This window comes from Paenibacillus sp. T2-29 (assembly GCF_052921365.1).
Genome location: NZ_JBREVE010000006.1, coordinates 1 through 57,671, shown reverse-complemented (window position 1 = coordinate 57,671; position 57,671 = coordinate 1). Strand labels below are relative to the sequence as shown.

At 44.4% G+C, this 57,671-nt stretch carries 50 protein-coding genes, 15 tRNA genes, 1 rRNA gene and 2 pseudogenes (1 of these 68 running past the window's edge); 11 read left to right on the top strand and 57 right to left on the bottom strand.

What is annotated here, in order from left to right; genetic code table 11:
• The 9 genes from ACU1JV_RS17420 to ACU1JV_RS17380 form a co-directional block, all read right to left on the bottom strand.
• Positions 1-476, bottom strand: the 5' portion of a protein-coding gene (locus tag ACU1JV_RS17420; protein WP_413986967.1) for a DNA alkylation repair protein. Its footprint begins 214 nt before the window's first position; 476 of the gene's 690 nt are visible here — the first part of the coding sequence; the start codon lies at positions 474-476; its stop codon lies beyond the left edge, outside the window.
• Between the two features lie 19 nt (positions 477-495).
• Positions 496-1,113: a DNA-3-methyladenine glycosylase family protein gene (locus ACU1JV_RS17415; protein WP_064963482.1), complete on the bottom strand. Its 618-nt coding sequence runs from the start codon at positions 1,111-1,113 to the stop codon at positions 496-498.
• A gap of 61 nt (positions 1,114-1,174) precedes the next feature.
• Positions 1,175-1,990, bottom strand: a complete 816-nt coding sequence (locus ACU1JV_RS17410) for an SPL family radical SAM protein (protein ID WP_413986968.1) — start codon at positions 1,988-1,990, stop codon at positions 1,175-1,177.
• A 14-nt stretch (positions 1,991-2,004) separates the two neighbouring features.
• Positions 2,005-2,538 (bottom strand): methylated-DNA--[protein]-cysteine S-methyltransferase, encoded by a 534-nt coding sequence (locus ACU1JV_RS17405; RefSeq protein ID WP_413986969.1) that lies wholly within the window; start codon positions 2,536-2,538, stop codon positions 2,005-2,007.
• Positions 2,519-3,124 carry a bifunctional transcriptional activator/DNA repair enzyme AdaA gene (locus ACU1JV_RS17400; protein WP_025674186.1) on the bottom strand — a complete coding sequence of 202 codons (606 nt, stop codon included), beginning with the start codon at positions 3,122-3,124 and terminating at the stop codon, positions 2,519-2,521. Before ACU1JV_RS17400 ends, ACU1JV_RS17405 begins: the two co-directional genes overlap by 20 nt.
• Positions 3,125-3,276: 152 nt before the next feature.
• Positions 3,277-4,767, bottom strand: a complete 1,491-nt coding sequence (locus tag ACU1JV_RS17395; RefSeq protein WP_025674188.1) for an alanine/glycine:cation symporter family protein — start codon at positions 4,765-4,767, stop codon at positions 3,277-3,279.
• 221 nt (positions 4,768-4,988) lie between these two features.
• Positions 4,989-6,878, bottom strand: a complete 1,890-nt coding sequence (locus ACU1JV_RS17390) for a beta-glucoside-specific PTS transporter subunit IIABC (RefSeq protein WP_013372960.1) — start codon at positions 6,876-6,878, stop codon at positions 4,989-4,991.
• 245 nt (positions 6,879-7,123) lie between these two features.
• Positions 7,124-7,954 carry a BglG family transcription antiterminator LicT gene (licT, locus tag ACU1JV_RS17385; RefSeq protein ID WP_013372961.1) on the bottom strand — a complete coding sequence of 277 codons (831 nt, stop codon included), beginning with the start codon at positions 7,952-7,954 and terminating at the stop codon, positions 7,124-7,126.
• 275 nt (positions 7,955-8,229) lie between these two features.
• Positions 8,230-9,669 carry a 6-phospho-beta-glucosidase gene (locus ACU1JV_RS17380; RefSeq protein WP_413986970.1) on the bottom strand — a complete coding sequence of 480 codons (1,440 nt, stop codon included), beginning with the start codon at positions 9,667-9,669 and terminating at the stop codon, positions 8,230-8,232.
• Positions 9,670-10,095: 426 nt separating this feature from the next.
• On the opposite strand from ACU1JV_RS17380, the gene ACU1JV_RS17375 reads away from it, so the two are divergent.
• The 9 genes from ACU1JV_RS17375 to ACU1JV_RS17335 all read left to right on the top strand — a co-directional run bounded on the left by ACU1JV_RS17375 (position 10,096) and on the right by ACU1JV_RS17335 (position 20,653).
• Positions 10,096-11,556, top strand: a complete 1,461-nt coding sequence (locus ACU1JV_RS17375) for an L-fucose/L-arabinose isomerase family protein (protein WP_413986971.1) — start codon at positions 10,096-10,098, stop codon at positions 11,554-11,556.
• 23 nt (positions 11,557-11,579) lie between these two features.
• Complete coding sequence (locus tag ACU1JV_RS17370) at positions 11,580-12,425, top strand: transketolase (protein ID WP_413986972.1); 846 nt, start codon at positions 11,580-11,582, stop codon at positions 12,423-12,425.
• A 3-nt stretch (positions 12,426-12,428) separates the two neighbouring features.
• On the top strand, positions 12,429-13,364 hold the full coding sequence (locus ACU1JV_RS17365) for a transketolase family protein (protein WP_413986973.1): 936 nt from the start codon (positions 12,429-12,431) through the stop codon (positions 13,362-13,364).
• Positions 13,365-13,379: 15 nt separating this feature from the next.
• Positions 13,380-14,921 carry a glycerol kinase GlpK gene (glpK, locus tag ACU1JV_RS17360; RefSeq protein ID WP_413986974.1) on the top strand — a complete coding sequence of 514 codons (1,542 nt, stop codon included), beginning with the start codon at positions 13,380-13,382 and terminating at the stop codon, positions 14,919-14,921.
• Between the two features lie 131 nt (positions 14,922-15,052).
• Positions 15,053-16,999 (top strand): BglG family transcription antiterminator, encoded by a 1,947-nt coding sequence (locus tag ACU1JV_RS17355; RefSeq protein ID WP_446724609.1) that lies wholly within the window; start codon positions 15,053-15,055, stop codon positions 16,997-16,999.
• A gap of 188 nt (positions 17,000-17,187) precedes the next feature.
• Positions 17,188-17,544, top strand: coding sequence for a PTS lactose/cellobiose transporter subunit IIA (locus ACU1JV_RS17350; protein WP_016324702.1), 357 nt, complete (start codon positions 17,188-17,190; stop codon positions 17,542-17,544).
• Positions 17,541-17,840, top strand: a complete 300-nt coding sequence (locus ACU1JV_RS17345) for a PTS sugar transporter subunit IIB (RefSeq protein ID WP_025674198.1) — start codon at positions 17,541-17,543, stop codon at positions 17,838-17,840. The genes ACU1JV_RS17350 and ACU1JV_RS17345 overlap by 4 nt, the downstream gene beginning before the upstream one ends.
• 155 nt (positions 17,841-17,995) lie before the next feature.
• Positions 17,996-19,297 carry a PTS sugar transporter subunit IIC gene (locus tag ACU1JV_RS17340; RefSeq protein WP_413986976.1) on the top strand — a complete coding sequence of 434 codons (1,302 nt, stop codon included), beginning with the start codon at positions 17,996-17,998 and terminating at the stop codon, positions 19,295-19,297.
• Positions 19,298-19,372: 75 nt separating this feature from the next.
• Complete coding sequence (locus ACU1JV_RS17335; protein WP_413986977.1) at positions 19,373-20,653, top strand: apiosidase-like domain-containing protein; 1,281 nt, start codon at positions 19,373-19,375, stop codon at positions 20,651-20,653.
• A 133-nt stretch (positions 20,654-20,786) separates the two neighbouring features.
• Here the strand turns inward: ACU1JV_RS17335 and ACU1JV_RS17330 are convergent, their stop codons facing one another.
• The 15 genes and pseudogenes from ACU1JV_RS17330 to ACU1JV_RS17260 form a co-directional block, all read right to left on the bottom strand.
• Positions 20,787-21,263 carry an RNA polymerase sigma factor gene (locus tag ACU1JV_RS17330; protein WP_413986978.1) on the bottom strand — a complete coding sequence of 159 codons (477 nt, stop codon included), beginning with the start codon at positions 21,261-21,263 and terminating at the stop codon, positions 20,787-20,789.
• 39 nt (positions 21,264-21,302) lie between these two features.
• Positions 21,303-21,677 (bottom strand): annotated as a pseudogene (locus ACU1JV_RS17325) (polysaccharide deacetylase family protein); the annotation flags it as partial.
• Between the two features lie 142 nt (positions 21,678-21,819).
• Positions 21,820-23,034 (bottom strand): ABC transporter permease, encoded by a 1,215-nt coding sequence (locus ACU1JV_RS17320; protein WP_413986979.1) that lies wholly within the window; start codon positions 23,032-23,034, stop codon positions 21,820-21,822.
• Complete coding sequence (locus ACU1JV_RS17315) at positions 23,031-23,768, bottom strand: ABC transporter ATP-binding protein (RefSeq protein WP_025674208.1); 738 nt, start codon at positions 23,766-23,768, stop codon at positions 23,031-23,033. The genes ACU1JV_RS17320 and ACU1JV_RS17315 overlap by 4 nt, the downstream gene beginning before the upstream one ends.
• Positions 23,765-25,225: an efflux RND transporter periplasmic adaptor subunit gene (locus ACU1JV_RS17310; RefSeq protein WP_413986980.1), complete on the bottom strand. Its 1,461-nt coding sequence runs from the start codon at positions 25,223-25,225 to the stop codon at positions 23,765-23,767. Before ACU1JV_RS17310 ends, ACU1JV_RS17315 begins: the two co-directional genes overlap by 4 nt.
• Positions 25,226-25,260: 35 nt before the next feature.
• Entirely contained in the window at positions 25,261-26,370 is a 1,110-nt protein-coding gene (locus tag ACU1JV_RS17305) for a TolC family protein (protein ID WP_413986981.1), read from the bottom strand.
• Positions 26,371-26,551: 181 nt separating this feature from the next.
• Positions 26,552-28,564 carry an ABC transporter permease gene (locus tag ACU1JV_RS17300; protein WP_413986982.1) on the bottom strand — a complete coding sequence of 671 codons (2,013 nt, stop codon included), beginning with the start codon at positions 28,562-28,564 and terminating at the stop codon, positions 26,552-26,554.
• On the bottom strand, positions 28,530-29,309 hold the full coding sequence (locus ACU1JV_RS17295; RefSeq protein WP_013372981.1) for an ABC transporter ATP-binding protein: 780 nt from the start codon (positions 29,307-29,309) through the stop codon (positions 28,530-28,532). Before ACU1JV_RS17295 ends, ACU1JV_RS17300 begins: the two co-directional genes overlap by 35 nt.
• A gap of 101 nt (positions 29,310-29,410) precedes the next feature.
• Positions 29,411-30,397 (bottom strand): sensor histidine kinase, encoded by a 987-nt coding sequence (locus tag ACU1JV_RS17290; RefSeq protein WP_058830357.1) that lies wholly within the window; start codon positions 30,395-30,397, stop codon positions 29,411-29,413.
• A complete protein-coding gene (locus ACU1JV_RS17285; protein WP_013372983.1) occupies positions 30,394-31,095 on the bottom strand; it encodes a response regulator transcription factor in 702 nt (233 codons plus the stop codon). The genes ACU1JV_RS17290 and ACU1JV_RS17285 overlap by 4 nt, the downstream gene beginning before the upstream one ends.
• 1,110 nt (positions 31,096-32,205) lie before the next feature.
• Positions 32,206-32,412: a helix-turn-helix domain-containing protein gene (locus ACU1JV_RS17280; RefSeq protein WP_446724611.1), complete on the bottom strand. Its 207-nt coding sequence runs from the start codon at positions 32,410-32,412 to the stop codon at positions 32,206-32,208.
• Positions 32,413-32,537: 125 nt separating this feature from the next.
• Positions 32,538-33,608 (bottom strand): hypothetical protein, encoded by a 1,071-nt coding sequence (locus ACU1JV_RS17275; RefSeq protein ID WP_446724608.1) that lies wholly within the window; start codon positions 33,606-33,608, stop codon positions 32,538-32,540.
• Positions 33,598-34,173 carry a sigma-70 family RNA polymerase sigma factor gene (locus ACU1JV_RS17270; protein WP_337683398.1) on the bottom strand — a complete coding sequence of 192 codons (576 nt, stop codon included), beginning with the start codon at positions 34,171-34,173 and terminating at the stop codon, positions 33,598-33,600. The genes ACU1JV_RS17275 and ACU1JV_RS17270 overlap by 11 nt, the downstream gene beginning before the upstream one ends.
• An 817-nt stretch (positions 34,174-34,990) precedes the next feature.
• Positions 34,991-35,779, bottom strand: a complete 789-nt coding sequence (locus ACU1JV_RS17265; RefSeq protein WP_025675775.1) for a TrmH family RNA methyltransferase — start codon at positions 35,777-35,779, stop codon at positions 34,991-34,993.
• A 77-nt stretch (positions 35,780-35,856) separates the two neighbouring features.
• A pseudogene (locus tag ACU1JV_RS17260) lies at positions 35,857-36,525 on the bottom strand (potassium channel family protein); the annotation flags it as partial.
• A gap of 157 nt (positions 36,526-36,682) precedes the next feature.
• Between ACU1JV_RS17260 and ACU1JV_RS17255 the strand changes: the two are divergent.
• A complete protein-coding gene (locus tag ACU1JV_RS17255; RefSeq protein WP_013372990.1) occupies positions 36,683-36,916 on the top strand; it encodes a small acid-soluble spore protein SspI in 234 nt (77 codons plus the stop codon).
• A gap of 151 nt (positions 36,917-37,067) precedes the next feature.
• Here ACU1JV_RS17255 and ACU1JV_RS17250 read toward each other — a convergent pair whose 3' ends face one another.
• The 3 genes from ACU1JV_RS17250 to ACU1JV_RS17240 all read right to left on the bottom strand — a co-directional run bounded on the left by ACU1JV_RS17250 (position 37,068) and on the right by ACU1JV_RS17240 (position 41,455).
• Entirely contained in the window at positions 37,068-38,648 is a 1,581-nt protein-coding gene (locus ACU1JV_RS17250; RefSeq protein ID WP_413986984.1) for a peptide chain release factor 3, read from the bottom strand.
• A gap of 298 nt (positions 38,649-38,946) precedes the next feature.
• Positions 38,947-40,503 (bottom strand): glucose-6-phosphate dehydrogenase, encoded by a 1,557-nt coding sequence (zwf, locus tag ACU1JV_RS17245; protein WP_413986985.1) that lies wholly within the window; start codon positions 40,501-40,503, stop codon positions 38,947-38,949.
• Between the two features lie 187 nt (positions 40,504-40,690).
• Positions 40,691-41,455 (bottom strand): YwmB family TATA-box binding protein, encoded by a 765-nt coding sequence (locus tag ACU1JV_RS17240; RefSeq protein ID WP_413986986.1) that lies wholly within the window; start codon positions 41,453-41,455, stop codon positions 40,691-40,693.
• A 248-nt stretch (positions 41,456-41,703) separates the two neighbouring features.
• Between ACU1JV_RS17240 and ACU1JV_RS17235 the strand changes: the two genes are divergently transcribed.
• A complete protein-coding gene (locus ACU1JV_RS17235) occupies positions 41,704-42,159 on the top strand; it encodes a hypothetical protein (protein WP_058712560.1) in 456 nt (151 codons plus the stop codon).
• Between the two features lie 76 nt (positions 42,160-42,235).
• Here the strand turns inward: ACU1JV_RS17235 and ACU1JV_RS17230 are convergent, their stop codons facing one another.
• The 30 genes from ACU1JV_RS17230 to ACU1JV_RS17085 form a co-directional block, all read right to left on the bottom strand.
• A complete protein-coding gene (locus ACU1JV_RS17230) occupies positions 42,236-42,886 on the bottom strand; it encodes a response regulator (RefSeq protein ID WP_013372995.1) in 651 nt (216 codons plus the stop codon).
• Complete coding sequence (locus ACU1JV_RS17225; RefSeq protein WP_013372996.1) at positions 42,864-43,943, bottom strand: sensor histidine kinase; 1,080 nt, start codon at positions 43,941-43,943, stop codon at positions 42,864-42,866. Before ACU1JV_RS17225 ends, ACU1JV_RS17230 begins: the two co-directional genes overlap by 23 nt.
• A gap of 16 nt (positions 43,944-43,959) precedes the next feature.
• The gene (gene liaF / locus ACU1JV_RS17220) at positions 43,960-44,607 is read right to left on the bottom strand and encodes a cell wall-active antibiotics response protein LiaF (RefSeq protein ID WP_137079231.1); all 648 of its coding nucleotides are present in this window, start codon (positions 44,605-44,607) and stop codon (positions 43,960-43,962) included.
• Positions 44,608-44,754: 147 nt separating this feature from the next.
• Positions 44,755-45,459: a PspA/IM30 family protein gene (locus ACU1JV_RS17215; RefSeq protein ID WP_013372998.1), complete on the bottom strand. Its 705-nt coding sequence runs from the start codon at positions 45,457-45,459 to the stop codon at positions 44,755-44,757.
• Positions 45,459-45,944 (bottom strand): PspC domain-containing protein, encoded by a 486-nt coding sequence (locus ACU1JV_RS17210; protein WP_013372999.1) that lies wholly within the window; start codon positions 45,942-45,944, stop codon positions 45,459-45,461. Before ACU1JV_RS17210 ends, ACU1JV_RS17215 begins: the two co-directional genes overlap by 1 nt.
• 7 nt (positions 45,945-45,951) lie before the next feature.
• Positions 45,952-46,620, bottom strand: a complete 669-nt coding sequence (locus ACU1JV_RS17205) for a PspA/IM30 family protein (RefSeq protein WP_013373000.1) — start codon at positions 46,618-46,620, stop codon at positions 45,952-45,954.
• 88 nt (positions 46,621-46,708) lie between these two features.
• Entirely contained in the window at positions 46,709-47,020 is a 312-nt protein-coding gene (locus ACU1JV_RS17200) for a LiaF transmembrane domain-containing protein (protein ID WP_016324716.1), read from the bottom strand.
• 127 nt (positions 47,021-47,147) lie between these two features.
• Positions 47,148-48,374, bottom strand: a complete 1,227-nt coding sequence (locus ACU1JV_RS17195; protein ID WP_413986987.1) for an MFS transporter — start codon at positions 48,372-48,374, stop codon at positions 47,148-47,150.
• A 143-nt stretch (positions 48,375-48,517) separates the two neighbouring features.
• Entirely contained in the window at positions 48,518-49,075 is a 558-nt protein-coding gene (locus tag ACU1JV_RS17190; protein WP_413986988.1) for a TetR/AcrR family transcriptional regulator, read from the bottom strand.
• Positions 49,076-49,519: 444 nt separating this feature from the next.
• Complete coding sequence (locus tag ACU1JV_RS17185; RefSeq protein WP_413986989.1) at positions 49,520-49,759, bottom strand: NifU family protein; 240 nt, start codon at positions 49,757-49,759, stop codon at positions 49,520-49,522.
• 313 nt (positions 49,760-50,072) lie between these two features.
• Positions 50,073-51,470 (bottom strand): Fe-S cluster assembly protein SufB, encoded by a 1,398-nt coding sequence (gene sufB / locus ACU1JV_RS17180; protein WP_413986990.1) that lies wholly within the window; start codon positions 51,468-51,470, stop codon positions 50,073-50,075.
• Between the two features lie 43 nt (positions 51,471-51,513).
• Positions 51,514-52,797 carry a Fe-S cluster assembly protein SufD gene (sufD, locus tag ACU1JV_RS17175; RefSeq protein ID WP_413987513.1) on the bottom strand — a complete coding sequence of 428 codons (1,284 nt, stop codon included), beginning with the start codon at positions 52,795-52,797 and terminating at the stop codon, positions 51,514-51,516.
• Positions 52,798-52,844: 47 nt separating this feature from the next.
• Positions 52,845-53,621, bottom strand: a complete 777-nt coding sequence (gene sufC / locus ACU1JV_RS17170; protein WP_013373007.1) for a Fe-S cluster assembly ATPase SufC — start codon at positions 53,619-53,621, stop codon at positions 52,845-52,847.
• Positions 53,602-54,123, bottom strand: coding sequence for a MarR family transcriptional regulator (locus tag ACU1JV_RS17165; protein WP_165083766.1), 522 nt, complete (start codon positions 54,121-54,123; stop codon positions 53,602-53,604). The genes sufC and ACU1JV_RS17165 overlap by 20 nt, the downstream gene beginning before the upstream one ends.
• 1,864 nt (positions 54,124-55,987) lie before the next feature.
• Positions 55,988-56,066, bottom strand: a tRNA-Leu gene (locus tag ACU1JV_RS17160).
• An 11-nt stretch (positions 56,067-56,077) separates the two neighbouring features.
• Positions 56,078-56,152, bottom strand: a tRNA-Cys gene (locus ACU1JV_RS17155).
• A gap of 11 nt (positions 56,153-56,163) precedes the next feature.
• Positions 56,164-56,235, bottom strand: a tRNA-Gly gene (locus ACU1JV_RS17150).
• A 6-nt stretch (positions 56,236-56,241) separates the two neighbouring features.
• A tRNA-Gln gene (locus tag ACU1JV_RS17145) sits at positions 56,242-56,316 on the bottom strand.
• A 9-nt stretch (positions 56,317-56,325) separates the two neighbouring features.
• A tRNA-His gene (locus ACU1JV_RS17140) sits at positions 56,326-56,398 on the bottom strand.
• Between the two features lie 17 nt (positions 56,399-56,415).
• A tRNA-Trp gene (locus tag ACU1JV_RS17135) sits at positions 56,416-56,489 on the bottom strand.
• 7 nt (positions 56,490-56,496) lie between these two features.
• A tRNA-Tyr gene (locus ACU1JV_RS17130) sits at positions 56,497-56,582 on the bottom strand.
• Positions 56,583-56,586: 4 nt separating this feature from the next.
• A tRNA-Thr gene (locus tag ACU1JV_RS17125) sits at positions 56,587-56,662 on the bottom strand.
• Between the two features lie 22 nt (positions 56,663-56,684).
• Positions 56,685-56,757, bottom strand: a tRNA-Phe gene (locus ACU1JV_RS17120).
• A 35-nt stretch (positions 56,758-56,792) separates the two neighbouring features.
• Positions 56,793-56,869: transfer RNA gene (locus tag ACU1JV_RS17115), tRNA-Asp, on the bottom strand.
• A gap of 15 nt (positions 56,870-56,884) precedes the next feature.
• Positions 56,885-56,961, bottom strand: a tRNA-Met gene (locus ACU1JV_RS17110).
• A gap of 25 nt (positions 56,962-56,986) precedes the next feature.
• Positions 56,987-57,062 (bottom strand) — tRNA-Val (locus ACU1JV_RS17105).
• Positions 57,063-57,133: 71 nt separating this feature from the next.
• Positions 57,134-57,205 (bottom strand) — tRNA-Glu (locus ACU1JV_RS17100).
• Between the two features lie 17 nt (positions 57,206-57,222).
• Positions 57,223-57,314, bottom strand: a tRNA-Ser gene (locus ACU1JV_RS17095).
• A gap of 3 nt (positions 57,315-57,317) precedes the next feature.
• Positions 57,318-57,393 (bottom strand) — tRNA-Asn (locus tag ACU1JV_RS17090).
• 66 nt (positions 57,394-57,459) lie between these two features.
• A 23S ribosomal RNA gene (locus ACU1JV_RS17085) occupies positions 57,460-57,671 on the bottom strand; the annotation flags it as partial.

Sequence of the window (57,671 nt, the reverse complement as noted above, 5' to 3'; positions counted from 1 at the left end):
TGATCTAGCAAAGTAAGCACCCGGTTAATATACTGTTCTTCAATATAAAAATTCAGCAGCATAACCACCCCAAACCGAATTTCATATTCTTTCTTAGAGAACAGATAGGGCTGAATAAAATCCCATACTTTTTCTTTATGTTGTTTCGTGATTTTCAATCCGGCACAGAAACTATCGCATACGGACCAATTATCAATTTTAGGAACAAACTTGGCGGTATAACTCAAAACTTCCTCAATATCTGTTTTTACAGAACCAATCACCATACCTTGCAGCATCACTTCTTCAAAATGCTCACTTTCGGCGGTCTCCAGATAGAGGCGCCAATCTCCTTTGGCAATATCTTGAGCCAGCTTACGCAGCACCGGCAGACGCACACCCAGCACATTATTAATCGTTGGCAGCAATGCAGACGTAAATTTCTGAAAATCCGTATCTACATGTGACAGTATCTGCTCTCTGATGGTCTTCTCCATATTTTCCACTCCCTGTTTGTTAACGAAATGAAATGCTCCACAAATAAATGGAGGCCACTGAACCATAAGGTGAATACACTCGGCGATACTCCTCAAATTGTTGCTTGGTCAGTGTATCTAAATGGTACAACTTCATCATTCCCCGCCGAATAGCCATATCGCCCCAACTGACGACGTCCGGTCGTTCCATGCAATTAATCAGCATCATTTCAGCTGTCCAAGGGCCTATCCCTTGTAGCGAGGATAATTTCTGGATCACCTGTGTATCAGAAAGCCCATATAATTCCTGTAAATCCAACAATCCCCGCTCGATCGTTTGGGCTATATTCAGGATACATGCTGCTTTTTTCATGGTTATGCCACAGCTTTGAATTTCCTGAGCCGTCTGAACGGCTATATTTTGCGGAGTGATCGCGCCTAATTTCTCCTGCATCCTTGTCCATATGGTCTGAACCGCCTTGGCCGAAATAAGCTGCCCCACAATCGCATGAACAAGCGCCGCAAACAGGTCGGGAATGATTACGCGTTCTACCTTGCCCATTTGCGTTATAGCGGCACCAAGTACGGTATCTACCGTTTTCAGGTAGTTGATTTCCTTTTCTCCATAGTCAAAGTTTTTGGTCATGACCGTTTCCATTTGTTCTCCCGCTCCCCTTGTATGGTACACTCTTCATTTAATGGCATAGGCTGCTTTCATATCAGGGCTCAAATCCTTCTTTGCTCACATAGAGCTGTTCTTCGGGAAAAACATGAAGAAAACGCTCATAAACCGCCTTATAGGCGGCAGGGTGATACCATTCTTCCAGCCCCAATGACTCGTACAGCGCACCAATGTTCAAGCTACGCGTCCGCCTTCCCCCGCTGCCGTCTCCCATAAAATAATCATCAATACAGACACGGTTGACCAGAGGCACAAGCTTGTCTGCAAAATGCTCACTGCTTGGCAGCATCGGAGCAATAGTAGCTTGCGTCGGCACACCTGCCTCTTTTAAAAGTTGCAGCGTTTGGAGACGAGCCTGGATGGGAGGAGCTTCCGGAGTGAAATGTTTGCGTATATCCTCACGGTCTGTTTCTACCGTGATACTCACACGTACACATTCCTTCAATTCGAGCAATAAATCAACATCTCGTCGTACAAGCGGACTACGCGTCTGTACAAACAGAAAATCCGGCGGATCTTCCACCATCACTTCCAGCAGAGATCGGGTCACTTCTTCTTTGCACTCGGCCGGCTGATAAGGATCTGTGCTTGACGACATAAAAATCGTGACTTTACCTTTGGATTTGGCCCTGCGAAGTTCCTTGCGAAGAATATCTGCCGCTTCTTTTTTAATATCAACCCATGTTCCCCAGGCTTCCTTCCGAAACGTAGAGACTGGCAATTGGCGTACATAACAATACGAGCAACCAAAGGTACAGCCGGTATATGGGTTCAACGAGTGTGTATACCCTGACAAGAAGCCGGTTCCTTTATTCAAAAGAGTCTTGGGAGATTTGTAATACTCATTTTTCATACCTAACCTCACTACTATATTGATTTGTGTGTGCGATTTTTTTCAAGCTGCAAAAGCTTCACCTTCATGTCCAGCCCCCCACGATACCCTGTCAAGGCTCCATTCTTACCAATGACCCGGTGACAAGGGATGGTGACCAAAATCGGATTAGCACCGATGGCAGTACCTACCGCACGAACAGAGTTCGGCTTTTGAATGGCGTTGGCAATGTCTGAATAGGATTGTGTCTCCCCATACGGAATATTACACAGCGCGTTCCATACATCCATTTGAAATGCAGTTCCATGAAAGTCAAAAGGGAATGTAAAATGTGTGCGCTCCCCTTGGAAATATTCAATCAGCTCCTTGGCATAGAGCTGTAAAACGATATCCTCTTCAACTAAAGGACTGCCGGGAAATCGACTTCCTGCCCATGCCATCAATTCCTCTATAGGCTGATTAAGCGAACCGACATAACATAATCCTTCCGATGTAGCTGCAATATATAAATTCCAATCCTCGTGCGTCAATAATGACCAATAGATCGTTTTATTCATTTGATGTACCATGCTGTGTACCTCCTTTTTGAGTTGCTTTGGATTCGAGTTGGCGATACTGCAACGGGGTGTAACCTGTATTCTTTTTAAACAACGTAATAAAGTAAGGGATATTGGACAGACCTACGTTCTCCCCCACTTCCGCAACAGATTGATGTGAGCAAATAAGCAGCTTCTTCGCTTGTTTCAACCTAGTACGCTGTATATATTCCATCGGAGTGACATGCATGATTCGCTTGAAGGTACGATGTAGATGATACGGGCTTCCATGACTTATCTCTGCCAGGACGTGCAATGTTAAGTCCTTCATATAGTTCGAATCTACGTATTCTGCAACTCCTGCGATCCAGTCGTGATCAGGCAATCGTTGTCCTGTCGGTTTACATCTTTTACACGGACGAAAATGCTCAGCCAAAGCCTGCTCTGCTGATGTAAATAAACGGATGTTCTCTCTTTTAGGAGGTCGGGATTTGCAGGAGGGGCGACAAAATATTTTCGTTGTCTTCACAGCATACAAAAATACCCCGTCATAAGACTTGTCATTTTCTACAATAGCTCTCCACTTCTCGTCTGTTATGGATAAATCGGATGCTCTCATTTCAATCCCCCTCTTGTGCAATGTTCCCTGCCTCATATCTAAATTATAAACTAAACAGTGAACATATGTACCCCTTTTGGAATGTAAAGGCAAGATAATGAAAAAAGATGACCCCACGAGGAGCCACCTTTAAAGGTAGTAATCTATCTTATTTAGGCTTGAAGCTTACCCGGTTCAACCGTGATCGTCAACTCATCTGAAGGATGCTGGTATGCCTGTGACCAATAATCTGCATTTGAAATTCCCGCCTGCTTCGGGTCAAATACCGGGTCTAGCCCTTGGCGCCGTTGCCGCTCGTAATCCTTAAGCACGAGAAGCGCAGGCTTGGCCAAAAGGATCATAGCAATCAGATTCACCCACATCATAATACCGACCCCCATATCCCCCAGTGTCCACGCCAACGCAGATTCCTTGACGACCGTTCCATAAAAGGTCGAACCCAGAATAACCAACTTTAACAGGAACATAGGCCATCTGGCTTTACGGTCGGCAACCAGGTAGGCCATATTGGTTTCAGCGATGTAATAATAGGCGATAATGGTGGTAAATGCGAAAAAGAACAAGGTTATGGACAAGAGGCTTGATCCGAAACCCGGGAATACCGATTCAATAGCAGCCTGTGTATATTGTGTTCCTTCTTCAACACCCGGGAGATGCTGCACAATATAACCCCCACCCGGTCCCTTCACGTTGTACATCCCTGTAAACAAGACCATGAAAGCCGTGGACGTACAGACTAAAAAAGTATCTACATACACGGAAAATGCTTGAACCAGCCCCTGTTTTGCTGGATGGGACACTTCTGCGGCTGCTGCCGGATGCGCACCAGAACCTTGTCCCGCTTCATTCGAATAAATGCCTCGTTTTACCCCCCAGGCAATGGCTGTCCCTGCTATACCACCGAACACTGAATCGATACCGAAGGCACTGCGAAAAATAAGGGTAAATACATCGGGAAGCGCAGTAATGTTCGTCACCATAATATAGAAAGAGACAAGGATGTAGCCAAGTGCCATGAAGGGTATGACTACCTGTGCCACATTGGCAATTCTTTTTACACCACCAAATATGATAAGCGCCAGCAACACGACAACTACTATCCCGGAAACCTTCATATCCATACCAAACGAATTATGAAAAGCTACCGCAATCGAATTCGATTGAGTTCCCGGCAACAGTAAACACATAGCGACCAACGCTACAACTGCGAAAATAACCGCAAACCATTTTAAGCCTGTCCCTTTTTCAATATAAAAGGCCGGGCCGCCTCGATACTGACCATCACGCTTTACCTTATAGATCTGAGCCAGTGTAGATTCAACAAACGCAGTGGCCGATCCGATAAAAGCCATGACCCACATCCAAAATATTGCCCCGGGTCCCCCCATACCGACTGCCAGTGCAATCCCCGCAATATTCCCCGTTCCTACACGTCCTGATAACGCCATCGTAAAGGCCTGAAATGAGGATACACCTGCCTCAGAACTTTTCCCTTTAAATACAAGGCGAATCATCTCTTTGAAATGTCTGATTTGCAGAAATCGAGTCATAATTGAAAATAATAGCCCCACGCTCAAACAGACATATACCACAGGATTGCTCCAAATGACGCCATTTACTGCCTCTGCCCACTTCTCTAACATTCCTTGCATTTCCCCCTGATCCATCAATTCATATTCAGTTAATGTTTTCAGAAAATTTTTTCATATTTACAAGAAATTATAGATTAGTTTTTACAACCGTACAAGCTAATTTAATTGACATATTGTCAATTACAAATCGACTTATCTGCTACCTGAAAGGACGACAAAAAAGCTCTGAGGACCCAAAAAAGTGGATCGTCAGAGCTTGGTCTTTAAGAAATTCAGGCGATATCTTCTTGCACATTTGGAGCACTAGATAGTTTCAACAGCGGTGCCTGCTCAGCTATCTGCCCTTGAGAGATTGGGAGAATTTCCGTATATTCAGAAGAATTTGTGATGATAACCGGCGTAATCGTAGGATAACCCTCTGCCTTGATTTGCTCAACATCAAATTCGAGCAGCAGATCTCCCGCTTTAACTTGATCGCCTTCTTTAATATAGGAAGTAAAATGTTTACCGTCCAGCTTAACCGTATCTACTCCGACGTGAATTAGAACTTCTGCGCCCTGATGCGAAACCACTGCCAACGCATGCTTTTTCTTGAACGCCACCGTAATGGTTCCATCGAACGGGGCTACGACTCTGCCTGTTGTCGGCTGGATGGCGATACCTTTACCCATAGCTTCTGAAGCAAACGCAGGATCGGGAACTTCCGTTAGAGCGACCACAGTTCCTTCAATCGGGCTTAATACCTCCTCATTAGAAACGACAACTGTAGAAGTCGACTCTTTAGTCGAATTGTCAGTGGTTTCTTCCTCTTCAACTGGATCTTCGAAGCCTAAAATATAAGTCAAGATAGCTGAGATCAAAAATGAAACAGTAATCCCTAAAATCAATCCCGGGAAGCCTTGTCCACCAGGACCGTAAAAGATCGGCAAGGTCAGCAATCCAGGTGCGCCAGAGGCAAATGCCTGCGTCCCAGCTTGGCCGATAATGGCACCACCGACAGCACCGCCGATAATACCTGCAATAAACGGACGTTTCAGCGGTAGCGTAACCCCATAGACCGCTGGCTCTGTGATACCGAACAACGCTGTAAGCGTAGCGGAACCCGCTAGCGTTTTCAGCTTTTTATTTTTCGTTTTCAGCATGACCCCAAACGCTGCACCGGTTTGAGCAAAGATAGAAGCCGCAGCAGAAGGCTTAATACCGTCTCTGCCGTTAACAGCAATGTTATTAATAAATACAGGTACAAGACCCCAGTGAACACCGAAAATAACGAGCAACTGCCAGCAAGCACCAAGAATTGCTCCAGCCAGCAGCGGACTAAAGCTGAACGCAGCAACGAGCGCGGTAGCGATTGCGTTGCCCACATACACCCCGACTGGACCAAAAACCATCAGGGTCAGAGGAAGCATAATTACAAGTAGAATTAAAGGTGTAATAAAGTTTTTGACGCTCTCATGGATCACGCGATTGCACCATTTTTCCAGCTTACTCATGACGATCACGGCTAAAATAATCGGAATAACGGTAGATGAATAACTCATCATCACAATAGGAATACCGAAAAAGTCGGTTGCTGTACCTTCTGTTTTCAGCGTGACAATCGTCGGGTAAAGCAGCCCTCCGGCGATGGTCAGAGCAACGAAGATATTACCTCCGAATTTCCTTGCAGTTGTAACCGCTAACAAGAGCGGCAGGAAATAAAACAAGCTGTCGGCCGCAGCATACAAAATCATATAGGTAGTGTCTTTCGGAACCAGCCAGCCAAGGTTGCTCGCAATCAGCAGCAGACCTTTCAAAATACCGGACCCCGCCATAACTCCGAGCAACGGTGCGAAAATGCTGGAAATTACGTCGATTACAGCGCCAAACCCTTTCTTGCCTTTAGCTGAATTCTCTTCTTTTCCAGTTTCATTCAAAATGTTGGATACTTGGCCGATGGCATTATATACTTCTGGTACTTTGTTACCGACCACAACCTGGAACTGGCCACCGCTCTGCTTGACCGTAATAATTCCATCGGTTTTTTCCAGCTTTGCCTTGTCTGCTTTTGCCTCATCTTTTAGCACAAAACGCAGGCGTGTGGCGCAGTGTACGAGCGATACTACATTTTTTTCGCCGCCTACCAGGTGCACAATTTCTTTAGCCAGTTTTTCATAACTCATGATGGACACCTCCATGTTCTAAGGGGCTTTTTACCATATTTAGGCACACAAAAAACCTAAGCCTTGAAAAATGGTGGGCACTTGAGTCCCGCAATTTTTCATGACTTAGGTTTTGCCTGCATAACCAGTAACAATCCCAGTTAAAACTTATTAAATTCCTGTTACTCACATAATATAATTAAAATACCATATTTGTCAACAAAAACATTTAACCTTTTATTTTGATCCTTAATAAAAGGTTTAACTTATCTATTCACCACTCGTTCAATATGCACAGTCAAATACAGCTTTTCTTCGTTCGTCAATTCGTGACCGTATTCTTTTTTTACAAAGGTTCCGATTTTCTCCGTACAAGCGGCTGCTTCCTTGTGCTTTTCCTTAATCATGTCATATAAATGATCATAGTTATTTTCATAGTGATTTCCCTTAAATACACGCTGGGCGAAAAATTTCAGATGCGTAATAAAGCGGAAATAACTCAAAGAATCCTCGTCAAAATCCACCTTAAAATGGTACTTGGCGATATTGATAATTTGCTGGATGAACTTCGTAATACTCATGGTCGTAATGACTTCCTCGTTCATTTCAGCATTCACGATGTGAAGGGCAATATAAGCCGCTTCATCCACAGGCAGTTCAATACCGAGCTTTTGTTTGATTTGTTCCAGCGTTCTCAGACCAATAGCGAATTCTTCTTTGTACAGCTGCTTGATTTCCCACAATAACGCGTTTTTGATTTCCAGTCCTTCCCGGTACCTTTCAATAGCAAAATTGATATGGTCGGTCAGAGAAACATAAATATTTTCGTTCAGCTTTCTATTCAGATTATGCTTGGCGTCATTAATGACTTCCTCCACAATCACGATCAAATCCATCGGTACCTCGCGCAGCAGCATTTTGAAGTTATCGGATGTCTGCTTGTTTTTCAGCGCAAATACCTTCTGAATCCTGGTTTCGTCTACTTTGTCTCCTGGCTTTTTCTTAAAAGCAATCCCTCGACCCATGACCACGAGTTCTGTACCGTCTGTCTGGTAGACACTAATTACATTGTTGTTGATGACCTTTGCTATATTCATCTCGATCCCCCGTTCCCTATGCCAGCAAGAGCCACTCATGCTCCATCCACTTTATTGCAAACAAAAAAAACCGAAGCACGCCAAATAAACAAGACTGTAAAATCCGCTTATTCGTGGCTTAGGTTTTGCCTGCTATGCAGTAACAATCCTAAAAATGATGGAATTGCGTCAAGTATAGCCCGAAAAGGAACGATTGTCAACGCTTTCAATCAAGTAACGAGGATCGGAAATCCCCGTTGATTCAGGACGTCCGATCCTATTTCCTTGTGGTACGATTATTCGCCGAGATTTTCACCATCGGAATGAATTACGTTTTTGTACCAGTGGAAACTTTTCTTTTTAATACGCTTCAACGAACCGTTGCCTTCGTTGTCACGGTCTACATAAATATAACCATAGCGTTTTTTCATCTCTCCCGAGGAAGCGCTGACAATGTCAATCGGTCCCCAGCTGGTGTAACCGATAATTTCGACTCCGTCCTGAAGAGCCTCACCCATTTCGGCAATATGCCGCTTGAGATAGTCGATTCGGTAATCGTCATTCACTTCTCCTTCAGGCGAAACCACATCATTGGCCCCAAAACCGTTTTCCACTACGAATAAAGGCTTTTGGTAGCGGTCATGCAGTTGGTTGGCTGTGATGCGGAATCCTTTTGGATCGATCGTCCAGCCCCATTCTGACTTGTCCAAATATGGGTTGGCCACGGAGCCGAATACATTCCCGCTGGTCATGTTTTTGACAACTTCCGGGTCTGTGCTGGTTGTCCGGCTCGAGTAATAGCTAAATCCGATGTAGTCGACGGTATGATCTTTCAAAATGGCTGCGTCGCCGGATTCCATCTCGATGTTTAGTCCATGATCCTTGAAGAAGCGTTTCGCATAACCAGGATATTCGCCGCGTGACTGTACATCAATGAAGAAGTAGGACTCGCGGTCTTTTTCCATCCCCTGATACACATCTTCGGGATTACATGTATACGGATAGAAGCTGCCAGCAGCAAGCATACAGCCAATCTTTGCATCTGGAATGATCTCGTGACATGCTTTCACCGCCAGCGCACTTGCCACAAGCTGATGATGCGCAGCCTGGTACTGAATTTGTTTAACGTTTTCACCTTCCTGAAATACAAGCCCGGCGCCGAGAAACGGCAAATGAAGCAGCATGTTAATCTCATTAAACGTCATCCAGTATTTGACTTTATCCTTGTAACGAGTGAATACAGTTTTGGCATAGGTTTCAAACAAACCTACCAGTTTCCGGCTGCGCCAGCTTCCATATTTTTCGATCAGAGCTACTGGTACGTCAAAATGAGCAAGGGTCACAACCGGCTGAATGCCATGTTTATGCAATTCGTCAAATAAATCATCGTAAAATTGCAGCCCCGCTTCATTTGGAGTAGCGTCTTCTCCAGTTGGAAAAATACGAGCCCAGGCAATGGAAACACGCAGTGCCTTGAATCCCATTTCCGCAAATAGTGCAATATCCTCGCGATAGTAATGATAGAAGTCAATGGCTTCGTGGGAAGGATAGAATTCGCTTTCAAGTGGAGTCAGCGAAGGAACATTCCCTTTCATTATGCTTCTTCTCTTCTCTCCGGTAGGCAGCAGATCCACCAGACTCAACCCTTTACCGTCTTCCAAATAAGCCCCCTCAGCCTGGTTGGCAGCAAGAGCACCACCCCATAAAAAGTCTTTAGGAAAAACATAACTGGACATAAACGTTCTCCTTCCAAATGTGTAATAAAAGGGATACAGAAAGGGTGATGGGTAATAAAAAAACCCAAACCAGCCTGATTACACTTGCAGTGTAAACAAGCCAGTTCAGGTTATGCCCTATCGGTAACATCCCATGAAAAGGTTATTCATATTTGTTTGAAACTCTAACAAAGATTTAGGAGCCTGTCAAATTTAATAGATATGATACATACGTGATTCACTCTAAATCAAATACATTTTTTTAGTTTATTTTCGAAAAATAACTAAACTAAACACCTAAATTTTTATAAACAGACTAATTGACAGCGGTTTATAGAGGTGATACGATGACTTTGAAAATAAAACTTTATATAATTCGTACACAATAGTTTAGTTTTGTTTAGTGTGATTTTAATTTGTTTACTTCTAGTACAAGGAGAGTTATTCATGAAAAAGCTGAAACTGGGGTATGCGCCTACTCGACGATTCACCTTCAGTGCTGAGGATGCATTCCGCTACAAAGTTGCCATTCGCAAACAAATCGAGAGCTTCGGAATGAACATGGACATCGTGGATTTGGAAGGACTTAATGAAGAAGGTTTACTGTATGACGATCATATTAACGCAGACTTGATTATCAAACGTTTCAAGGAAGAGGAAGTAGACGCCGTTTTCTTCCCCCACTGCAATTTTGGTACCGAGGATACGGTTGCCCGTGTGGGCAAGGCGATTGGCAAGCCGGTTCTATTGTGGGGTCCACGTGATGAGGCTCCTCTAGCCGACGGGATGAGATTGCGGGATACCCAGTGTGGATTGTTCGCCAGCGGAAAAGTGCTTCGCCGCTTTAATGTCCCTTTTACCTATATCACAAACAGTCGTGTAGCTGATCCGGTATTTGAACGAGGCTTTAACAACTTTATCTCGGCTGCCAATGTAGTACGACAGTTCAAGAGTTTACGGATTCTCCAAATAGGTCCTCGTCCTGCTTCCTTTTGGACCATGATCTGCAATGAAGGGGAACTGTTGGAGCGATTCGGTATTGAAATTCATCCAATCACACTAGTAGATATTCAGCTCCGTTCAAAGAAAATTGCCTCCGGAAGCAGTGCTGAGCTTTCAGAAGCGATTGATTATATCAAAGAGAAGCTGGACTACAGTGAAGTCACCGAAGAAGATATCAGACGTATCGCTGCACTTAAAGTAGCCATGAAATCCTACGCTATCGAAACGGGAAGTACAGCTATCGCCATCCAATGCTGGTCCTCCCTCCAGGAAGCCATGGGAATTATGCCTTGTCTGGCAAATGCTATTTTGACAGATGAACAAATTCCGGTCACCTGCGAAACCGATATTCACGGAGCTATTACTTCGGTTATGGTGCAAGCGGCTGCGATGAACGAACTGCCAACCTTTTTTGCTGATATTACAGTACGTCACCCTGAGAATGACAATGGAGAACTTTTATTCCACTGCGGAAACTTTCCAGTCTCCATGTCTATTGAGAACAAACCCAAACTGCGCAAGCACTTCCTGTTCGATGATCACGCACCAGGCACACATGAAGGACAAATCAAAGGCGGCGGCATGACCATCGCTCGTTTTGATGGTGATCATGGAGATTATTCCATTTTCCTCGGCAAAGCTAAAGGAATTGAGGGACCTTATACCCGCGGCTCGTATGTCTGGGTAGAAGTCAACGACTGGCCGTTATGGGAAGAAAAACTCGTCAAAGGTCCTTACGTCCATCACTCTGTTGGCATTCACGCTAACGTCATCCCGGCTCTGTACGAGGCCTGCAATTACCTTCCAGGTGTTAAGGCAGATCCGGTCGATCCTACCGAACAGGAAATCCAACGCTGGTTGCGTGGTTCCGATCTCGCTGTCACCAAGTCGGATATTCTGGTTTAACTATATTTTTTCAGGAGGACACTATGGAAATCCTAGACTTGAAAATCAAAGCCGCACAAATCCGTAAGGACCTGCTCACCATTATTCATCGTGCCAAAACAGGGCATACGGGAGGCTCGCTGAGCAATACGGATATACTCACCGCCCTATACTACGAAATCATGAATATTGATATCGCTAATCCTAAATGGGAAGAACGCGACCGCTTTATTGCCAGCAAAGGACATTCCGTCGAATCTTTATGGTGTATTCTGGCAGACCTTGGTTTCTTCCCTAAAGAAGAACTGAAAACCTATAGCCAATTCGGTACCCGTCTGATTGGGCATCCGAACAATAAGGTTCCCGGTGTTGAGATGAATACAGGCGCATTGGGCCATGGCCTCCCCATCTCCGTCGGCATGGCACTGGCTGCCAAGCGTGACGGGCGATCCTACCGTGTATTCTGTCTAATGGGTGACGGAGAGCAAGCTGAAGGCTCCAATTGGGAAGCCGCTATGGCAGGTGCCCATTACAAACTGGATAATCTTGTCGGCATCATTGACCGCAACGGCCTGCAAATCAGCGGTACAACCGAGGAGGTTATGGGACTTGAGCCGCTGGAGGAGAAGTGGACCGCCTTCGGCTGGAATGTTATCTCCATTGATGGCAACAGCATGGAGGAACTAATCCATACATTCCGCAATGTCCCCGAAATTGAAGGCAAACCAACGTTGGTGCTGGCAAACACGATCAAGGGAAAAGGAGTATCCTTTGCCGAGGGTGTTCCAGGCTGGCACCATCGTATTCCAAGTGATGATGAACTTGAACGCGCACTGGCGGAACTAACGCAAGAAATAGACGAATTATCCGGGGAAGGACAGGTGAGATAAACAATGAACAAAATCCCTAATCGTCAGGTCATCTGTGAAACGTTGCTTAGTCTTGCCAAAGAGGATCGGGATATTATGGTGTTGGCTAGTGATTCTCGCGGCTCTGCTGCTATGGCCCCCTTTGCCGATGCCTATCCGGAACAATTTGTGGAAGTAGGCATTGCCGAGCAAAATATCGTCGGTATGTCTGCCGGACTCGCACACAGCGGTAAAAAGCCGTTCGTCACCTCTCCTGCCTGCTTCCTGAGCATGCGTAGTATTGAGCAAATCAAGGTAGATGTAGCTTATTCCGGAACCAATGTAAAACTGATTGGGATAAGCGGTGGTGTTAGCTACGGCGCACTGGGGATGTCCCATCACTCTGTCCAAGATATTGCTGTGGCCAGAGCGATTCCTGGTTTGATGGTCTTACTCCCCGCCGATCGTCATGAAACCAAGAAAATGACCGAAGCGCTGGTTCAGCATGAAGGAGGCGCATATGTACGGATCGGACGTAATGCTGTTGAGGATATCTATCCGTCCGATGATTATCCATTTGAGATTGGAAAAGCTGTCACCTTGCGAGAAGGATCAGACATTACTCTGATTGGCGCTGGTGAGACCGTCCGTATCATTCTGGATGCGGCTGAGTTGCTCCAGCAGATGGGTGTGAAAGCTCGTGTTCTCAATATGCACACCATCAAGCCACTTGATGAGGAAGCGATCATCGCCGCAGCCCGGGAAACGAGAGGTATTGTCACCGTGGAGGAGCATAGTGTATTCGGAGGCTTGGGTGCTGCCGTAGCAGAAGTGGTGGTTCAACATCAACCGGTTCCTATGAAAGTGCTGGGCATACCGGATGAACCGGCGATTGCCGGCAAAACAACTGAAGTCTTTGAACATTATGGACTTACCTCTGACAATATCAGCAAGATTGTGCTCGAATTGATGAACAAGTAAGGAGCTGTAGCTGTAATGAATATCGAGACCTATATTCTGGCGATCGATCAAAGCACTTCTGGAACCAAAACTCTGCTGGTCAATCAGCAGGGCGATGTGATTACCCGTTATTTTTTGGAGCACAAACCATATTACCCACAGCCGGGCTGGGTTGAACATGACCCGCTTGAGATATATCACAATGTGCTTATTGCTGCGAAAGGCGTACTGGAGAAAGCCGGACTTTCTCCCTCCTCGCTGGCCGCAGTAACGATTACGAATCAGCGAGAAACGGCTCTGATCTGGGATCGTTCTACTGGCTTGCCTATCTATAATGCCATTGTATGGCAGTGCCAGCGAACGGCAGAGGTCTGCACACGCTTGAAGAATACTGGCTATGGAGATGTTATACGCTCCAAGACAGGTCTAATGCTCGATCCTTATTTCTCTGCCGCCAAGTTCAATTGGATTTTGGAACATGTACCTCATGCCCCCCAATTGCTTGCTGAAGGTAAACTACTTGCGGGGACCATTGACAGCTGGCTGCTATGGAAACTTACAGGCGGTCAAATACATGCAACCGATTACAGCAACGCCAGCCGTACTTCCCTTTTTAACATTCACACGCTGGCTTGGGATATGGATTTGTGCAGTATATTTGGTGTTCCTTCCTCCATACTCCCTGAGGTAAAAGCATCCGATGCCTTGTATGGCTATACACAGGAAGCGGAATTATGGGCCGAACAAGTAGCTATATCAGGCATAATCGGAGATTCACAGGGTGCACTGTACGGACACCGTTGCTTCGAGACTGGCGACGCCAAAGCGACATATGGGACTGGAACATCCGTACTTATGAATATTGGTTCGCAACCCGTGCAGGGCGGTGACGGCCTGGTCACAACGATTGCCTGGGGGGCTTCAGGAAAGATTACTTATGCATTGGAAGCCGTTATACGTACGACCGGAGACAGTATAAAATGGACAAGGGATAATTTAGGATTATTCTCGTCATTTGAGGAAATGCAATCCATGATCACCGAATTGCAGGACAATGAGGGCGTATATCTGATCCCTGCTTTTGTTGGTTTAGGTGCCCCCTACTGGAATCCCTCTGCACGTGCTGCAATTGTGGGTATGACCCGTGGAAACGGTAAAGCACATATTGTGCGCGCAGCGCTGGAGAGTATCGGGTATCAAGTGAGAGATGCGGTAGAATTTATACGTGAACAATCCGGTGTGCCCCTTACTAGTTTACGTACAGATGGCGGGGCCTCATCTAACAGCTGGCTCATGCAGTTTCAGGCAGATATTCTGGGTACCCATGTTACCCGCTCTACCTGTGCCGAGCTGTCTGCAATGGGCTCTGTGTATCTGGGCGGTCTTGGAGTCGGATACTGGTCAGATCCTAAAGGCATCGTCTCGGGAAGCAACTCTGATCAGAAGCTGTATGAGCACTACACTCCTAGTATGGATGAAGTCAGGCGCCAGCGGCTTTATACAGGTTGGCAAAATGCTGTGCAGATGGTAATACGTTCAGACCAACCGCTTACACCATCTTCTTCCGCTAACTATTGATTGAATCTTCCTCATTTACTTTTGAGCTTACTACAAGCTTCCGGTTATTTTACAGGTGTTACACTTGGATAATCGGAGGTTTTTTATGTACACTGCTTGTATTCCGTTTTACAGAAAGGGGGAAACCTTGAATGAATGCACGCATGGTTTCAATTCTTCAGCACTTGCTGGCTGCCGATGCTCCTGTCAAAAGTGATTATCTCGCCAAATTGATTCAGGTTACCTCACGTACCATCCGCAGCGATATCCGGGAACTGGATGAATTTCTATCCAAGCACGGGGCAGCAATTGAACCTGTTCGTTCAAGGGGATATGAACTAAAAATTACGGATAATCGTAGCTTTCGTGCGCTGCTACAGCAGTTGTTCCTGTCCGGCGAGCCCGATGATCCAGGTTCTCCCGGCTACCGGCAATTGTATTTAATCAAGCGTCTCCTGCTCGCTGATCATTATGTGAAGCTGGAAGACCTCGCAGATGAGCTATATATAAGCAAGTCTACGGTGCAGAATGATTTCAAAGAGGTCAAACAAACCCTCCAAAGCTACGGAATCACCATTGACAAACGGCCAAATTACGGAGTCAAACTGAAGGGTGATGAAGTTCAGCTTCGGTTTTGCTTGTCCGAGTTTATTGTAAGTCGTTCCGAAGAACAAGGCGGAACACTTCATGCAGCGCTGCGCATCGTCACCCCGCACGAAATGACGCTGATTTGCGGAATCGTTCTGGAACAAACTCAGAAATATGAAGTAACGCTCTCCGATATCGCGTTCAGCAATTTATCTATTCATATTGCAATCGCCTGCAAGCGTATTCGTGACGGAAACCAGGTAGCTATGCTCTCGACGGAAATAGGAGATCTGCGGGGCACCGACGAATTTCGGGCTGCCGAGCATATTGTCGGGCTGATCGAAAAGGAATTGCAGTTGTCTTTTCCCGAAGATGAAATCGCCTACATTGCCATGCATCTTGCCGGAAACAAGTGGTTTGTCGGAATTGAAGGACAACAAATAGAGGACATGGGACCCGAGAAGCTGCTGGACTGGAACATCTATGAATTAGGCAAGGAAATGCTCGCCGAGATCGACAGGGATTTGAATCTGAACATCAGCCGTGATACGGAACTGCTCATAGGCATCTGCCTTCATCTGAAGCCGGCGCTGAACCGGGTAAAGTACGGGATGAACATCCGAAACCCCATGCTGAAGCATGTCAAGAGCAACTACTCTCTGGCTTTTCAAGCGGGAGTCATTGGTGCCAAGCTGGTCGAGAGCAAGCTGAATATTGCGATCCCGGAAGCGGAGATGGGCTATCTCGCCATTCACATCGGAGCAGCCATCGAACGACAGCGTATGAACACCCGGCCAAAACGCTGTCTGGTCGTCTGCACTTCAGGAGTTGGAAGCGCCCGGCTGCTTAAGTACAAACTGCAAAGCACTTTTGGCAGCTCGCTTGAAGTGGCGGGTACAACGGAATATTACAAGCTTCAGCAGGTCCCCCTCCATGACATTGACTTTGTGGTGAGCACCATTCCCATTCAGCTGCCATTATCGGTTCCGGTCGTGGTCGTGCAGACACTTCTTGGCGGCAGCGATATGGACAAAATCGGAAGTTTGCTGGATGGTGAAGCCGAGTTTGATTTTCACTACATTCGGGAGGAACTCGTATTTCTGAGACAAAATTTTACCACCAAGGAAGAGGTCATCTCTTTCCTGGGCCAAAAAATATATGCTGAAGGGCTGATCCGCTCTGCAGAAGGTTTTATAGGACTCGTTCTGGAACGAGAACAGGCTGCACCCACGGCTTACGGAAATTTGGTAGCCGTTCCTCACCCTATCATTCCGCAAAGCAATCAAACCGTATGGGCGGTCTGTACCCTTCAACAACCTATCGAGTGGGGCGACAAACCAGTGCAGTTCATCTGTCTCCTCAGCATTGAAAAAAACGGTAAAGAGCCACCGTCTAAAATGTATAACCATCTCATGGAACTGGTCGACAATTCGGATATCGTCCAGCAGATGTTAAAATGCGAAACGTACGAGGAATTCTCCAGGATTATCGTTAAATATAAGCTGTATTGAACCAAGCTTCGCAGTGCATCTGGCTGATATTCACAGAGCGGGTGCTGCTTCGGAGCTTTTTAAAATGAAAGCGTAGTAGCAATGAATGAATTTCCGTTACTGGCGGAAAAGACTTGGGTTTAGATCTCGGCAGCAAACCTATACACTGAATCTGTAAGTTAAAGAGAAAAAAGCATGAGGTGAACGAGATGGAGGAGTATCAAGAAATCATTATGGGAATTATCACCAACTCAGGTGTTGCCAAGAGTAAAGCGATGGACGCGATCGCTCTTGCTCAAAAAGGTAACACACAGTTGGCGGCAGAGCGGCTTGAAGAAAGCAAAGCCGAGTTGGTTAAAGCGCATAAATCACAAACGAGGCTGATTCAACAGGAAGCTGGCGGAACCGTCCATGAAGTCACACTGCTTATGGTACATGCTCAAGATCATCTTATGTCAGCCATCACAACTAAAGATCTGGCTGGACATATGATTGAGCTTTACAACAGATTGAATCGCTATGAAGAAATCACAAATCACACTTCCAACGGAGGGAACAACGGATGAAACAAATTACACTGGTATGTGCTGCAGGAATGTCTACAAGTATGTTGGTACAGAAAATGCAAAAGGCCGCACAAGCGCAAAACCTTGAGGTTGAAATCAGGGCTACTTCCGAAAGTTCGTTTAAAGAATATGCCGACAAGACGGATGTACTGCTGATCGGACCACAAGTCGGTTACCTGGAGGATGATTTCAAGGCAAAATATGAACCTAAAGGCATTAAGGTAAGTGTTATCAATATAGTAGACTACGGTATGATGAACGGCGAAAAAGTGCTAGGAGACGCGCTTAAGCTGTAAAGCCCAGAGTCAGATGCTCACTCATCAGCCGAACAAGGAGGTTGGTCAAATCGGGCAACGATATATGATAATCCTGCATGGTGTTTCATCAAATGAAAGCGTTATCTAAGTTATTATATAGGCGAATGAAAGTCTATAGTAGGAGTTGAATAAATATGGCTAGCCAACAAAAATTCTCTTATAAGCTTCAAAAAGTGGCGGGTACAATTCAGCAAAACCGTTACATGAGCGCAATTTCCAACGGGCTGATGTCCACCCTTCCTTTTCTGATTATCGGAGCATTTGCAACTCTCTTCTCTGCACTTGCTTGGGAACCTTACCAGAATCTTATTGCGCCCGTGAAGGCCATAATCGGGTTGGCATCAACGATGACCACCGGCATCATTGCTCTGTATGCGGTATTTTTTATAGCCTACAGACTGGCGCAAGCTTTTGACAAGGACCCCCTTGTTCCGGCGGCAACCGCCCTTCTCTCTTTTCTTATTGTTACACCGATCCAGACCTTTGATAAAGTCCGTGCTTTGCCACTTCAATGGCTCGGCGCGCAGGGATTGTTCGTTGCCATGATCGTCGGTTTGATTGCCGCACGGTTGTATATTTGGATTGTCGACCGCAATTGGACGATTAAAATGCCTGACGGGGTCCCGCCTACCGTTGTCAAAACCTTCTCAGGCTTGATCCCGGCCGTCTTGGTAGCCCTTGTGTTTGTTATCGTTGCTGGTTTGTTCATGCAAACTTCATTTGGCACAGTTCATGATTTTATCTACACTTATCTCCAAATACCACTGGAAGGGTTGGGCGGATCACTCGGCGCTTTGATTATCGCGCTGATCATTATGCAGGCTCTGTGGATGTTCGGAATTCACGGTGCAATTGTTATACTCGCTATCGTGAAGCCCATCTGGATGAGCCTGGATCTAGCCAACCTTGACGCTTTCCAGGCAGGCGCTCCACTTCCAAACATTATCGGGCTGGCCTTCTGGTCCATCTTCTGCAACTATGCACCGATGCTCGGATTTGCCCTGCTATTGGTTTTTCTGGCCAAGAGCAAACAGCTTCGCACGATCGGCAAACTCGGTCTTCCGGGTACCTTTTTCTCAATTCACGAGCCGTTGATCTTCGGAATTCCAATGGTATTGAACCCGTTGCTAGCCATTCCGTTTATCGTTGCCCCCATCATTTGTGCGGTGCTCGGCTATATTGCCACCAACATCGGCTTGTTGCCCGCACCAATCGGGATTTACCCGCCTTTCGGCACTCCTATCTTTGCTCTGGGCTTCATCGAGGGCAGTTGGAAACTAGCCGCCGCACAACTGGTACTCATCCCGATCAGTATGCTGATCTACTATCCGTTCTTTAGAGCGCTGGACAAGCAGGCTCTGAAGAAGGAACACGAAGCGCAAGAGCAATTGGAAAAGCAAGCAAGTGAAACCACAGCAAGTCCCGTTATCCTATAATAGAAAAAAGGCAGAAGCGGCGGACGGATACACGGTCACCGTTTCTGTCATGACAATCGTTAGGAGAGGAAGCTTTTGATTCAACTGAGTATAGCTGAGAACAAACGATATTTCATGAATGAGGGTAACCCCTTTTTTTATTTGGCCGATACGGTTTGGAGCGCATTTACCAACATCACGCTGGAGGAATGGGCCTATTATCTGGATTACCGGAAAAGTCAGGGCTTCAATGTCCTGCAAATCAATATGCTGCGCCAATGGGATGCAAGTGGCAGCGATTTGAACTATGAGCCTTTCGCATATGCCGAGGATGGCAGCTACAATTTCTATACGTTGAACGGAGAATATTTTACCAGAGCCGAGACGATGATCGAAATGGCTGTAAACAGAGGTTTTGTTCCTGCACTGGTCCTATTATGGTGTAATTATATCCCGGATACCTGGGCTGCCAAGCTTCGTGAGGAGAAAAAAATGCCGCTTGGGGCAGTGGAACCTTATGTGCGTTATGTTGCCGATCGGTTCTCCAAATTCAACCCTATATATATTATAAGTGGTGACACCGATTTCCCCTCCGAGCGTGCCAACCAATATTACCGACTTGCTCTCCATACCATCAAACAGCACAGCCCGCAGTGCCTGACCACTCTGCATATTCAAGGAAGATTAGCTTCACTGCCAGATGAATTTATTGATGACCCCCATTTGGATTTTTACATGTACCAGTCAGGGCATAATTCACATTTTCAACCAACAGCGTATACACTCGCACTGGACTTCCGTAATAAGCCTGTCACCCGACCGGTGCTCAACTCAGAGCCCTGTTATGAACAGATGGGCTACAGTCGAAAAGTCTATGGCCGCTTCAGCCGCGCCGATGTTCGTAAGGCAGCTTGGCAAAGTCTTCTGTCCGGGGCGTCTGCTGGCATAACCTATGGAGCCCACGGTATTTGGAGCTGGCATCGGAAAGGCAAAAAGTTCGGTGTAACTGGGGAGGGATTCGACAGTCCATATGATTGGCAGTCTGCACTTAAGTTTGAAGGGGCATGGGATTATGGATTGGCCAAATGGCTCTTCGGGATATATGGAATTACGGATATGCAGCCTTGGAACATAGTACTTAAAAATACGGAAGAAATCCGTGCGGCTGTAAGCGCCGATTACACCAAGGTCGCCATCTACGTTCCAATCAACACTGTGCTGAAGCTAAACATGGATTTAAGTGAATATGACTTCACGGTCATTGACCTGGAGAATCGTCGTTTCGGCACAGCTTTAATCTCTGTGCAAGAGCAAATCACGATCATTGGTATGCATGATTTTGAAGCTGATGTCTTGCTGATCGGCATAAGAAAATAACCGTGATTACCTACCGCCTTTTTCACCATTTCACCTACTATGTACAACATACAAACAGCCCCGCAATCAAGAATTTTCTCATCGGGACTGTTTGTCTTACTTCTTGTTTTAAAAAGCAAGCACTCCATATTGTTTAAGAAATATATCTCAATTTAATACGTTGGGAAGCTCTGTGAAGCGAAGACTTCACTGCATTTTCACTCTTGTTTAAGATTCTAGCCGTTTCCTTTATGGAGTATCCTTGGACTAATCGCAATTCAAGTACTGTTCTTTGCTCTGTATTACTAGCCAGCAAAAGAATTCGATTGACCTCTTCCTGAATTTCAAAATCGAAGGTATCCCAGTGGTAGTAGAGCATTTCCTTACGCAAGGTATATTCATCCATTTTTTTTCGTTTTCTCATTAAATCTATAGCTAAATTTTTGGCAATTCTCAAAAGATAGAATCGAATACGATCTTCGGGCAAATCAGGAGAAGCTCTTATGAACCGAATAAAGCATTCCTGCAACAAATCTTCAGCATCCTGTTTGTTATGCAACATCCTCAATAGATAGCCAAAGAGATCTGATTTGCAAGATACATATAGCTCCTCCAAGTCTTTAATATCCATATTATTGCTTATCCCTTCTGTTTTGATTGAATCGGTACGTTACTTGATAGTTTTAAATTCATATCCCTGCTTTTTTAAATATCTTATGATTTCAGGCAAGGCTTTGGCTGTTTCTTCCTTCCCGTAAGTGTCATGCATGAGTACCACTACCTTTTCTCTATTCCCCATATTCCTCATGAATTCGCTAATTAATTGCTCAGCATTCTTAGGTGCACCTTCTGCATCTTTAGGTAACACATTCCAGTCAATCTGATGATAATCCTTATCATGTAGAGCTTTGTCCAGTACTCTCATACCATCGTGGTCGTTTTTCTGCCATGTCATATGACCGCCTGGAAATCGAATCACTCTTGTCGAAAAATTCTGCCCCAGTATTTGTTTTAAAATTTGATTTGTTTTTTCAATGTCGCTCATAAAAATGCTCGAATTCTTCTTCTATTTCTCTTTATCCGATTAGCTCTGGTTCTATTTTGCGCATAGCTTTTTTCCATAGTATTTGTTCCTCCAAAATCTAGAAGCAGTTCACGTTTTATGTTGCGACCATATGCCCATTCAATTATTCGTATCTCAATGCATCTATTGGTTTTAATCTTGCTGCTTTATAAGCCGGGTATACCCCAAATAGAATGCCTGTGCCTGCGGAGCTAAGAAACGAGTATAGGATCGGCGAGATTGTAAATTCAATGGTCATGTGTGCTGTTGCTTCGATTATTTTGGAGGCGCCTATGCCTGTAACTACCCCGAGCATCCCCCCCAGCAGACCAAAAATGACGGCTTCGGACAGGAATTGAACCATAATATCTCTTGGCTTGGCACCGATGGCTTTTCGAATCCCAATTTCTTTCGTGCGCTCTATAACCGATACCATCATAATATTCATAATTCCGATTCCCCCTACCACGAGCGATATCGCCGCTACACCTCCCAACAAGCTGGTCATGATATTATCTACACCGGAAGCTGCACCTGCTGCTTCGGACAGACTCATTACTTGAAATTGATCCGGTTCCGAAGGTTTCAGCTGATGTGTCACACGCAAGCTTTCCAATATGTCTGATTGAGCCTGACCCATCAAGCCTGGTGACTTGGCGGATACCTCCAGACCAGTTATGTTTTTCTCACCCAAACGGTTCATCATGGTTGTAGCAGGGATGTAGATTTGATCATTGGTACTGTAGCTTAAATTCGTAACAGGCTGGGTTTTTAATACTCCGATTACTTTGAAAGGGATTTGTTTGATTTGAATCGTTCGTCCCAACACATTTTGGGTATCCCCACCAAAAAGACGCACAGCCGCTTGGCTTTCCAAAATGGCAACATTCCTACGTTTATCCATCTCATCGTTGGTAAATGTTCTGCCCTCGGCAAAGGAAAACTTTTTGGCCTTATAAAATGAAGCAGATGTCCCTACAATGGTTGCATTATAGTTATATCGACCCCACGCAGCTTTTGAACTGTTTGAAATGCGGGGCATCATTGCTGCAATCGAACTCTTTTGTTCCAATGCCTCGACATCTGTCCAAGTAAAAGAGGGCAAGGTGTCCTGATTTATTTCTTCCTCGGTCATTGGCATGACGGGAGCAACCAGAAGCACGTTATTCCCTAACTTATTGATTTCCTCCTTAATACTGGCCTTTGAGCCGTTTCCGATAGCCATAATGGCAATCACCGCTGCCACCCCGATAATAATACCGAGTATCGTTAAAAATGAGCGCATCTTATTGGTAGTTAAGCTATTCATCGATACACGGATCGTTTCCATCACATTCATAGGCTTACCATCCTTGATGAAATTCGTCTATTCGCAATAGGCTCATCTCGCTCAATGTTACCATCCCGAAAGCTAATCAATCGTTTGGCATATTCAGCTATTTCCAGTTCATGAGTAACCAGCACAATGGTTTTTCCCTGTTCATTCAAACCTTGGAACAGCTCCATAATCTCGATGCTTGTCTTCGTGTCCAGTGCGCCCGTAGGCTCATCCGCCAGCAGAATGACTGGATTATTCACCAATGCCCGGGCGATGGAAACCCGCTGCTGCTGGCCACCAGAAAGCTCATTAGGCTTGTTATACATCCGTTCTGCAAGACCCACCATCCGAAGCGCCTCTATTGCTCTTTCCCGACGCTCCTTGCCAGGAACACCTGCATACATCATAGGCAGCTCCACATTTGCTAAAGCTGTAGTACGAGGAAGTAGATAGAATTTCTGAAACACAAAACCTAGCTTCTGATTTCTAATCTCTGAAAGTTCGTTTTCACGAGCATCCAATATGGAATATCCATCCAAATAGTATTTACCCGTATCCGGATGATCCAGGCAACCAATGACATTCATCATGGTAGACTTACCTGAACCAGAGGGCCCCATGATAGCAACAAACTCCCCTTCGTTAATAGATAAGTTCACACTGCGTAGAGCCTGAATCTCCTGACCGCCTACTTCATACCTTTTTTTCAGCTCTTTAATTTCAATAACGGTGTTATTGAATTGAGTTTCACTCATTGTGTCTGCCCCCCTCCACTGCCATTCGGGTCAGCACTGCTGTTCTGAGGAGGAATCACAATGGTTTCACCTTCCTTGACACCGGACTTGATTTCGGCCTGATCCGCTGTATAGATACCCAGTTTCACGGGTCTAAACTCATAATCCGCCGGATTCGCCGCGTTCTTCGCCACATATACTCCATCTACACCGCCTTCAGATCTCAATGCAAACAATGGCACAGACAGCGCATTTTTGTGTTCAGCTAACAGTAGCGATACATCCATATTCATCCCCGGTTGCAGCCTTATGTTTTGGCTATCCAAAGACAATTCAATTTTGTATGTAGTCACATTGGCTTCCGTCACCGGCTCTGGAGAAACAAAGCGTACTTCGCCTTTAAATTGTTTGTCCGGGAATGAATTCGAGTGCATTGTCGCCTGAAGTCCGGTCTTTAATTTAGCAATATCACTTTCGTTCACCTTGGCAAGAACCTTCATAACCCCTGTGTTGGAGTTATTCATGACAATAAAAGGTGCAGTAGGACTAGTGCCCACATCGCCGTTGACCTTCAAAATGATCCCGTCCCACGGTGCCGTAACCTGTAATTTACTTAGAACACTTTTTTTCTGCTCTAATGCCGTTTCAGCCTGCAATAAAGAAGCTTGTGCAGATTGGATGTTGGAAGCTTCAGGTGGGGACTGTGCAGTCTTTAATTGTATTAATGCTGTTTTATAGCCCATTTCCGCCTCTTCGATCGCCTCAGTTTGCTTGGTCTGTGCCTTCTTGTACTGCAGCTCTGCATTGCTCATATCCAGTTTTGCCTTATCCAGATTTTGCTTGGCTGTCGCCAGGTCACTTTCTGCTGCCGCATCATTCTGAACCAGATAAGCCTGGTCATCATAATCCTTCTGGGCTTTATCCAAAGTCACCTTGGCTGCCTCCTTTTGCGCAGCAGCTTCCTCTAATTCCATCGCGTTCTTGGCTGTTTTAATCGCCATCTGTGCCTTTAAGACATTTGCTTTCTGTAGCTCGATATCATTTGTTTTGGGTCCGCGCTTGGCTTCGTCCAGTTTGGCCCTTGCAATTGCGACATTAGATTCGGCATCCTTAATTTGCAGCCTGGCATCTGAATCATCTAGTCGTGCTAGCACCTGACCTGCCTTGACGCTATCTCCTGCTTTGACATTGACAGCGACGAGCTTGGCACCCTCGACATTTGTAAAATTAATATTTACTTCCTTGGAAGCCTGAACGGTTCCAGTAACGCTAAGCGACTCGGTTATGTTAGCTTTCTGTACCTGTACGACCTGATTCGCCGGAGCCTCCACAGGCTTTTCCTGGCCCCTTTTCATGTAGAGCGTACCGCCAATTCCCGCTATAATGAGCAAGATCAGAATACCTATGCTCCTTTTCACTCTTCTTTTTTTTCTTAATACTTGTAATGAATCTTTATCTTTCTTTTCTGTTTCCGACAATGTTATATCCCCTTAAATTGTATTTTTGCTAAATCCTATACACTCCACGGCTTGTTTAAAGCATGTTGCAGCAGCGTCATTTGAACAATGAGTTCATCCAAATTCCGTTCGATTTGCTTTACTTTCAACTGATTCGTGGCGACCTCCGTACCTATTGCAAATCCACGTGCCTTTCTTTTGCGAGAAATGTCCAACACTTTATTAAGGTTCTGTAGATTACTTCGCATTTGCTCGTATTGTTCTTCATTTTGCTGTAAGTTAAAGTACATACTCTTCAGTGTTTCTGCCAGTTGATCCTTGGTATTTTCCAGTCCGCCTTGTGCTGAATCTACATCTATCTGTTTAATTTCATAGTCATCCGTCCCCGAGTTCCACGTGTAATATTTAATTTCCATTTTTGCTAGCTTGACTGCCTCCTCCTGTCTCCATACCGAAGGACTCGCTGAGATGGCACGCGACACCAGTGTATCCAGATTCGTGTTATCCATTTTCCGGTAAACGGGTCTGTCCACCAGTTCATATAAATTTCCTTGTGACTGTCCCATTTGTGTATTAAGCGAATCCTGCGCTTTTTGCAGTGCAGCTTTAGCAATGTCTACATTCTTTTGAGCCTCTATACGAGTCTGAATAATCGTACTTCGATCACCTGGAGAAATTTTCCCACGGTTGGCCTTCGCTTCAGCAGCTTTTTCCTCCAATAGCGCAAGCGAAAGTGCATCCTCACTACTCTTGACTTTGTTATCAGCCAGAAGTACGTCATAATAGTTTTTCATGGCAGCGTAGTCTGTCTGATCTTGGGCAAGTTCGATTTGCTTTTTGGATTCCAAATAAGAAACTGTCGATGAAGCATACCCCTTCCATGCTGAACTACTAGCCGCATCTTCTTCACCGTTGCCTTGACCTGCCGGAATGAAATCCAGATTCTTGCCTGCATTTTTCAGCATAATCCGGTTGCGATCTATCGTTTGCTGGGCTTCCTTCAAGCTAAAACTATTGGATCGTGCCCACTGCTGGGCTTGACTCAATGTTAATTTCACACTTGCTTTGGTAACCTGCTGCTGCGCCTCCTCTGCTTGAACAAAGGACTCTGATAAAGAACTGGCCGACAAGGCGAGCAGCAATAAAATGAACATACGTTTTTTCATAGATATCCCCACTTTAAAAATATGGTAACGACTAAGGTCGGTTCTTCAATAAGTTGTTATATGAATTATGTGTTTTCTTCTGTATCCCACTTGAGACCTTACCTTCTATTCGGTGCACATTCCAGAAAGGAGGAACACCGTCCTGCCCTTCTGCAACTTTTTACACACAACTTATCCTTCCTTATAGTATCTTTAAATCTAATTGACGAAGATACAGAGAACGTACAATAAGAAAGGAAAGAAATTGGATGGCCCAGAAGCACAGCATAATCTGAATCAGCGTAAGATGAACGGGTACTCCATATATTACAGATGGTTCTGACATCACTAAACAAAGCACCATTCCCATAGACGATACGACTAATGGCAGAAGAAACAGGAATGCAATTTGTCTGGAAGCCGATTGTCTCATTTCCCTTGAGTTTAGTCCAATTTTCGATAAAGCTCGGTATATTTCTTCATCTCGCTGAAGATCTACATATAGTCTGAAATACAGCAGGCTTACTGTACTTGCCAACATAATAATGGCGATAAATCCGCCAATAAATTCACTAATAACCAGATCCATCTCCGATGTCAAATAGTCTACGGCCCTAGAGTTAAGCACCCCTTTATTCACCTTATTGGCCAACACAGAATACAACCATACCTCTTGTTGAGTTTCAGAAGTTTCTAAGGAAAGCTGGCCATTCTTCCATTTTGGCACAAAATAATAAGTAGATTTAAATGCCAACGGATCATTGAAATACCGATGTTCAATTAAATAGTCGTAAGTTCGATCAGAAACAACAAGTAGCCTTCCAAGTTCAGAGACGATATTTCCATCAAACTTCAGGTTATGATCTATCGTCTTAGTATCCATAATCTCAAGATTCATCATATGAGATTTCCCTTGCTTGTAAGTTAGCTTTTTTTCAAAAAGGGCTTTCTTTTCTTCGAGAGGCATCTCGTTTGGATCGATAATGAAAAAACCTTGATTCTCCCGAAGCGTAGGTACCTGTTTTAGCTTCTTAAACTTGGAAGCAAGTGCTTCATAGTTGGATTGTTTCATCACTGGCGCAATCTGTTCCCGAAAAGGGAAGACTAATACTTCACCTTTTCCATAATCCACTCCAGCCGTATACAGATTTTGGTCAATCTCTTTTTCAAGCTCGTTAGAACTTACAACATCAGAAGTAAATGCAAATGAATAAGATTGCTCCCTAAGAAATCTTTTTTGCTGTTGCATGGAGTCAAAAGTTGAGGCGGCTCCTACACAGGAAATGATAGAAATGAGGGTAATCAATGAAAAAAGCCCGGCATTATTCCTCATTTTATATGTGATCTCAGATAACCATAACAAACGCGATCCGCTCCAAGACCATTTCCTGTTAGCTCTAAGCAATTGAATGAATAGTACACATGATTGAGTATAAAATAAGTAAATACCCAGAGATCCCATTATAATTGTATATTTAAAGGTGTCTCCAACCGAATAGTGCAATATATAAAAGGAAAGGGTCCCTAAACGATACGGTGCCAGATAAATGTAGGGTGAAAAATCAAGCTTCATTAAATATACAGCCGCTCCGATTAATACTATGGCAAGAATGGACAGACTCCAAAAAGCTTTAGGTTCTTTGTTGAGCTGAGGAGCCTTGCTAAAAAGCTGCTGTAGTTTAAAACGTCGGATAAAGAAAACAGACACAAGTGAGATCAATATAAACAAAAACATAAAGCCGATTCCTGTAAAAGCCAGTGCTTTCCAGGGAAAATAAAATCTTAAATACATTCCTGTGACATTGGAACCCATAAGCAGGAAAAACTTCGCTGAAACAAATCCTCCGATCATCCCGGTAACCAATGATAAAAAGCCTATAATTAGATTTTCAAAAGCTACCAAAAAACAAATTTGCCTATGACTTGCTCCTAAAATGGTGAGTATACCAAATTCTTTCTTACGTGCAGCAACAAAGATATTATTTGTGTATAATACGAAAAAAAAGGAAAATACAAAAATCAACAGATCCGCAACCTGTAATCCCTTTTTTACATTAGCTGCTGTGATTACATTCGAGACATCCGGGTGAAAAATAAATACCGCATATACGAAAAAAATCGTAATCATCAAGGAGCTGCTTAAATAATAAGGAACGTAAGCACGCGCATTGCGTTTGAGATTATTCCATGCTAACAGACGAAAGCTCATGTGCATGTCTACTTCCCCCCAAAAAGGAGAGCATATCTATGATTTCCTGAAAAAATATTTGCTGACTATGACTACGACGGATTTCATTATATAACTCACCATCTTTAATAAAAATTACCCGGTCGCAATAGCTGGCTTCCAAGGCGCCGTGTGTTACCAGCACAATTGTAGAATAGTCTACACGGTGGACAAGGCTCAGCATTTCCATTACAACACGCGAAGACTTGGAATCGAGATTTCCGGTTGGTTCATCTGCAAGCAGGAGCGAAGGAGAGTGAATCATAGCTCTGCCTATGGCTGCACGTTGTTTTTGTCCCCCTGACACCTCATAAGGCCGTTTGTCCAAAACATCTGTAATATCCAGTTTTTTCGCTACTTCTTCCAGTTTGTGCTCCATTTCCTTTAACCCTTTTTTATTCAGCATCAGAGGAAACAGTATGTTCTCTCCCAAAGTGAGGGTTTCCAACAAATTATAATCTTGAAATACAAGCCCCAGTTCTTTGCGGCGAAATAAAGCCAGCTTATCCTTCTTGAGCAGATGTGGATTTTCCCCTTTAATGCTAACCTCGCCAGAAGTCGGCATATCAATAGTCGAAATCATATTTAATAATGTTGTCTTCCCACTACCAGACGGACCCATAATGCCAACAAACTCACCTGGTTGAATCGTTAAATGGATATTGTTGAGAGCTCGGTGTGGAACCTTACCATAGTATATTTTGGTGACTTGATCCATTCGTACAATCTCCATCGTTCATTCCTTTCTTTTTCCTATGTCATGATCATAATCCATCCGGAACAGAGCGTCGATCGATTAACATTACAAAAACCTTAAATGTGTTGTAAGGTTTCTTATGGGTGTATTGGAAACAGAATTTCAACAGTCGTTCCTTCACCTACCGTCGATGTGAGTTGAATGTCATGATTCAACCTTTTGCAGATTTCTGCCACCAAATAGAGCCCCATCCCCGTAGATTCACTATACTTCCGTCCATTTTCACCTGTGTAATAAGCCTCAAATACCCGCTCTATATCTTTTTTAGGGATGCCAATCCCTTCATCCTGTACTTTCAACACAATCACATGATCTCTTACGTCAGATATCAATTTCAGGCTGTGGGCATAACCTGAAGAATACTTTATCGCATTAGTCACCAATTGATTAATGATAAATCTTAACCATTTGGCATCGGTAATCACACTCAACTGCTCGTCCACTTCATTGGAAGGATAAATTTCGTTGCGGATCAATAACCTTTTGTTATCGTAAATCACTTCACTAACCAGCTTTCGTAATACAACAGGCTCTACATGAAAGTCTGGTTCAAAGGATTCTAATCGTGACATATACAAAATCATGTCCAGTCCTTTTCCCATTCGATCAATCTCATCGTGAATCTGATCCGACTCGGGATCTATTTTTCCTTTGAGAATTAAATGAATCACAGCTAGGGGCGTTTTCATCTGGTGAACCCACTGGTTAATGAATGTGATGTGATCACGCTGCTGATGCTCCAATTGATGAATCCGAGACTGGTACAACTGGTAGAACTGCAAAAGCAAATGCTGTAAAGAAGAGGCTAACGGATTAAGTACCTTCATCTGAATAAGCTCATCTAAATCTCTAATGTTAGCAGTGGATAATATTCGATATAAACCAGAATACATGACGTACCGAAATAGCAAATAGACCAGCAAAAGGATAAACCCAAAAAAGACCGAATACAAGGCGGTCGACAAGTTACGATAACCATCCATCCAGTAAATACTCAACACAAGAAAAAGTTGGATAATATTAAAAATGATCATGGAAAAATGATCACGCCAAAACAGCTTCACTGTTCTTCCTCCTCAGTCAAGTGCAGCCGGTATCCAGCTCCTCTAACCGTTTCTATAATATCCTCCAACCCCAGTTCGCTCAGCTTTTTACGGACACGGGTAACATAAACGTTCAGCGTATTTTCTCCTACATATTGGTAATCATCCCATAACGCTTCTAAGAGATGAACTCTCCCTACAACCTGCTTGGGATATGTCATCAGTAGCTCCAGTAGTGCAGCTTCTTTATGGCTCATTTCTACTTGCTTGTCATGAAACACCAGCTCCATAGTATCAGGATATAAAGTTAAGCCTGACACTGTTATGGTGCGTGATTTTTGGGCAACTGCATATAAACCATAGGCACGTCGCAGATTGCTTTCTACCTTGGCTAACAGTACTTCGGGATGAAACGGTTTGGTAATGTAATCATCTGCTCCGTTTTGCAAAGCAATGACCTGATCCATTTTATCATCACGCGCGGACACAAACAGGATGGGACAAGTAGATTGAGTACGAATTTGCCTGCACCAATAAAATCCATCAAAACGAGGTAAATTCACATCCAGTATGACCAAATCAGGCTTTACCTTCTGGAAAACACCTAAGACTTGATCAAAATTTGAAACGACAACTCCTTGATAACCATATTTCTCAAGATAGGATTGGAGTAAGGAGCTAATTTGAGGGTCATCCTCTACGATTAATATTTTATGCATCGTGTTTTCTACCTTCTTAGTGCTTGAATTTTAAATCACATGATTTTCTCTATATAATGCCTTTATTTGATCGTCCAAGCAATAACAACAACCGAATTCCTTTTATTTGTAGCTTAGGAGAGTCTCATGGTGTAAATTGAATCCCGAATGATATGCATGGTGCCAAACACCAGAGTGATTAACATGATAATTATAATGGCGATAACTATTACTGTAATCATGATCTCTTTATAGTTTTTTAACGTTTCATTACAACATAATTTCGACTTAAATACCTCTTTAATTTTATGCTTTGAATATTTCATACTTTGCTCACTTCTCTCCTCGGCTCGCTATTTTCCATACTAATTAGCTTCTATCTAAGGAACAACAGCCAAAGCTTACAAAAACATTACTTTGTTGTAAGGTATAAAGAATTCAGATCATCAGAAGCGTGTGTCTTTATAAAAAAATGAGTCGGGTTCTATGACCCGACTCATTTTCCGTATTTCTACTAATCCCCATAGGAATGTCCCGCGCTTATGCCTCTTAATTTTGACTTGATGCACTTCTCTCTTGAAGTGATCTACACTTCAAACTTATTTAGATAAAGAAACTGCACCTCTGTTTGTCGTATCCCCTTGTTGTTCCGCTAGTGATATACCTAGCTTCAACTCAGAAAGAATGCTCTCAAAATCACGGATCGTACTTTCAATGGAAATTGTGAAACTTCACATATTTATGCAGTCTAGTTCGCGAGTTGTTTGTTTAGTGTCAACAAAAGTTCTTCCTTCAATTAGTTCAGATTTAAACTCTGCGATACGTAATGGAGCAAGATTCCCCCTATACCACCTGACGTCCGCAAAGTTGTTCCGGAAAATATCTTCTTGTAATCGGAGCTGAGGAATGTTAAAAGCCCTCAATTTTTGTCATAAAGATACAACTTCCTTCCTATTAATGTCACTCATTTCTTAACTTTCACAAAATCAATCTCAAACCAAAAAGTTAAGCTTAAGGTATTCGCTTGATACAATGCCATGCTTAAGGAATCTATAGTTGTAGTCAAAGAATAGCAAGACTTATAGTATAAACTCTTTTTAAAAAATTTCTTTACCAAGTTTAGTGTCCTTATTATCTCTTATTAAGAATTCTATATTTTTGCGGAGATATTCCCTCCCAGTCCACAAACCACCCTGTAAACGACGATGAACTCTCTAATCGCAATTCTTCACTAATATCAGACATGGACCACTCTGTTGACTTGAATACATGTTTCGCCTCTTTCAATCGAAGTTCAGATATGTGTACTGTTGGGACTGACCCCATAACGTGAGACAAATCATAGTGAGCTGACAAATGAAAAGAAAGCTTCAGACCGGATGAATCAGTCTGAAGCTTTCTTTGTTTCGTTTATCGCGTTTTACTTAACTATATCAAACACCATACACTCTGTATTGCTCTCCCTACCAAGGCGTTTCCGTTTTGTGTTCAATCACTTTCAATACTTTGGGTTCAAGAATCGGTTTCAATAGTTCCAGCGTACGATCGTCAACAGTAGCTCCACCATGCGGATCGGCTTGGATTTGTTTTTTAGCCTGCGTACTTGCGATAACGTCCATGACTTGTTGTTTGGAAATCTTTTTAGATGCTGCGATCTCGACGACAGATGCCCCCTTTGCCAATTCTTCTTTCAAGTCTGCTGGACTCATGTGAAGTAAAGAAAAGAGCTCTTCATCGTTTAAAAAGGCATCTGCAGTATAGTCAGGCTTGCCGTTAGTCATGAAAAAGCCTTCCACGGATGGAGCAGGGCCGCCTCCGATCAGAGAAACGCTGATCGTATTCCCTTGAACGAATGCCTGATAAAACGGCGTTGTTGATCCCTTTTCGGTGTAGTTCAATATAAATGTTTTTTGGTCCGGTGTCTGCATCGGCTCCATGTTACATTCGTACTTACTGGAGCTGCCGTACAGTTTGTTAATGAGGTCATCTACTTTCGATTTGATTTCTTGATCGGTTAAGGAGTTGACCGGCTTCTCCTGAGGCTCCCAATTCTCTTGGTTCACTTGTTCGATTTCACCCGTGATACCGTTCAAATCAAGTCGGACCTTTTTGCCGTGAGCTCCCTTTTCCTGTAGCACGATGCTTGTTTGAATGGCTTTCCCCTGACTTGTATTCGCGGGGTCTCCTCCAATCTGGCTGGCGTCGATAATTTCAAACGACTTGGTTTCCGGATAAGAGCGATACAACTTTTCAAGCGCTGCTTGGCCAACCGCATCTATCTTGACTTGTTTGGCTGTCATCGGTGTTCTCGTAATCATTTCAATCAGGGGAGGGGCCGCGAATGCCGCGGTTGGAATCATAATTACTGCAGCGACGATGCTGCCGATCAATCGTTTTTTCATCGTTTTTTTGCTCCTTTGCCGTTGTACGTATTGAGAATAGGATTGTTCGACTCGTTTGGCAACAGCCGGGGGGCATTCCATGGTCTCTGCTTCTTGGTGCAGGTACTCGCTGATTTGGCTTTCAATAGGCATTGTTCTTTTCCATCCTTTCCAAGGAGAGATTTCCCAAGTGTTTTCGAAGCGACTGCAGGCCGGCATGATATCTGGACTTAACTGTACCCAGCGGAATATCGAGTAATGTCGCAATCTCCTCCAGCCTATAGTCGTGGTAAAAGCGTAGTATGATCACCGTTCGCTGTTTATCGGTCAGCTTGTGCATGGCCTTCGATATTTCAGGGTCTGTCCCATCCGTCTTCACCGTGGTCTGATCCCAATGACGCTCTTCCCGAGAAAAGACACGGATGCGTTCGAAAATTCGGAATCTCCTCCAGCTTTTCACCCGGAATCTTTGCACTTGTCGGATGACCAAGCCATGCAGCCAGAAGTGGAAAGGACGATTCGGATCGTAGTTGGGAAGCGAGGTCCACATTTGCATGTAGATCTCATTCATAATATCTTCGCGATCCTGCGGATGATCCACCAGAAAAGAGACAGTCCGATAGACATCCTTATAGGTGGCATCATACAACGTGTGAAACGCCTGCTGATCTCCTTCAATCATTTTTGTGAGCACGTGGTACATAGATTCACTTTGCATTCAGAGGGCCCTCCTAAGTAAGCAGCTTACACCCTATATTGTCGCTCGATGGAAAAAAGGTTCGGTTTTTTATGATTTCGGTTGGGAGTCTATGGATTGCGAGAAGGCGAGTAGCGGCATGAAAGCGTGGAAGACATCTTGTTCTTTCCGTCAGATTGAACGGTAAGCTCAAAGAATTGGGCCTGCTGTCGGACGATTATAACAAGGTCTGGAGATGTAAAAATGGCCTGCAGCAGGTTATATTTCTACTAAAATCAGAGACAATAATTTGTTAGGTCAAATTGAATATGGCTACCAAGACCCCCAATTTGCAAGAGACGAAGCCAACAAAACGCAACACTGGCTGCTATGCAGCTTAAGTTTCAAACTATGATTACAATTGTGAAGGCCCCTGTTGCTTAACGACGTAGCTGATCCCAAAACGTGAGACACATCAAAACATCTTCAAGAGAATCAAGCCATGTCGTAAGATATGGAGATAACCTTGTAGGTGTTTTTACGTCTGAGATTAATCTGGACTCAAGCTCATCAACTTGTACGCTGAAAAAACCTATGCTTCTATTAATGCTCCTTGTGATACCCCAATGATCTGTGAGAATTCAGTTTGATTATGTTGTTCCTCATTAGCCCTCCTTCTGTCTAAAAATTAAAAAACAGCCCCAAAAATAATTTTATTTATCGGGACTGTCAAGTTATCTAAGCTATTAAGTTATTCTTATGAAGAGGTTTATCTTACAACATCATATATAAAATACCCTGTCCATTTTCACTATAAAAACATGAAAACTCGAATCAGTGAATAATAAACACTCAGGTATTAGCTTCGCTGTCTCATCGCCTCGAATAATAACACCGTAGAGGCCATGGCTGCATTCAGTGATTCCGCTTGTCCCTGCATTGGAATGAATACTGATTCATCCACCATACTTGCGGTAGCAGCAGAAATACCCTGGCCCTCGTTGCCAATCACGAGCCAAGTGGATACACGCAAATCTATGGTATAGCATGATAAGCTTGCATCGAGCGAGGTGCTGAGCAAGCGGGCACCTTTGCTTTTGGCCTGCGGCAAAAGCTCTTCCAGACTGCCTTCGATCACTGGCAGATGAAACAATGATCCCATCGTGGAGCGGATCGTTTTGGGATTATATAGGTCGGCGCAACCATGGCCCAATATAACGCCTGCGGCTCCAGCAGCGTCCGCACTGCGAATGATAGTGCCTACATTGCCGGGGTCCTGTACACCGTCCAGCACCATCACCAGCGCATCTGGTTGCTCCAGCAATGCTGCGAATGCGCTACGCTCCTCCTTACGCACGATGGCAAAGACAGACTGCGGCGTCTTGGTATCGGTGCATTTGGCAATGACCGCCGCCGACACGGGAATCCATTCCACCGGCTGATCGGCTGAATCCAGACCATTCAGCTCGGCAGGAATCCCCTTGTCCAAATCATAGGCGACGCTTTCAACAGCCGCGTTCGAACGCAGCGCTTCCTGCACTAGATGAATACCCTCGACAATATATTTATGCTGCCGTGTGCGATGCTTTTTTTCGAGGAGTTGCGACCATTCTTTTACACGTGCATTATTCGGTGAAATGATTTCCATTGGTTTAACCTTCCGTTTCTAGGTCTGTTTCTTTAAAAATAAATGATGCATCACTTGTACTTGAACATCAAACCTCTCTAAGCTGCAAAAGCCAGTTCCAGCTTGGTTAGATCGTCCTTGTGACCCACAATGACCAGCACATCACCCGCTTCCAGACGATCCTCGGCATACGGTGAAATGTTCATCTCCTGGTTTCTGCGGATCGCCATTACATTGCAGCCGAAGCGTGCCCGTATGTCTAGCTCCTTCAAATTTTTGCCGATCATGGAATCAGCGGCTCGCATCTCCAAAATACTGTAGTCCTTGGACAGCTCAATATAATCCAAAATATTAGGAGACGTTAAATGGTGGGCTACCCGCAGTCCCATATCCCGTTCAGGATAAACCACTTTATCCGCACCTATTTTTTGCAGCACTTTTCCGTGCAGTTCATTTTGTGCTTTGACCACAAGAGCAGGCACACCCATGTCCTTGAGAATCAATGTCGTAAGAATGCTGGCTTGTATATCTTCACCAATTGCGACTACAATTACGTCAAAATTGCGGATACCCAGTGCTCGCAGTGCTTCCTCATCGGTCGAATCGGCAGACACTGCATGCGTCACAATATTCGACATTTCCTGTGTACGCTGCTCGTCCGAATCGATAGCAAGTACATCAAACCCCATCTCACTCAGCGCGCTGGCAACACTGGAACCAAAGCGCCCCATGCCAATGACCGCATACTGTTTTTTTGCCATTCCTTCTTTACCTCCCGCTCACCATACTGTCCGTCATAGTATAGCATATCATGCTACAAACATAAATTTTGACATCCTTATTCCAAATGCTTCTCCATGTATACTGGGCCACAGCCCAAGCCATAATACATTCGATCACTATTACAACATACGGGAGGTACACATGCCCATTACAATGGATTTACGACAAGCGATTGTTCATAAAGTTCACGGCAAATCAGAGGCTGATCTTACGGATATGATTATTGGGTCAGTGGATGGACCGGAAGCCGCTTTGCCTGGATTAGGTGTCATTCTTGAAATCGCATGGAAGCATATGAGTCCAAACCAGCAGCAGGATTTCGTCCATTTGGCACATGAACAAATCGATAAAATCAAACCTGTGCCCTTAACCTAACCCTAGCAATTCACTTCTTGTTATGCTTTAATTGTGCTCATTATTTTTACCCGTATTCGAAAATGAGAATAGTCCACTCGCATTCATGTCGAGTGGACTATTCGTGGTATATATCAAATGACTGAAATCAGACTGCACTGCATATAAAACTTTATGGAGCCATTTCCAAAAACTTAGCGGTCGGATTTTTTTCTATAGCCGTACGCATGGCATACTCATTTTCGAACAAGGCTACATAATTGCCTTTCTTATCTTTTACCAGCGTAGAGTTGATACGGAACTTGCTCGGATCAATCTGCTCATCCACAATCCAACGTGCAAATTGGAACGGCATACGTTGAAGCTGTACATCTACCCCATATTCACCCTTCATGCGGTATTCAAATACTTCAAATTGCAGTTGGCCGACTACACCTAGTAGCGTATCATCAAAGCTTACCGTACGGAACACCTGAATCATACCTTCTTCGGTCAACTGGTCGATACCTTTCAGATACTGCTTGTGCTTCAAAGCATTTTTCACAGTAACCTTCGCAAAAATTTCAGGTGAGAAGGTCGGCAGTTCATCAAATACAACCTCGCTGCCTTGACTGAGTGAATCGCCAATACGGAAAATACCCGGATCAAACAAACCAATAATATCTCCAGGAAATGCCTCCTCGACAATATCACGGTCCTGTGCCAAGAACTGCTGTGGTTGGGACAGCTTAATTTCCTTGCCCATCCGAACATGCTTAACACTCATCCCACGTTGAAACTTACCGGACACGATACGCAAAAATGCGATACGGTCACGGTGAGCCGGGTTCATATTGGCCTGAATTTTAAATACATAGCCAGTAAACTTCTCGTTCGTTGGCTGAATTCCCCCAACTGTACTGTGGCGCGGTTCCGGCTTAGGAGCAAGCTGAAGGAAGTTTTCCAAAAATGTTTGCACACCAAAATTATTAATAGCACTTCCAAAGAAAATAGGCGTTAATTCTCCACGCTGTACTTTTTCCATATCAAAAGGGTCACCTGCGACATCAAGCAACTCTAAATCTTGGCATAATTGGTCGTGCAAATATTCGCCCGCCATCTCGCGAATAATCGGATCATTGTAACCTTCCACTTTTTGTACTTTGATCGTGGAATGGTCATCTCCCTGAAACAACTCAACCTGATTTTTGACACGGTCATAAACACCGCACAGATCACGCCCTGTACCAATCGGCCAGTTCATAGGCACTGAACGGATACCAAGAACCTGTTCCAGCTCCTCCATCAGATCAAAGGGACTGCGTCCTTCACGGTCCAGCTTATTAATGAAGGTGAAAATCGGTATTCCGCGCTTCGCACAAACCTGAAACAGCTTGATCGTTTGCGCTTCCACACCTTTTGCTACGTCAATCAGCATGACCGCACTATCTGCGGCTGTTAATGTGCGATACGTGTCTTCACTGAAGTCCTGGTGACCCGGGGTATCCAGGATATTAACGCGATGCCCATTATAATCAAATTGCATCACTGAGGATGTTACCGAAATCCCCCGCTGTTTTTCAATCTCCATCCAGTCACTCGTCGCATGCTTGCTGGCTTTACGAGCTTTGACTGTACCTGCAAGACGAATAGCGCCCCCGAACAGCAGCAACTTTTCCGTCAGTGTCGTTTTACCCGCATCCGGGTGAGAAATAATCGCAAACGTACGCCGTTTGTCGACTTCCTGTTGAAGTATATCTGTTGTTTTACTCATTTCACATATCCCTTCATGATCAAATCCATTGCATTTCTGCTCAAGCTATTCATAAAAAGGCCATGATGCACGCCTATGTTCATAAGTTCATCGGCTCATTGCCGTTAGCTCCAGTATTCGGCATACTCCGTCACCATATTCATGATAAATACGATCTATTTACATGTTTTAGCCTGCCTTTAACATATAATCAGTTGCAAACTGAAAACCTGAGACTAAGCTATTATAGCATACTCCGAACGCAAAGCATCCCCTTACATCCTAAACAGGACATAGGGGGATGCATGACAAATCGGGATTACTGAGTGCCGCCTACTCGCCAGATGACATTATCTTCATCCTGACCGCTAACCGGCCACCACTTATAGCCATCCTGCTCTAACAGCTTGTGAGCACCATCAGGTCCCCATGAGCCTGCAGCATAGGTTTCCAGTGTATCCGGGGTCTGCTGCCATGCTTTGGCGATTCTATCAACGAATCCCCACGCTGTAGCAACCTCATCCCACCGCGTGAAGTACGTCGAATCACCCTCGATCGCATCCATCAGCAACCGTTCATACGCCTCCGGTGAGTTGATCCCCACCATACAGCTTTGGCAAAAATCCATAGCCAGCGGCTCAATATCTGATTCCGAACCGGGTTTCTTGGCATTAATTTTAATGTAAATGCCCTCCATTGGATTGACCCGAATGACGAGCAAGTTTGGTTCCAGCTTATGCTTTTGACCGAGATATACATTGGTTGGCATGCTCTTAAATTCCACAACGATCTCCGTAGTTTTTACAGGGAGACGTTTGCCTGTACGAATGTAGAACGGTACACCAGCCCAACGGAAATTATCTACAAACACACGTGAAGCAAAATAAGTCTCTGTATTCGATTGTGGATCAACCTTGTCTTCTTGACGATACCCTGGCAACTGCTGACCGCGGTAACTGCCTTCAGTATATTGACCACGTACCACGTTGGTCTTCACATCCTCAGACGATTCAAAAGGTCGTAGTGAACGCAACACTTTCACCTTTTCATCACGGATATCCTCTGGTAACAGACGACTAGGCGGTTCCATCGCGATCATCGTAAGCATTTGCAGCATATGGTTCTGTCCCATATCGCGCAAAGCGCCAGAATGATCATAATAACCTCCGCGTTCCTCCACCCCTACCGTTTCACTCAGCGTAATTTGCACATTGGCAATATGCTTGTTATTCCATAGTGGTTCAAAAAAGGCGTTAGCGAAGCGAATCACCTCGATATTTTGTACCATTTCCTTACCAAGATAGTGATCAATTCGATAAATTTCTTCTTCGGCAAATACTTCACGTATTTCGATGTTCAACTCTTGTGCAGACTCGAGGTTGTAACCGAAAGGCTTCTCTATAACTAGACGATTCCAGCCCTTGCCGTCCAACATGCCGCCCTCTTTCAAGCTCTTCGACACACTTCCGAATAATTCAGGCGCCAAGGCCAAATAAAACAACCGATTTCCCAGTATGTTAAACTTACCTTCTATAGCCTCCGTCTGCTGTCTCAGCTCATGAAACCCATCAACATTGTTGATATCCAGCGATTTATATTCAAAATGCTCGGCAAATGCCTGCCATTCTTGATCATTTTCTGCTTTGTAGCGACTAAACTCCTGTATGGAAGCGTACAGGTCATTACGGAATTCTGCTTCTGTGCGGGGACGTCTTGCTACACCAATAACAGCAAAATCTTCAGCAAGCTTGCCTTCGCGGTACAAGCTGTAGATAGCAGGAAATAACTTGCGGCGAGCCAAATCGCCCGTAGCACCAAAAATAAACAGAACTGCACCTTGTGTCACAAGAGATTCTTTAACAGGTATGTCAGCCATGAAGTACCTCATTCTTCCCATGTCAAGATTCCGCAATCCACAATCCTCGAAATCCGCATGTAGTATTGTGTATATTTATACAAGATCATACTTGATTTTCGAAAAACATGGAACTAAAGATTTGATGACATTTTAACATATTCTACATGGATAAGCTATCCGATGAATCATAAATTTACCTTATAAGTCAGTATTCAATTGTGATAATCGGAAAACCGAGTGTTATACGTTTATTTTGCTGCGCTCTATTTTCATGTACCGCCATCTGCATCTGAACTTGATGCTCACCGCTTTGCACGATTAATGGCAGTTCTGGAGCTTCATAAGATACAGCTACAGTGGTTGCATCTGTGTATCTTTCTTTAGCCTGCATGGAGATATCCCCTGCTAAGCTTGCTTCTGTCCGTTTCATCAGTTGATCCACGCTTTCCTTTGCTTGCAGCGAACGCTGAACGGAGGTGTTCCACTGCGCTTGAACCCCTATCGAATGTAATTGCTCGGCACAAAGCTTATGAAGCTGAATCAACTGCTCACGTCCTGTGTCGCTGCTTTCCAGTTGAACGACTACATACCATTGTCCAGCTTGACGTTCCATCATATTTAAACGAATTTTTAAATCCTCACGATCACGAACAGAGCGATATAGTGTGTGCCCATTTTCTACGAGTTTGCTTGCTGTGGGTATATTCAGTTGCTCAGCTATCTGTGCCACTATATCTGCCGGATCTCCATGATTAGGAATCCAATCGCCTTGCCATTTTACAACCAGCTTATCCAGTGTACCCGGGGTTTGATCCGAGAGGATTAATAACGAGCGTAAAGCCGCTTCTGCCTCACGGGAATCAGTTCCGTTGGTCTGAAGAGTTCCGTAACGCCAGCCAGCCAGTACCAACACCGTTCCTAATACCAAAAATGCAATAACTCCCTTTTTAATCATTTCTGCTTTTAACATGGCCGTTCTTCCCCCTCCATAACCATTTATTCTCCGCATACACACAATGGAATGCTTATTTTTTCGGCTCGATTGAAATCTATGAATCTATCAATAGCATGCCCGTTGCCAGAGGTTTTATACGCAGAGGAAGTCAGCACAACCTTTCAGAAATATTCATTCGCCTACTGGGTGTTCGACCATACACCGTAGGCACGATAAGAATAGACTATAATCACAACGCATCTTACACCAAAAGAGGTGAAATCATGTTTCCCATTTATCCAGTAAATGAAGCCAATGTGGCACCTCATGGCGGACGGATGGTCTGTGCCGTTATGCGTGATGGTACACGACACATTGGCATCTTAAGTGGGTGTAGCAAAGGTAAGCTGATGTTGAACGGATATCCATCCTCCTTTCCTGGTAGTCTCTATGCTGGAAGCTACAGTAACAAAGGAAAACAAAAAGCTAAAAAAAACTCCTCTAAAAAGCAAAAAAAGAACTCTAAAAACAAAGCTCGTTCTTCTGCCAAGCTAAATTCCTTTAATAGACCGCCGGACGAACTTCTAAATCCATACTTTCCTTATAACGTAGGCGCATTTGATTCAAATGGAAATAGGGGTTATGGAAACGGCAGAGCAGGCTATCGTGGTAGATATGGATACGGGGCAGGACTTGTACTAGATCTGGCTTTAATCGCCTTTCTATTCCTCCTTATCTAAACACCGTGTTACAGAACACAAAAAAACCGGAGGACCATTCATCGTCTCCGGTTCTTTGTATTCGTCGTTTTACAATTTACTCTGCTAAGCCGTTCTTATAAGCATAGATTGCCGCCTGTGTGCGGTCTTCCACTCCTAATTTGGCGAGAAGGTTCGTGACATGGAATTTTACCGTCTTAATCCCGATAATCAGTTCATCTGCGATATCCTGGTTAGACTTCCCTTGTGCCAACAAGCGAAGAACCTCCATCTCACGATCTGTTAGCTCCGTATGTGCGGGCGCTTCAGCCTGTGGCTGGCGAAACCGATTCATCATCTTAGAGGCCACCTGCGACTCTAGTACGGACTGTCCACGTGCAGCTGCACGGATCGCATCCGCGATCTCGGAAGCACGAGACGTTTTAAGCAAATAGCTGAATGCCCCTGCCTCAATGACCGGATACATTTTCTCATCATCCAAATAACTCGTCAGTACAATCACCTTTGTCTCTGGAAGCAGGCGTGTCACTTGGCGTGTCGTTTCGATACCATCCATGCCATCCATGACCAAATCCATTAAAATCACATTTGGCTTGTACTCTGATGCTAAGCGTATGCCTTCTTCTCCGCTACCGGCCTCGCCGACCACTTCAATCCCTTCTTCTGTCCCCAGCACCGCCGCAAGCCCGATCCGCACCATTTCATGGTCGTCTACCAGCAGTACGCTAATCGGTAATTCCGTTTCCATGATCATCGTTCCTTCCGCTTTCATCATAAATAACTGGCACAGACACCTCGATCCGTGTCCCTTTTCCCGGAGCCGTTATATACTGAATAGCTCCCCCAATTTCACTGACCCGCTCCTGCATGGTGGATAATCCATATGATGTCTGCTTTTTCTCATCCATTTCAAAACCAATACCATTATCCCGAATCGTCAACCTAATGGAATCCGGGCGTTGCACAATACGAATTTCCATACGAGTTGCTTTGGCATGACGCAATGTATTAGACATCGCTTCCTGAACAATGCGAAACAAGTGATTCTCAATGCCCTTAACCAACTGTACTCCGCTTTCCATCTCAAAATCAATCTCCATCGGTACCTTTGCCTGTAATTCCTGTACCAAATCACGCAAACCCTGCTCAAGCCGTTTTCCTTCCAGATAGACAGGCCGTAGATGAAGTAGTAACGCCCGCATTTCGGATTGTGCCACGGAGGACATTTCTTCAATTAATGCAACTTGACGCTGCGCTTTATCAAAATCCTTGTCCAGCGTCCTACCCACAGCCGTCGCTGTCATTGAAATAGCAAACAATTGCTGCGATACTGCGTCATGTAACTCTCTGGCCAGCCGCTGCCGTTCCTCCACAATCGCAGTCATCCGTGCCTGTTCTGCTAACTGAGCATTATCCGTAGATAAGCGTTGTAAAGACGTTACTTGTTCCTGCCATTTACGCCCGATTCGTTCCAACTGCTCTCCTAGTCTGCCAAGCTCATCATGCCCTAGAGGTGGCAACTCACGTGCAGGGGTTCCCTTTTCCCACATCAGCAATGTCTCTCTCAACATTTCCAGTCTGCTTTTAAAGCGATAACTTTCATAAAATCCGTACATTGCCCCTGTACCAATCAACACCAGTATAACGGCTCCTGCTACTTTCAGTATCATTCCCCAGGTTGGGAACGACTTCACATATCCATATGTATACAGCATATAAAAGACAACTACGCCCACAACAACACACAGGAGGATACCTTCACCCATACTGCGGGTTACCATGTTGGACGTTTTTTTGTGATTCATCCCGGTTCCTCCTGGTTCAATAAAATCGAATACGGACATCGCCCGCCAAGTACGAAACGACAAACTTCACTTTATATTCACTCTGTTCAAAATGAGGAGACTTCCACACCAGTCGATTGAGCATCCCCGCCTCATGATCCCGGTCGAACTGAATCTGACCGAACAATACGAACATCTCCACCTCTACACCGTAATTATCCGGCAGCGTGATGTCAATGTCACCGAAGATCCCCTGTAAAAATATGACGGGCTCACGTTCCTCTGGAAGAGCCAGCGTCAAATCGGCATCCACATCACCAACCACATGCCATATGCTTGTGCTGCGCAAGCTCCACGGCACTTCATCCCATTTATGATTGGATATGAAATTGTGTTTGAATATAGAGCTTTGACCTTTATGCAGCTTCCTGGAACGTGAATAGAACACAGCCAGCGAAGCCAATGTGATCACTACAAACAAGAACAAATGATCCAGCACCAACAGACCGGCACCGATGGCAAGCATCGTATAGCCCTTTTTGATTTTGGAACTGCGAATCTTATATATTCCGGCCAACATTAGGATCAGTGCAAACACGGAGAGGAACCCAATCCACTGACCGAATAAAATGATAATCCCGATGCCAATCCCTGCCAGTGCCAAGGCTGATTTTCTTCTTTCCATGCTGCACCCCCTTTTTTGTTTATACCGGAAGGAAAAGCCATAGTGGCGAAATATATCGCCATATGGCTTCCGAACCATACAGATTGAGCACTGTTATTGGTCAGTGTCCATCTATACAGCATATCATAATGTTTGGGTTCCGAGTAGTTAGTCCTTCTTCATATCTACAGGTTTAGCACCTGCCTGAATTTTGGACTTCAATTGTTGAAGCTGCTCATCCACTTTAAATTGTTTTTCAGCTTCTGCGGGATTAACATATGCCTCTCCCGGTGCTTGACGATAAGGGGCACGCAGTACGTCAGCTTCTGCCTCCATTTGCATGATTTTTTCCTCCATGCGGTGGAAGCCCAGCGAAGCAGACCCGCTTTCAATCGTGTGCAAACTATTGATTTGCGACATTTGCTTTTTGGCTTTTGCCATTTGAGCACGAGATACCAGCTCATTACGCTTATTGCGCATTTTGTAGAATTCATCCTTCATTCCATGAAGCTGCTGTACCAGTTCTTTGGCTTGGAGCTCGGCTTGAGTGTGCAAGTCACGGTATTCATCCTGCTTTTGCACAAAATAAACCTTCTCGCCCAGTAGCTTGCGTGCTACTTCTTCCTGGCCATTTCGCAATGCAGATTCAGCCTGCTTTTCGCGCTCATTGGATACACGCACAGCCTCCTCCAAACGCTGTTTCATACGACGCTCATTTGCCATTTGCTTGGCGACTGTTACCTCAGCCTCGTGAATTTCTGCCTCCATATCGCGCAAGTACTGATTTAACATGATAATCGGATCTTCAACTTTATCCAACATTTCATTCACCGATGCTCTTGTCATATCCTTCATTCTTTTAAAAATTCCCATTATTTACGTTCTCCCTTCTCGAATTGCTCTACTTTTTTACGTAACTCTTCCAGTTCCTTTTTCATTGCTTTTTTCTCGATATCTTCCATCATGGAATCCAGATCACTGTTGTGCCCTGTATTAAATTTGGATGAATAGCGGGCATCCTGACCAAACGGGTTCGAGTTGCCGTATGCTCCGCCTTGATTGTAACCAGTTCCTTGTCCATACTGCGTTCTAGTACTACTACCGCCATAATAGCGTGGATCTTGATGGGTATAGGGACCACTATCTGGACCAAATCCTCCGTCGTAAGGAGATCTTGGTTCCTTGGAAATAACCAACGCTGCAATCACATAAATCATAAATGTGGTGCCTGCTGTAATAAAGAAACTGATCACAACCAAAATACGTATCCAAGTTGAGTCCATTCCTGTTGCGTCAGAAAGACCGCCACATACTCCAGTTAATACTCTATCCCGGTTTGATCGGTAAATTCGGGTCATAATTTACTTACTCCTTCCCGCTGTTGTTCAGCTTGCTTTTCAGTCTCGCCCACTCTTGTTCGAGCAGCGATCCACCGCTGTGAGCATCCGTTGTATACTCCTCACCCCGGCGCAATTCACGCAAACTCATCGTTTCTGCTTCCATATCAGCTACCCGGTCTTCCAAGCGGTTGAACATTCGGGGAACATTTCGTCCGCCGTATGTACCTGCCCGTTCGTTCATTTGCTGCTGGAGTCTCAACGTTTGTACACGTGCAGCATAATACTGACGCTTACTGTGTACCGTCTGGTATTCTGTTTTTAATGTATCCAGCTGTTGCTCCAATTCACGTAATGATTCACGGCTCTGCTCCCACAGTTCTCTATACTGCTCTTCTTTTTCTGCATACAGCATTTTTTCCTGAAGGGCTAGCTTTGCAACGTGTTCTTCATCTGCTTTCAAAGCCAGAAGCGCCTGTTCCTCCCGTTTGGCCTGCATGGATAATGCATGATCCAACTGCTGCTTCATTTGTCTTGTATGCACTGCATACTGCTGTTGAAGCTTTTCCGCTTCAGCGATTTCCTGACGGGTATTATATAGGAACTGGTCAATGAGTTGTACCGGATCTTGGCTTTGTTCCAAATGCTCATTGAAAGTTGCTACCGTAATATCACGCATTCTTCGAAAAACACTCATTGGCGTCTACTCCTTTCACAATTTCGTATTTTCATCATTTCTTGCTCTTTGCTTTCGTACATTATTCTTCATCCTCAAACTGTCACATTCAGTAGCGACTTCTACGGTCACTCAGCATGGATACACCAAATATGATTAACCCGATTGCCAGCAGTGGTCCAATTAGCCAGGATAGCTTGCCCAGTAAAATCAGTACCCCGAGCACAAGCACGATCCAGCCGAAGAGTGCATTTCCTCTTTTCACACCGTAGTACCCCAGCATAACCATGGCTATCGGAATTAAATAACCAATCAGATGTCCTACAAAGTGACCGAAAAACGGAGTAAACTTACCGAGCAGCATAATCGAACCCAACACGATCAGTACAATGGCTAACCCATTCCCTTTGTTAACTCTCATCATCTCTCACCGCCTTTCACTGTGTCTTGCTTATGTTCTTATTGTACGCTGACCTAGCGTTTGACAAAACGGACCCCAGACGGTTTTTGAACCTAGACCTAAGTCGGGGATGGATATAGACCTGCGGCTATCCTCCTCTATGCTGCTTTGCTGCAAGGGATGTTGAGTGCCGCTTTCCTGCATGCTTAGCGCGTAGTGAAAGGACGAGACAAGCAAATAAGGCTACCGCTGCAACCATATAAGGCATATTAATATGAACATCAAACAGCAGTCCCGCAATTAACGGTCCAATTACATTCCCCAAGCTGGTATAGGACGAGTTCATACCCGCTACAAACCCTTGCTCATCCCCAGCCTGCCGCGATAGAGAAGTGCTTACTGCCGGGCGAAGGATATCCATAGCCAAAAAAATGATAAAAGTCGTCAGCATAATCATCACGTACTGCTCAGCAAATAAAGTTAGGAAAATAAACAGTCCTCCAATAGCCAAGCAAAGGTGAATTACTTTTTTCTCACCAAAACGGTTAATGATCCAACCAAATATAGTTGCTTGCACAACTGCTCCCAAAATAGAGCCTGTCGTTATAATGATGGCAATATCCATTGGTGTAAAACCATATTTATGGTCAACAAACAGTCCAAATACCGTTTCAAAATTTGCCAATCCAAAAGCAACGACAAATACAATGAGCAAGCCCATGAAATACGGAGATTGATAGGACTTCGCAAATTGCTGTAAAAGGTTTTCTTTTTCACGCGGAAGCTCTCTATTGTACTGTTGCTTTTCCTTGCTCAAAGACTCCGGCAACACGAGCAGAGACAAAATAGCCGCTATCCCTGCAGCACCTGCCGCCGCAAAGAAGGGAATACGTATTCCATAGGCAGCAAGCAAACCGCCAATCCCTGGTCCGATGATGAAGCCTGTATTAATCGCTGCATTAATCATCCCCATACCCTTGCCTCTTTCTTCAAACGAGGTCACATCAGCGACGTAGGCCATAATAGAAGGAGTAAGCAACGCTGCCCCTACCCCGCCCATGATTCGTGCAACAAACAAGGTAGGGACGGAACTCGCCAGTCCAAAAACAAGCTCTGACAGCATAAAAATGAACATTCCAGAAACAATCAACTTTTTACGTCCATAACGGTCAGACAATTTTCCTGACAGCGGTGATAATAAAAGCTGTGTCAACGCAAAAGCTGCAACCATCAGCCCCATGGAAGAACCGTTCATCCCTAGCTCGCTTATAAATTTAGGTAAAACAGGAACAACTAATCCAATCCCCATGAATGCTAAAAAAATGTTAAGCATCAATAACAGCATTGCTCCCCGATTTCTTGTCAGTATAGACATATTTCCACCCTTCCTTTTCAGAACCCCTTTTATTTATCAATAGTTTATTTCAGTATCCCAACTTCAAAAACAAAAAAACTTTAATTGTTTTATTAGTTTTCACATAAAAAAATAGCCTCTTTTAATATGCACATATTATTAGGCTATTTTTGTTTTTCGACTAACCCAAATAACAATATATCTACAATGGAATAAGTTGCTTCCTCTACCGTCACACTGTTATCCAGAAAGAAACGCTGATCAAGCGTTAAATTTACTGAATCAATAATAAGCTTCATGATCAGAGCTTCATTTTTGTTCACAATAATTCCTTCTCGGATACCTTCCTGAATTAATGTTCTAATCGGCGACCAATCATTTAAATCAGCATGTACTCTTTTCCAAAGCTCAGGATAATACTTTTTCATCTGGTCTAATATTCTTAAATCATAAAACTTATAATACAGCGGCATAACCCTAATCGACTGTTTAATCTTTTCTAACAAAGTTAATTCATTGTTTTGGATAATTTGTTCTGTCTTTTGAATCATATCATCATTTGTACGCTCAATCAGTGTCTCTAAAATAAGTGTCTTAGATGAAAAATTCTCGTACAATGTACGCTTACTGATGGCAAGTCTTTTCGCAAGATCATCCATAGTAAATTTCAAGCCATTCTCATGAACTTCCTCTACAAAAGCTTCCAAAATTCTTTCCTGCATATGCATTCCTCATTTCTCTTACACTTAATAAACTATAAATGTTTTTTCAGTACCACCATCCTACTACAACCTCAAAGTCCCAGTCAAATATAAACCTAATTAAAAAGGATCTCTGCAAAGTTCTTATCTTCCACTCATCTGGATCCAAGTTAATCTTGTTGCTAAAGTTAAGAATACGAATAATAAAAAGGATGATAAAATGCATTAAAGCATTTTATCATCCTTCTATATATACCGGCGAGAGGACTCGAACCTCCACGGTTCCTCACTCAACACCGAATACAATCTTGATAATACCTTGTTTAATGAAGGTAAAAAAAGCACTGCTCGTCGATTTCGACCCGCAAGGTAATCTGTCGATGTACTTTGGTATTGAGCAGCGGGATCAACTTCCGTAGCTAGGGTCTGCGACAGGACTAATTCAATTGCTCAGTATCAAGGAATTTAGAATACTTGTACAACTTCTTTAATATCATCAATTTCCTTAAGAATTGCGCGCTCAATAGCAACCTTTAACGTAATCGTAGCACTTGGGCAACCATTGCAAGCTCCCAAAAATCTTAATTTTGCTATACCGTTCTCAACTTCGACCAGTTCAGCATCTCCACCGTCACGCAGTAAGAAAGGACGTAGTTTGAGAAGAACTTCCGATACTTCATTAAATAAAACTCCATTTTCATCCATTATGTCAACTCCCCCCATTGTTTTACCAACCGTCAATTCAGACCTTTTTCATCCTAGATCGTCTGAGTGATCCTTTGCTTTTTGCCTAAGAGTGACCTCTTGATCCGAAAGTTCCCTTATAAGCGTATGAATAGAGTCTAAAGGTATCATCACACCACAACTTGCGCTCAATCCTGACAGCATATTGAAGCAGAACTGAAGTTTTCGTATCTCTCGGGTAATTTGAGCTAGTTCTGAATCGTCCGAATTATTTTTCTTCATTACTAGCACCTCTTTAAAGAATGATAAAGGTTTGATCTATTAAATTAATGAATCAACCGATGCTTCCTTCCATCTCAAATTGAATCAACCGATTCATTTCAACGGCATATTCCATTGGCAATTCTTTGGTAAACGGTTCAATAAAGCCCATTACAATCATTTGTGTAGCATCTTGTTCTGTAAGCCCGCGGCTCATTAAGTAAAACAATTGTTCCTCGGACACTTTGGATACTGTTGCCTCGTGCTCCAAAGTAATCTGATCGTTTTTAATTTCATTGTACGGAATCGTATCTGATGTTGACATGTTATCCAATATCAACGTATCGCACTTAATATTGGACTTGGACCCTGCGGAATCGCGGCTGAAGCTGGACAACCCTCGGTAGTTTACTTTTCCGCCCTGCTTGCTGATGGATTTGGATATAATCGTAGATGTTGTCTCGGGAGCAAGGTGAATTACCTTCGCGCCGGCATCTTGATGCTGATCTTTACCGGCTACGGCAATAGACAGGATGGACCCCTTGGCTCCCCGTCCTTTCAATAATACTGCCGGATACTTCATTGTTACCTTGGAGCCGATGTTGCCGTCGACCCATTCCATTGTGGCATTTTCTTCTACCACAGCCCTTTGGGTTACCAAGTTGTAGATATTAGGAGCCCAATTCTGAATAGTCGTGTAACGGATACGGGAATCTTTCCGGCAAATAATTTCAATAACTCCACTATGCAGGGAACTGGTACTATAAATAGGTGCTGTACATCCTTCAACATAATGGACAAAGCTGCCCTCTTCGGCAATAATTAATGTCCGCTCGAATTGACCCATATTTTCAGAATTAATACGGAAATAACCTTGTATCGGAACCTCGCACTGAACACCCTTCGGAATGTATACAAAGCTACCGCCTGACCAAACCGCACTATTAAGCGCCGCAAATTTATTGTCGGCGGGAGGGATGATCGTTCCAAAATATTGCTTAAGCACTTCGGGGTATTGCTTTAATGCAGTATCCGTATCAAGGAAAATAACACCCTGATCCTCCAGTTCCTTCTGCATGCTGTGATATACCACTTCCGATTCATATTGAGCGGATACGCCCGCCAGGAACTTTTGCTCCGCTTCAGGGATTCCCAGCTTGTCAAAGGTTGCTTTGATCTCGGAAGGAACCTCCTCCCAGGTCTTTCCCTGTTTTTCAGAAGGGCGAACGTAATACTGGATGTCATCAAGACTAAGCCCGGTCAAATCCGCTCCCCATTCAGGCATCGGCATTTTGTAGAATTGATTCAAAGCTTTCAACCGAAAATTGAGCATCCACTCCGGCTCTTCCTTGATCCGGGAAATTTCCCGGACAATCTCTTCCGTCAGACCTTTTCCAGATTGAAAAATAGACTGGTGCTTGTCGCGAAACCCATATTTATATTCGCCCATATCTGGTGCTTTTTTTGCCATTAGTATCACTCCTTTTTAACCTTTCAAGATTCATTTTGATTTGCTATGATCTGCCGAGTTTGCTTTCCACTAAATCTTTTAGGCGACTGCGAACACCTTCCAGCGGGATCTCCGAAATGACAGGAGCGAGAAATCCAAAAATAACAAGATGTTCGGCTTCACTCCGTGATATCCCGCGCGACATCAGATAATAGATTTGCTCTGCATTTACTTGCCCCACGGATGCAGCATGACCCGCGGTTACATCATCCTCATCTATCAGCAGGATCGGATTGGCATCGCCGCGAGCTTTAGGACTTAGCATAAGCACGCGTTCTGTTTGCTGACCATCACAATGGGTTGCACCTTTTTCAATCTTTGTAATGCCGTTGATAATGGCCGTAGCTTCTTCAAGCATGACTGCACGCGTAATCATCTGGCTTACCGAGCTTCTGCCAAAATGCTGAGCTTGAGTTGTATAGCTCGATTTTTGATTGCCCGTGCCAATAGCAATCACCTTATTGTCGGAGACCGCCCCGTTGCCTTGTAGCAAAGTCTTGGTATCGCTGGCGGTATAACCATTGTTCATCTCACCGATAATCCACTCCACACCCCCATCAGCAAGAACGACCGCCCGTCGCTGGGTGAAATCTGTTGTAGTTGCAGCAAGCTGATGAACCGAAGCTACTTGCACCTTTGAGCCCGCCCCCGCGAAGACCTCCGTCACACTGTTATGCAATACCTTGACATCATCACGACTCGATACACAATTATCCACATAAGTAATCTTGCTGTTGCTCCCTGCCACAATTAAGACGTGAGGAGCAAAACACACACCGCTTGTATCGTTAATAAAGATCGCTTGAATAGGTGCTTCAACCTCTACACCGTCTGGGACATATAGAAAAACGCCACCACTCCATAAGGCACTGTGTGCAGCAGATAAACGATGTTCTTCCGGCTTCACTGCCTGAAAGAGATAACGTTGAACCAGCTCCTCGTGCTCATTTGCCGCAGTATGCAGATCCGTTAAAATGACTCCCTGGGCGGCTAAGCTCTCGGACAATTTCGTATACACTACATCCGAGTTGAACTGAACGATTAGTCCGCCTTTCACCGGAGAAGCAACCAAACCTCGAACAACCTCCGGCGCTTCCTCCAAACTAGACCACGCATTCTCAGCTTTGTAATCTCCACTTTCGTAGATATCCCATTTTTCAAGATTGATTTTCTCCACTTTAGGCAACTCCAGCGTCCCTGCCAGTTCGAGTGCGTGAACGCGGCGTTCAATCAGCCAACGAGGTTCATCCTTAGCGCTTGACCATGCGCGTAAATCGTCCACATTCATTGAAACTCTAGCTTGTATATCCACGTGCTGTTCCTCCTCTCCGGCTTTTAAGCTTCACTTACCGTCTCATCCGTAATCCCAAGTTCCTCCTTCACCCAATCGTACCCTTCAGCCTCCAAACGGTGGGCAAGCTCCGGACCGCCAGATTTAACTATCCGGCCTTGCATCATGACATGCACAAAATCCGGGGTAATATAATTCAACAGTCGTTGATAATGGGTGATGATTAAAAAGCCTCTATCCGGGCTGCGCATCTCATTTACGCCATTGGCCACAATACGCAGTGCATCAATATCAAGCCCTGAGTCCACTTCATCCAGGATCACAAACTTGGGTTCAAGCAGCATCATTTGCAAAATCTCATTCCGCTTTTTTTCACCGCCAGAGAATCCCTCATTCAAATAACGATGCATAAATTCCGGGTTCATCTCCAGCCCCTTCATTTTGCTCTCCATTTCACGGATAAAACGGATTAAGGATATCTCATCACCTTCTTCACGCCGTGCATTGATGGCAGTTCTGAGAAAATCCGAGTTGGTCACGCCAGCAATTTCACTTGGGTATTGCATAGCGAGGAACAAGCCTGCCTGGGCACGCTCATCCACCTCCATCTCCAGAAGGTCTTCATTGTCCAATGTCACCTTACCGCCAGTAACCTCATATTTGGGATGGCCCATTAGAGCTGAAGCCAATGTACTTTTTCCTGTCCCATTAGGCCCCATAATCGCATGAATCTCTCCGCCATGAATCTCCAGTGTGAGCCCTTTTAAAATTTCTTTCCCTTCAATCTTGGATCTTAATTTCTCAATCTTTAATGTCGTCATTTATCGTAAACTTCCCTTCGGAGTATTCTTCGGCACGCGCCACCAAATCACTCATAAATTTTCCAATAGTCTGCAGCTCAACCTCTGAATAGGATTCAATGAATTGGTAAAACCTTTCTTCTTTTTCTTTGTGCAGTTTTTTATGCAAATGATAAACATGTCTTCCCTTATCCGTTAAACTAAAGTAAATCTCCTTACGATTGCTGTTCAGTCGACTTCTCATAATGAAGCCCATTTCCAGCAGCTTTGCACTAATTTTAGTAATGCTAGCTTTGGACAACCCCATCTTCTCCACAATCCCGGTATGATTTATCGGTTCATAATCACCAATACAATCAATAACGTGTACACTAGTAATATTATTGGAGAGCATGTCAATCTGGTACTTTCTAGCCTGTTGCCGAAACGAGTTAATTTCTTGTTCAGTATACAGCTCATTCAGATGTAGCATTTTAATATATTGCTCGTAAAGATGACCTTTAAAATGATTTTGAAACTCCAATTTCCCAATCTCCCCTCTTGTAGTAGTTGCAGATCAAGTTCAGTGTCACCATTAGATTATATTTTGTTCACTAGTAAACAAAATCATATTAACACAATTGATATTGATTATCAATATCAATTGTGTTAAATGTGACGCAATTTTGGAGGCGTTTTTCATGGGTTTGTTGTCATGGTCATCGGCCTTATGCTGTGTTTTGACTATGGCACGTCCCAGAAATGGTCTTGAATACCTCTGATCAATCCTGCTTTGCGAGGATTGATCAATGGAACCCATTCGGCAGCACCCGGATGGTTCTGGTAACCGAAGCCAAGTCTAATACCGTGGCCTATTGAACGTCATGGTACACCTGCCACAGACCGGGGTCGCTATCGTAAAAAGAGGACAAAGGTGGTGCTTGGCCGAGCTGTTTTAAAGCCGTATCGCCGCGTTTGAGTACGCTATCGTGAGCATGTATGGCAATGAATAATCCGTCAGTTACCTGTGTCTGGATATGTTATGGGGTCAAAGAGTATAGCAAAAACTGTGGTTTTTGCTGGTGAATCCGAACAGGCGATGCTCCATTCTAGCCAGCACCGATCTGACACTGGAGGCGATCTAGATCATCGAACTTTAGACCGCCCGCTTCAAAATCAAACACCTTCTGGGCGCTAAAGCAATCCATCGGCGGATTCAGCTACCACTTTTGTAGCAAATCCATTCCGAAGCTCAACCGGTATTTGAAAAAGGATCGGGTTCACCCTCTGGGGTTGTTGGAATAGGAGAAAGCACAACGGGACATCCGCCTAACTGTAAAGATGAGAATGGTAAACGATAACCAAAATGGATCCCTACGGGGCTTAAGATAAAAGGAACCAAGAAAAGAACCGAAATCTTGCTTCAGGAAGCCAGGAAGAATTATCATATGGAAGGACAAGCACTCGCGGTTGAAAACGAAGATATGCGTAAGAGTAAAAGCGGCTACTCCATCCGTTAATAGCAAAAGGCTGTTCGCAGACTTTATGCTTCGATGGCTAGAGATGATGAAAAACAGCATCGGGCTTATCTCCTATATCTCCTATTCCGACACTGTAAAAGGCCACGTAGATCCTTTTTCCGAGAGAAAGGGATGTATTCCTTGATGATTTAACTACAGAGGATTTTCAGAACTTGTATACCCATGAAATGAATGTGCAAGGTGTCAGCGCCAATACCGTTATTCATTATCACGCGAACATTTGCAGAGCCCTTCAGTATGCGGTGAAAATAAAGCTGATTGTGGCGAATCTCCCTGACTTAGTTGAAAGCCCAAAAAAGAACAATTACGTCGTGAGCTTCTACAATGCCGAGAGCTGAATCAACTCCTCGCAGTAATCCGAGGCGAAAGAATTGAGCTTTCCGTTATCCTAGCTGTCTTTTATGGGCTAAGCCGAAGCGAGGTCGTAGGATTAAAATGGTCGGCTATTGATTTATTGAATTGGACTATTAATATTAAACATACCGCCACATCGGGCAATTTGAATGGTAGATATACTGAAATTGAAAAGGACCGAACCAAGAATAAAGCCAGTCACCATATACTTCCACTGGTGGACACGTTCTATGAGCTTCTGATTCGTATGAAGGAATAACAGGAATCCAATCGCTTATCTTCTGACAATTCTTATTGTCTTGAATCCTGGAGTATATTTATGTAGATGTATTAGGGTAAGCATGAAAAGAGTTCAGGAATGGTTAGGCTACAGCGATTATGCAACAACGGCAAATATTTATTCGCATTTGGAATACAACTCAAAGGTGTCTTCAGCTCAAGCAATGAGTGGGGTACTAAAACTCAAATAAAAAAAGCTCACTAGAGAATGTCTCTAATGAACTCTTTTAGTTATACCGGCGAGAGGACTCGAACCTCCACGGTTTCCCACTCGATTTTGAGTCGAGCGCGTCTGCCATTCCGCCACGCCGGCATATTTAATTATGGAGGCGCCACCCAGATTTGAACTGGGGAATAAAGCTTTTGCAGAGCTTTGCCTTACCACTTGGCTATGGCGCCAGAGTATAAAAAGCGGACGACGGGAATCGAACCCGCGACCCTCGCCTTGGCAAGGCGATGCTCTACCGCTGAGCCACGTCCGCATAAGATGGCTGGGGATATAGGATTTGAACCTATGCATGACGGAGTCAAAGTCCGTTGCCTTACCGCTTGGCTAATCCCCAATAAGAAAGGGCGGCCGATGGGGCTTGAACCCACGAATGCCGGAGTCACAGTCCGGTGCGTTAACCACTTCGCCACGACCGCCGCAAGTAATAATTGTATGGCAGGGGCAGCAGGAATTGAACCCACACCAACGGTTTTGGAGACCGTTGTTCTACCTTTAAACTATGCCCCTATAAAACTGGTGGAGGATGATGGATTCGAACCACCGAACCCGTAAGGGAGCAGATTTACAGTCTGATGCGTTTGGCCACTTCGCTAATCCTCCAAAATGGTGCCGGCGAGAGGACTTGAACCCCCAACCTACTGATTACAAGTCAGTTGCTCTACCAATTGAGCTACACCGGCACAAAAACTATTCAATTAAAAGTGGCTCGGGACGGAATCGAACCGCCGACACGAGGATTTTCAGTCCTCTGCTCTACCGACTGAGCTACCGAGCCTCACAATAAGACCCTTTTTCAAGTAATACATTAAATGGCGGAACTGACGGGATTCGAACCCGCGATCTCCTGCGTGACAGGCAGGCATGTTAGGCCTCTACACCACAGTTCCATAATAGATTTAAATTGGTTGCGGGGGCAGGATTTGAACCTGCGACCTTCGGGTTATGAGCCCGACGAGCTACCGAACTGCTCCACCCCGCGACAATAATAAGTATTCATTTTCAAATGGTGGAGGCTGAGGGGATCGAACCCCCGACCCTCTGCTTGTAAGGCAGATGCTCTCCCAGCTGAGCTAAGCCTCCTCAACGGAACACTTCTCATATTATACCATAACAAACTTTTTAATGCAACTTTTTTTTATTTTTTTTTTTTATGACCCGTAGGGGATTCGAACCCCTGTTACCTCCGTGAAAGGGAGGTGTCTTAACCCCTTGACCAACGGGCCATGCTATAGAATAATTCTGGCGGAGAGAGAGGGATTCGAACCCTCGAGACGCTTTTGGCGCCTACACGATTTCCAATCGTGCTCCTTCGGCCAACTCGGACACCTCTCCATATGGCTCCCCGAACAGGACTCGAACCTGTGACAACTCGATTAACAGTCGAGTGCTCTACCAACTGAGCTATCAGGGAATATTAACACTTGTTTCAAGGTTACACCTTGAAAACTGGATCCGAAACTTCCTTGCGTCTTATCTTTAGGATAAGCCCTCGACCGATTAGTATTGGTCAGCTCCATGCATTGCTGCACTTCCACCCCCAACCTATCTACCTCGTCGTCTTCAAGGGGTCTTACTAATTGGGAAATCTCATCTTGAGGGGGGCTTCACGCTTAGATGCTTTCAGCGCTTATCCCTTCCGTACATAGCTACCCAGCGGTGCTCCTGGCGGAACAACTGGTACACCAGCGG

Coding starts and splice junctions, on each gene's coding strand:
- ACU1JV_RS17330 (WP_413986978.1), bottom strand. CDS start 21,263: ATGGATATTAAAGACTTGGAGGAGCTATATGTATCTTGCAAATCAGAT.
- ACU1JV_RS17365 (WP_413986973.1), top strand. CDS start 12,429: ATGAACAAAATCCCTAATCGTCAGGTCATCTGTGAAACGTTGCTTAGT.
- ACU1JV_RS17340 (WP_413986976.1), top strand. CDS start 17,996: ATGGCTAGCCAACAAAAATTCTCTTATAAGCTTCAAAAAGTGGCGGGT.
- liaF (WP_137079231.1), bottom strand. CDS start 44,607: ATGGAAAGAAGAAAATCAGCCTTGGCACTGGCAGGGATTGGCATCGGG.
- ACU1JV_RS17370 (WP_413986972.1), top strand. CDS start 11,580: ATGGAAATCCTAGACTTGAAAATCAAAGCCGCACAAATCCGTAAGGAC.
- ACU1JV_RS17300 (WP_413986982.1), bottom strand. CDS start 28,564: ATGCACATGAGCTTTCGTCTGTTAGCATGGAATAATCTCAAACGCAAT.
- ACU1JV_RS17285 (WP_013372983.1), bottom strand. CDS start 31,095: ATGCATAAAATATTAATCGTAGAGGATGACCCTCAAATTAGCTCCTTA.
- ACU1JV_RS17250 (WP_413986984.1), bottom strand. CDS start 38,648: ATGAGTAAAACAACAGATATACTTCAACAGGAAGTCGACAAACGGCGT.
- ACU1JV_RS17215 (WP_013372998.1), bottom strand. CDS start 45,459: ATGGGAATTTTTAAAAGAATGAAGGATATGACAAGAGCATCGGTGAAT.
- sufB (WP_413986990.1), bottom strand. CDS start 51,470: ATGGCAAAAAAAGCACCAGATATGGGCGAATATAAATATGGGTTTCGC.
- ACU1JV_RS17255 (WP_013372990.1), top strand. CDS start 36,683: ATGCCCATTACAATGGATTTACGACAAGCGATTGTTCATAAAGTTCAC.
- ACU1JV_RS17225 (WP_013372996.1), bottom strand. CDS start 43,943: ATGAATCACAAAAAAACGTCCAACATGGTAACCCGCAGTATGGGTGAA.
- ACU1JV_RS17195 (WP_413986987.1), bottom strand. CDS start 48,374: ATGTCTATACTGACAAGAAATCGGGGAGCAATGCTGTTATTGATGCTT.
- ACU1JV_RS17295 (WP_013372981.1), bottom strand. CDS start 29,309: ATGGAGATTGTACGAATGGATCAAGTCACCAAAATATACTATGGTAAG.
- ACU1JV_RS17305 (WP_413986981.1), bottom strand. CDS start 26,370: ATGAAAAAACGTATGTTCATTTTATTGCTGCTCGCCTTGTCGGCCAGT.
- ACU1JV_RS17375 (WP_413986971.1), top strand. CDS start 10,096: ATGAAAAAGCTGAAACTGGGGTATGCGCCTACTCGACGATTCACCTTC.
- ACU1JV_RS17190 (WP_413986988.1), bottom strand. CDS start 49,075: ATGCAGGAAAGAATTTTGGAAGCTTTTGTAGAGGAAGTTCATGAGAAT.
- ACU1JV_RS17265 (WP_025675775.1), bottom strand. CDS start 35,779: ATGGAAATCATTTCACCGAATAATGCACGTGTAAAAGAATGGTCGCAA.
- ACU1JV_RS17390 (WP_013372960.1), bottom strand. CDS start 6,878: ATGAGTTATGAAAAACTGGCTAAAGAAATTGTGCACCTGGTAGGCGGC.
- ACU1JV_RS17410 (WP_413986968.1), bottom strand. CDS start 1,990: ATGAAAAATGAGTATTACAAATCTCCCAAGACTCTTTTGAATAAAGGA.
- ACU1JV_RS17200 (WP_016324716.1), bottom strand. CDS start 47,020: ATGAGAGTTAACAAAGGGAATGGGTTAGCCATTGTACTGATCGTGTTG.
- ACU1JV_RS17210 (WP_013372999.1), bottom strand. CDS start 45,944: ATGACCCGAATTTACCGATCAAACCGGGATAGAGTATTAACTGGAGTA.
- ACU1JV_RS17350 (WP_016324702.1), top strand. CDS start 17,188: ATGGAGGAGTATCAAGAAATCATTATGGGAATTATCACCAACTCAGGT.
- zwf (WP_413986985.1), bottom strand. CDS start 40,503: ATGGCTGACATACCTGTTAAAGAATCTCTTGTGACACAAGGTGCAGTT.
- ACU1JV_RS17315 (WP_025674208.1), bottom strand. CDS start 23,768: ATGAGTGAAACTCAATTCAATAACACCGTTATTGAAATTAAAGAGCTG.
- sufD (WP_413987513.1), bottom strand. CDS start 52,797: ATGAATGTGGACGATTTACGCGCATGGTCAAGCGCTAAGGATGAACCT.
- ACU1JV_RS17345 (WP_025674198.1), top strand. CDS start 17,541: ATGAAACAAATTACACTGGTATGTGCTGCAGGAATGTCTACAAGTATG.
- ACU1JV_RS17395 (WP_025674188.1), bottom strand. CDS start 4,767: ATGTTAGAGAAGTGGGCAGAGGCAGTAAATGGCGTCATTTGGAGCAAT.
- ACU1JV_RS17185 (WP_413986989.1), bottom strand. CDS start 49,759: ATGGATGAAAATGGAGTTTTATTTAATGAAGTATCGGAAGTTCTTCTC.
- ACU1JV_RS17400 (WP_025674186.1), bottom strand. CDS start 3,124: ATGAGAGCATCCGATTTATCCATAACAGACGAGAAGTGGAGAGCTATT.
- ACU1JV_RS17230 (WP_013372995.1), bottom strand. CDS start 42,886: ATGGAAACGGAATTACCGATTAGCGTACTGCTGGTAGACGACCATGAA.
- ACU1JV_RS17355 (WP_446724609.1), top strand. CDS start 15,053: ATGAATGCACGCATGGTTTCAATTCTTCAGCACTTGCTGGCTGCCGAT.
- ACU1JV_RS17270 (WP_337683398.1), bottom strand. CDS start 34,173: ATGCAAAGTGAATCTATGTACCACGTGCTCACAAAAATGATTGAAGGA.
- ACU1JV_RS17275 (WP_446724608.1), bottom strand. CDS start 33,608: ATGCCTATTGAAAGCCAAATCAGCGAGTACCTGCACCAAGAAGCAGAG.
- ACU1JV_RS17205 (WP_013373000.1), bottom strand. CDS start 46,620: ATGAGTGTTTTTCGAAGAATGCGTGATATTACGGTAGCAACTTTCAAT.
- ACU1JV_RS17380 (WP_413986970.1), bottom strand. CDS start 9,669: ATGTCCAGTTATGTTTTTCCTAAAGACTTTTTATGGGGTGGTGCTCTT.
- ACU1JV_RS17240 (WP_413986986.1), bottom strand. CDS start 41,455: ATGTTAAAAGCAGAAATGATTAAAAAGGGAGTTATTGCATTTTTGGTA.
- ACU1JV_RS17235 (WP_058712560.1), top strand. CDS start 41,704: ATGTTTCCCATTTATCCAGTAAATGAAGCCAATGTGGCACCTCATGGC.
- licT (WP_013372961.1), bottom strand. CDS start 7,954: ATGAATATAGCAAAGGTCATCAACAACAATGTAATTAGTGTCTACCAG.
- ACU1JV_RS17415 (WP_064963482.1), bottom strand. CDS start 1,113: ATGGAAACGGTCATGACCAAAAACTTTGACTATGGAGAAAAGGAAATC.
- ACU1JV_RS17320 (WP_413986979.1), bottom strand. CDS start 23,034: ATGAATGTGATGGAAACGATCCGTGTATCGATGAATAGCTTAACTACC.
- ACU1JV_RS17405 (WP_413986969.1), bottom strand. CDS start 2,538: ATGGTACATCAAATGAATAAAACGATCTATTGGTCATTATTGACGCAC.
- glpK (WP_413986974.1), top strand. CDS start 13,380: ATGAATATCGAGACCTATATTCTGGCGATCGATCAAAGCACTTCTGGA.
- sufC (WP_013373007.1), bottom strand. CDS start 53,621: ATGACGACATTAAAGATTGAGAAATTAAGATCCAAGATTGAAGGGAAA.